The 57,500-nt window shown below is 45.4% G+C and carries 59 protein-coding genes, 2 tRNA genes and 2 rRNA genes (2 of these 63 running past the window's edge); 1 reads left to right on the top strand and 62 read right to left on the bottom strand.

Annotated elements, in window-relative coordinates; translation table 11 throughout:
• From MHI30_RS00510 to metG, 49 genes are all read right to left on the bottom strand, one after another.
• Positions 1–227, bottom strand: a 23S ribosomal RNA gene (locus MHI30_RS00510); it reaches 2,703 nt to the left of the window's first position.
• Between the two features lie 174 nt (positions 228–401).
• Positions 402–1,951 (bottom strand): 16S ribosomal RNA (locus MHI30_RS00505).
• The 16S and 23S rRNA genes sit together here, the layout of an rRNA operon.
• A gap of 295 nt (positions 1,952–2,246) precedes the next feature.
• The gene (gene lysS, locus MHI30_RS00500; protein ID WP_011197475.1) at positions 2,247–3,746 is read right to left on the bottom strand and encodes a lysine--tRNA ligase; all 1,500 of its coding nucleotides are present in this window, start codon (positions 3,744–3,746) and stop codon (positions 2,247–2,249) included.
• Between the two features lie 84 nt (positions 3,747–3,830).
• The gene (dusB, locus tag MHI30_RS00495) at positions 3,831–4,832 is read right to left on the bottom strand and encodes a tRNA dihydrouridine synthase DusB (protein WP_003178264.1); all 1,002 of its coding nucleotides are present in this window, start codon (positions 4,830–4,832) and stop codon (positions 3,831–3,833) included.
• Positions 4,833–4,848: 16 nt separating this feature from the next.
• Positions 4,849–5,058: a helix-turn-helix transcriptional regulator gene (locus MHI30_RS00490; RefSeq protein ID WP_003178262.1), complete on the bottom strand. Its 210-nt coding sequence runs from the start codon at positions 5,056–5,058 to the stop codon at positions 4,849–4,851.
• Entirely contained in the window at positions 5,010–5,510 is a 501-nt protein-coding gene (folK, locus tag MHI30_RS00485) for a 2-amino-4-hydroxy-6-hydroxymethyldihydropteridine diphosphokinase (protein ID WP_003178260.1), read from the bottom strand. The genes MHI30_RS00490 and folK overlap by 49 nt, the downstream gene beginning before the upstream one ends.
• Positions 5,507–5,869 carry a dihydroneopterin aldolase gene (folB, locus tag MHI30_RS00480; protein WP_025805876.1) on the bottom strand — a complete coding sequence of 121 codons (363 nt, stop codon included), beginning with the start codon at positions 5,867–5,869 and terminating at the stop codon, positions 5,507–5,509. Before folB ends, folK begins: the two co-directional genes overlap by 4 nt.
• Positions 5,862–6,719 (bottom strand): dihydropteroate synthase, encoded by an 858-nt coding sequence (gene folP / locus MHI30_RS00475; protein WP_003178255.1) that lies wholly within the window; start codon positions 6,717–6,719, stop codon positions 5,862–5,864. Before folP ends, folB begins: the two co-directional genes overlap by 8 nt.
• A 12-nt stretch (positions 6,720–6,731) precedes the next feature.
• Positions 6,732–7,592 (bottom strand): aminodeoxychorismate lyase, encoded by an 861-nt coding sequence (gene pabC / locus MHI30_RS00470; RefSeq protein WP_009330072.1) that lies wholly within the window; start codon positions 7,590–7,592, stop codon positions 6,732–6,734.
• Positions 7,589–8,173: an aminodeoxychorismate/anthranilate synthase component II gene (gene pabA / locus MHI30_RS00465; protein WP_075752628.1), complete on the bottom strand. Its 585-nt coding sequence runs from the start codon at positions 8,171–8,173 to the stop codon at positions 7,589–7,591. Before pabA ends, pabC begins: the two co-directional genes overlap by 4 nt.
• Positions 8,170–9,600, bottom strand: a complete 1,431-nt coding sequence (locus MHI30_RS00460; RefSeq protein WP_075752634.1) for an anthranilate synthase component I family protein — start codon at positions 9,598–9,600, stop codon at positions 8,170–8,172. The genes pabA and MHI30_RS00460 overlap by 4 nt, the downstream gene beginning before the upstream one ends.
• Before the next feature lie 198 nt (positions 9,601–9,798).
• The gene (cysK, locus tag MHI30_RS00455) at positions 9,799–10,722 is read right to left on the bottom strand and encodes a cysteine synthase A (protein WP_075752626.1); all 924 of its coding nucleotides are present in this window, start codon (positions 10,720–10,722) and stop codon (positions 9,799–9,801) included.
• 75 nt (positions 10,723–10,797) lie between these two features.
• Positions 10,798–11,685, bottom strand: a complete 888-nt coding sequence (locus MHI30_RS00450) for a peptidyl-prolyl cis-trans isomerase (protein WP_075752624.1) — start codon at positions 11,683–11,685, stop codon at positions 10,798–10,800.
• 52 nt (positions 11,686–11,737) lie between these two features.
• Positions 11,738–12,607 carry an Hsp33 family molecular chaperone HslO gene (hslO, locus tag MHI30_RS00445; protein ID WP_075752622.1) on the bottom strand — a complete coding sequence of 290 codons (870 nt, stop codon included), beginning with the start codon at positions 12,605–12,607 and terminating at the stop codon, positions 11,738–11,740.
• 11 nt (positions 12,608–12,618) lie between these two features.
• Positions 12,619–13,395 (bottom strand): type III pantothenate kinase, encoded by a 777-nt coding sequence (locus tag MHI30_RS00440; RefSeq protein WP_075752620.1) that lies wholly within the window; start codon positions 13,393–13,395, stop codon positions 12,619–12,621.
• Positions 13,396–13,596: 201 nt separating this feature from the next.
• Entirely contained in the window at positions 13,597–15,516 is a 1,920-nt protein-coding gene (ftsH, locus tag MHI30_RS00435) for an ATP-dependent zinc metalloprotease FtsH (RefSeq protein WP_065644004.1), read from the bottom strand.
• A 96-nt stretch (positions 15,517–15,612) separates the two neighbouring features.
• On the bottom strand, positions 15,613–16,152 hold the full coding sequence (hpt, locus tag MHI30_RS00430; RefSeq protein WP_003178236.1) for a hypoxanthine phosphoribosyltransferase: 540 nt from the start codon (positions 16,150–16,152) through the stop codon (positions 15,613–15,615).
• Entirely contained in the window at positions 16,136–17,566 is a 1,431-nt protein-coding gene (tilS, locus tag MHI30_RS00425) for a tRNA lysidine(34) synthetase TilS (RefSeq protein WP_075752618.1), read from the bottom strand. Before tilS ends, hpt begins: the two co-directional genes overlap by 17 nt.
• Before the next feature lie 102 nt (positions 17,567–17,668).
• Positions 17,669–18,703, bottom strand: coding sequence for a serine/threonine protein kinase (locus MHI30_RS00420; protein WP_075752616.1), 1,035 nt, complete (start codon positions 18,701–18,703; stop codon positions 17,669–17,671).
• The gene (locus tag MHI30_RS00415; RefSeq protein WP_075752614.1) at positions 18,672–19,409 is read right to left on the bottom strand and encodes a VWA domain-containing protein; all 738 of its coding nucleotides are present in this window, start codon (positions 19,407–19,409) and stop codon (positions 18,672–18,674) included. Before MHI30_RS00415 ends, MHI30_RS00420 begins: the two co-directional genes overlap by 32 nt.
• A gap of 76 nt (positions 19,410–19,485) precedes the next feature.
• Positions 19,486–21,975 carry a stage II sporulation protein E gene (gene spoIIE / locus MHI30_RS00410; protein ID WP_075752612.1) on the bottom strand — a complete coding sequence of 830 codons (2,490 nt, stop codon included), beginning with the start codon at positions 21,973–21,975 and terminating at the stop codon, positions 19,486–19,488.
• Between the two features lie 210 nt (positions 21,976–22,185).
• Positions 22,186–22,257, bottom strand: a tRNA-Glu gene (locus MHI30_RS00405).
• 10 nt (positions 22,258–22,267) lie between these two features.
• Positions 22,268–22,341: transfer RNA gene (locus MHI30_RS00400), tRNA-Met, on the bottom strand.
• Positions 22,342–22,491: 150 nt separating this feature from the next.
• Positions 22,492–22,890, bottom strand: a complete 399-nt coding sequence (locus MHI30_RS00395; protein WP_003178226.1) for a S1 domain-containing RNA-binding protein — start codon at positions 22,888–22,890, stop codon at positions 22,492–22,494.
• A 79-nt stretch (positions 22,891–22,969) separates the two neighbouring features.
• Positions 22,970–23,347, bottom strand: coding sequence for a septum formation initiator family protein (locus MHI30_RS00390; RefSeq protein WP_003178224.1), 378 nt, complete (start codon positions 23,345–23,347; stop codon positions 22,970–22,972).
• A gap of 16 nt (positions 23,348–23,363) precedes the next feature.
• Positions 23,364–23,990, bottom strand: coding sequence for a spore cortex biosynthesis protein YabQ (gene yabQ, locus MHI30_RS00385; protein WP_075752610.1), 627 nt, complete (start codon positions 23,988–23,990; stop codon positions 23,364–23,366).
• Complete coding sequence (gene yabP, locus MHI30_RS00380) at positions 23,987–24,295, bottom strand: sporulation protein YabP (RefSeq protein WP_075752608.1); 309 nt, start codon at positions 24,293–24,295, stop codon at positions 23,987–23,989. The genes yabQ and yabP overlap by 4 nt, the downstream gene beginning before the upstream one ends.
• Positions 24,296–24,370: 75 nt before the next feature.
• On the bottom strand, positions 24,371–24,634 hold the full coding sequence (locus tag MHI30_RS00375; protein ID WP_003178218.1) for an RNA-binding S4 domain-containing protein: 264 nt from the start codon (positions 24,632–24,634) through the stop codon (positions 24,371–24,373).
• A 6-nt stretch (positions 24,635–24,640) separates the two neighbouring features.
• Positions 24,641–26,110, bottom strand: a complete 1,470-nt coding sequence (mazG, locus tag MHI30_RS00370; RefSeq protein ID WP_075752606.1) for a nucleoside triphosphate pyrophosphohydrolase — start codon at positions 26,108–26,110, stop codon at positions 24,641–24,643.
• Positions 26,100–27,692, bottom strand: coding sequence for a polysaccharide biosynthesis protein (locus tag MHI30_RS00365; RefSeq protein WP_075752603.1), 1,593 nt, complete (start codon positions 27,690–27,692; stop codon positions 26,100–26,102). The genes mazG and MHI30_RS00365 overlap by 11 nt, the downstream gene beginning before the upstream one ends.
• 228 nt (positions 27,693–27,920) lie before the next feature.
• Positions 27,921–28,457 (bottom strand): stage V sporulation protein T, encoded by a 537-nt coding sequence (gene spoVT / locus MHI30_RS00360; protein ID WP_075752601.1) that lies wholly within the window; start codon positions 28,455–28,457, stop codon positions 27,921–27,923.
• A 137-nt stretch (positions 28,458–28,594) separates the two neighbouring features.
• Complete coding sequence (gene mfd / locus MHI30_RS00355; protein WP_075752599.1) at positions 28,595–32,128, bottom strand: transcription-repair coupling factor; 3,534 nt, start codon at positions 32,126–32,128, stop codon at positions 28,595–28,597.
• Between the two features lie 64 nt (positions 32,129–32,192).
• Positions 32,193–32,423, bottom strand: coding sequence for an anti-sigma-F factor Fin family protein (locus MHI30_RS00350; RefSeq protein ID WP_003178210.1), 231 nt, complete (start codon positions 32,421–32,423; stop codon positions 32,193–32,195).
• A gap of 56 nt (positions 32,424–32,479) precedes the next feature.
• The gene (pth, locus tag MHI30_RS00345) at positions 32,480–33,046 is read right to left on the bottom strand and encodes an aminoacyl-tRNA hydrolase (RefSeq protein WP_025809572.1); all 567 of its coding nucleotides are present in this window, start codon (positions 33,044–33,046) and stop codon (positions 32,480–32,482) included.
• Positions 33,047–33,162: 116 nt separating this feature from the next.
• On the bottom strand, positions 33,163–33,789 hold the full coding sequence (locus MHI30_RS00340) for a 50S ribosomal protein L25/general stress protein Ctc (protein WP_020449810.1): 627 nt from the start codon (positions 33,787–33,789) through the stop codon (positions 33,163–33,165).
• Between the two features lie 80 nt (positions 33,790–33,869).
• Positions 33,870–34,820, bottom strand: coding sequence for a ribose-phosphate diphosphokinase (locus MHI30_RS00335; RefSeq protein WP_043926224.1), 951 nt, complete (start codon positions 34,818–34,820; stop codon positions 33,870–33,872).
• A gap of 20 nt (positions 34,821–34,840) precedes the next feature.
• Entirely contained in the window at positions 34,841–36,211 is a 1,371-nt protein-coding gene (gene glmU, locus MHI30_RS00330) for a bifunctional UDP-N-acetylglucosamine diphosphorylase/glucosamine-1-phosphate N-acetyltransferase GlmU (protein WP_075752597.1), read from the bottom strand.
• Positions 36,212–36,510: 299 nt separating this feature from the next.
• Complete coding sequence (spoVG, locus tag MHI30_RS00325) at positions 36,511–36,804, bottom strand: septation regulator SpoVG (RefSeq protein ID WP_003178198.1); 294 nt, start codon at positions 36,802–36,804, stop codon at positions 36,511–36,513.
• 179 nt (positions 36,805–36,983) lie between these two features.
• A complete protein-coding gene (gene ridA, locus MHI30_RS00320) occupies positions 36,984–37,361 on the bottom strand; it encodes a 2-iminobutanoate/2-iminopropanoate deaminase (RefSeq protein ID WP_075752595.1) in 378 nt (125 codons plus the stop codon).
• A gap of 17 nt (positions 37,362–37,378) precedes the next feature.
• Positions 37,379–38,212 (bottom strand): pur operon repressor, encoded by an 834-nt coding sequence (purR, locus tag MHI30_RS00315; protein WP_020449806.1) that lies wholly within the window; start codon positions 38,210–38,212, stop codon positions 37,379–37,381.
• A 56-nt stretch (positions 38,213–38,268) separates the two neighbouring features.
• Positions 38,269–39,138 (bottom strand): 4-(cytidine 5'-diphospho)-2-C-methyl-D-erythritol kinase, encoded by an 870-nt coding sequence (gene ispE / locus MHI30_RS00310; protein ID WP_025809574.1) that lies wholly within the window; start codon positions 39,136–39,138, stop codon positions 38,269–38,271.
• A 358-nt stretch (positions 39,139–39,496) separates the two neighbouring features.
• Complete coding sequence (locus MHI30_RS00305; RefSeq protein ID WP_003178189.1) at positions 39,497–39,682, bottom strand: small, acid-soluble spore protein, alpha/beta type; 186 nt, start codon at positions 39,680–39,682, stop codon at positions 39,497–39,499.
• A gap of 156 nt (positions 39,683–39,838) precedes the next feature.
• A complete protein-coding gene (locus tag MHI30_RS00300; protein ID WP_003178187.1) occupies positions 39,839–40,099 on the bottom strand; it encodes a Veg family protein in 261 nt (86 codons plus the stop codon).
• 224 nt (positions 40,100–40,323) lie between these two features.
• On the bottom strand, positions 40,324–41,205 hold the full coding sequence (gene yabG, locus MHI30_RS00295) for a sporulation peptidase YabG (RefSeq protein ID WP_075752593.1): 882 nt from the start codon (positions 41,203–41,205) through the stop codon (positions 40,324–40,326).
• A gap of 159 nt (positions 41,206–41,364) precedes the next feature.
• The gene (gene rsmA / locus MHI30_RS00290) at positions 41,365–42,243 is read right to left on the bottom strand and encodes a 16S rRNA (adenine(1518)-N(6)/adenine(1519)-N(6))-dimethyltransferase RsmA (RefSeq protein ID WP_075752591.1); all 879 of its coding nucleotides are present in this window, start codon (positions 42,241–42,243) and stop codon (positions 41,365–41,367) included.
• A complete protein-coding gene (gene rnmV, locus MHI30_RS00285) occupies positions 42,236–42,796 on the bottom strand; it encodes a ribonuclease M5 (protein WP_020449802.1) in 561 nt (186 codons plus the stop codon). Before rnmV ends, rsmA begins: the two co-directional genes overlap by 8 nt.
• A gap of 166 nt (positions 42,797–42,962) precedes the next feature.
• Positions 42,963–44,159: a G5 and 3D domain-containing protein gene (locus MHI30_RS00280; RefSeq protein ID WP_075752589.1), complete on the bottom strand. Its 1,197-nt coding sequence runs from the start codon at positions 44,157–44,159 to the stop codon at positions 42,963–42,965.
• Positions 44,160–44,403: 244 nt separating this feature from the next.
• Entirely contained in the window at positions 44,404–45,171 is a 768-nt protein-coding gene (locus MHI30_RS00275) for a TatD family hydrolase (RefSeq protein ID WP_075752587.1), read from the bottom strand.
• An 84-nt stretch (positions 45,172–45,255) separates the two neighbouring features.
• On the bottom strand, positions 45,256–47,244 hold the full coding sequence (metG, locus tag MHI30_RS00270) for a methionine--tRNA ligase (RefSeq protein ID WP_075752586.1): 1,989 nt from the start codon (positions 47,242–47,244) through the stop codon (positions 45,256–45,258).
• Positions 47,245–47,751: 507 nt separating this feature from the next.
• Here metG and MHI30_RS00265 point away from each other — a divergent pair.
• On the top strand, positions 47,752–48,042 hold the full coding sequence (locus tag MHI30_RS00265) for an AbrB/MazE/SpoVT family DNA-binding domain-containing protein (RefSeq protein WP_085959887.1): 291 nt from the start codon (positions 47,752–47,754) through the stop codon (positions 48,040–48,042).
• Positions 48,043–48,091: 49 nt separating this feature from the next.
• On the opposite strand, the gene rsmI is transcribed toward MHI30_RS00265, so the two are convergent.
• The 13 genes from rsmI to MHI30_RS00200 all read right to left on the bottom strand — a co-directional run.
• Complete coding sequence (gene rsmI, locus MHI30_RS00260) at positions 48,092–48,967, bottom strand: 16S rRNA (cytidine(1402)-2'-O)-methyltransferase (protein WP_142238597.1); 876 nt, start codon at positions 48,965–48,967, stop codon at positions 48,092–48,094.
• Positions 48,942–49,235 carry a GIY-YIG nuclease family protein gene (locus MHI30_RS00255; RefSeq protein WP_075752584.1) on the bottom strand — a complete coding sequence of 98 codons (294 nt, stop codon included), beginning with the start codon at positions 49,233–49,235 and terminating at the stop codon, positions 48,942–48,944. The genes rsmI and MHI30_RS00255 overlap by 26 nt, the downstream gene beginning before the upstream one ends.
• The gene (locus tag MHI30_RS00250; RefSeq protein WP_020449796.1) at positions 49,222–49,965 is read right to left on the bottom strand and encodes a tRNA1(Val) (adenine(37)-N6)-methyltransferase; all 744 of its coding nucleotides are present in this window, start codon (positions 49,963–49,965) and stop codon (positions 49,222–49,224) included. Before MHI30_RS00250 ends, MHI30_RS00255 begins: the two co-directional genes overlap by 14 nt.
• 64 nt (positions 49,966–50,029) lie before the next feature.
• Positions 50,030–50,392, bottom strand: coding sequence for a DNA replication initiation control protein YabA (gene yabA, locus MHI30_RS00245; protein ID WP_020449795.1), 363 nt, complete (start codon positions 50,390–50,392; stop codon positions 50,030–50,032).
• A 14-nt stretch (positions 50,393–50,406) separates the two neighbouring features.
• Entirely contained in the window at positions 50,407–51,234 is an 828-nt protein-coding gene (locus tag MHI30_RS00240; RefSeq protein WP_020449794.1) for a stage 0 sporulation family protein, read from the bottom strand.
• 2 nt (positions 51,235–51,236) lie between these two features.
• Positions 51,237–52,226, bottom strand: a complete 990-nt coding sequence (holB, locus tag MHI30_RS00235) for a DNA polymerase III subunit delta' (RefSeq protein ID WP_075752582.1) — start codon at positions 52,224–52,226, stop codon at positions 51,237–51,239.
• 11 nt (positions 52,227–52,237) lie between these two features.
• Entirely contained in the window at positions 52,238–52,678 is a 441-nt protein-coding gene (locus MHI30_RS00230) for a YaaR family protein (RefSeq protein ID WP_003178158.1), read from the bottom strand.
• An 11-nt stretch (positions 52,679–52,689) separates the two neighbouring features.
• The gene (locus tag MHI30_RS00225; protein WP_003178156.1) at positions 52,690–53,019 is read right to left on the bottom strand and encodes a cyclic-di-AMP receptor; all 330 of its coding nucleotides are present in this window, start codon (positions 53,017–53,019) and stop codon (positions 52,690–52,692) included.
• 74 nt (positions 53,020–53,093) lie between these two features.
• The gene (gene tmk / locus MHI30_RS00220; protein WP_075752580.1) at positions 53,094–53,732 is read right to left on the bottom strand and encodes a dTMP kinase; all 639 of its coding nucleotides are present in this window, start codon (positions 53,730–53,732) and stop codon (positions 53,094–53,096) included.
• Positions 53,729–55,168, bottom strand: coding sequence for an aminotransferase class I/II-fold pyridoxal phosphate-dependent enzyme (locus tag MHI30_RS00215; protein WP_075752630.1), 1,440 nt, complete (start codon positions 55,166–55,168; stop codon positions 53,729–53,731). The genes tmk and MHI30_RS00215 overlap by 4 nt, the downstream gene beginning before the upstream one ends.
• 155 nt (positions 55,169–55,323) lie before the next feature.
• A complete protein-coding gene (locus MHI30_RS00210; RefSeq protein ID WP_075752578.1) occupies positions 55,324–56,502 on the bottom strand; it encodes a toxic anion resistance protein in 1,179 nt (392 codons plus the stop codon).
• A gap of 16 nt (positions 56,503–56,518) precedes the next feature.
• A complete protein-coding gene (locus tag MHI30_RS00205; RefSeq protein ID WP_075752576.1) occupies positions 56,519–57,136 on the bottom strand; it encodes a 5-bromo-4-chloroindolyl phosphate hydrolysis family protein in 618 nt (205 codons plus the stop codon).
• Positions 57,137–57,348: 212 nt separating this feature from the next.
• Positions 57,349–57,500, bottom strand: partial view of a sigma factor G inhibitor Gin gene (locus MHI30_RS00200; protein WP_020449787.1) — the 3' portion only. It continues 40 nt past the right edge of the window; the window shows 152 of its 192 coding nt (coding positions 41–192); the start codon falls outside the window, past its right edge — the gene reads right to left on this strand; the stop codon is at positions 57,349–57,351.

Here is a 57,500-nt window from a genome sequence, read left to right as displayed (position 1 = left end):
CTTTCTCTTCCTCCGGGTACTTAGATGTTTCAGTTCCCCGGGTCTGCCTTCTCATATCCTATGAATTCAGATATGGATACTGCTCCATTACGAGCAGTGGGTTTCCCCATTCGGAAATCTCCGGATCAAAGCTTGCTTACAGCTCCCCGAAGCATATCGGTGTTCGTCCCGTCCTTCATCGGCTCCTAGTGCCAAGGCATCCACCGTGCGCCCTTTCTAACTTAACCGTTAAAAAGAATCACTACGTGATATCTTGCATTACAATTGAATGTGAATGTCTACTTTCGTTATCTAGTTTTCAAAGAACACGCTTTGAAGGAATGATCCTTCAAAACTAAACAAGATCTAAACGCACCTGTCTATAAGACCGCAAGGTCTTATATTCCGTATAATATCCTTAGAAAGGAGGTGATCCAGCCGCACCTTCCGATACGGCTACCTTGTTACGACTTCACCCCAATCATCTGTCCCACCTTCGGCGGCTGGCTCCAAAAGGTTACCTCACCGACTTCGGGTGTTACAAACTCTCGTGGTGTGACGGGCGGTGTGTACAAGGCCCGGGAACGTATTCACCGCGGCATGCTGATCCGCGATTACTAGCGATTCCAGCTTCACGCAGTCGAGTTGCAGACTGCGATCCGAACTGAGAACAGATTTGTGGGATTGGCTTAGCCTCGCGGCTTCGCTGCCCTTTGTTCTGCCCATTGTAGCACGTGTGTAGCCCAGGTCATAAGGGGCATGATGATTTGACGTCATCCCCACCTTCCTCCGGTTTGTCACCGGCAGTCACCTTAGAGTGCCCAACTGAATGCTGGCAACTAAGATCAAGGGTTGCGCTCGTTGCGGGACTTAACCCAACATCTCACGACACGAGCTGACGACAACCATGCACCACCTGTCACTCTGCCCCCGAAGGGGAAGCCCTATCTCTAGGGTTGTCAGAGGATGTCAAGACCTGGTAAGGTTCTTCGCGTTGCTTCGAATTAAACCACATGCTCCACCGCTTGTGCGGGCCCCCGTCAATTCCTTTGAGTTTCAGTCTTGCGACCGTACTCCCCAGGCGGAGTGCTTAATGCGTTTGCTGCAGCACTAAAGGGCGGAAACCCTCTAACACTTAGCACTCATCGTTTACGGCGTGGACTACCAGGGTATCTAATCCTGTTCGCTCCCCACGCTTTCGCGCCTCAGCGTCAGTTACAGACCAGAGAGTCGCCTTCGCCACTGGTGTTCCTCCACATCTCTACGCATTTCACCGCTACACGTGGAATTCCACTCTCCTCTTCTGCACTCAAGTTCCCCAGTTTCCAATGACCCTCCCCGGTTGAGCCGGGGGCTTTCACATCAGACTTAAGAAACCGCCTGCGCGCGCTTTACGCCCAATAATTCCGGACAACGCTTGCCACCTACGTATTACCGCGGCTGCTGGCACGTAGTTAGCCGTGGCTTTCTGGTTAGGTACCGTCAAGGTACCGCCCTATTCGAACGGTACTTGTTCTTCCCTAACAACAGAGTTTTACGATCCGAAAACCTTCATCACTCACGCGGCGTTGCTCCGTCAGACTTTCGTCCATTGCGGAAGATTCCCTACTGCTGCCTCCCGTAGGAGTCTGGGCCGTGTCTCAGTCCCAGTGTGGCCGATCACCCTCTCAGGTCGGCTACGCATCGTTGCCTTGGTGAGCCGTTACCTCACCAACTAGCTAATGCGCCGCGGGTCCATCTGTAAGTGGTAGCTAAAAGCCACCTTTTATAATTGAACCATGCGGTTCAATCAAGCATCCGGTATTAGCCCCGGTTTCCCGGAGTTATCCCAGTCTTACAGGCAGGTTACCCACGTGTTACTCACCCGTCCGCCGCTGACCTAAGGGAGCAAGCTCCCGTCGGTCCGCTCGACTTGCATGTATTAGGCACGCCGCCAGCGTTCGTCCTGAGCCAGGATCAAACTCTCCATGAAGTTTGATAATGACTACGCACAATAAATGTGCGATTTATTTAATGAATTAACAGGTACGTTTTGTCTTGTTTAGTTTTCAAAGATCATTATTAAAGCGACTTTTATATTATATCCAATATCGGATATTAAGTCAAGAACTTTTTTTAAGTTCTTTTTTTCTTTCGCCGCCGTTTTGCGGCAACGAATAATAATATACCACCGTATTTATGATTGTGCAATACTTTTTTGAGAAAAAATTTAATTTGTTTTAAATGGGCAGCAGCCGCTTGTTACGCGGCTGCTGCACGAAAGTCAACTAACGATGTCTCATTTGCGGGAATAGTAAAACGTCCCTGATTGAAGGAGAATTCGTCAAAAGCATAATCAGTCTGTCGATGCCGATTCCAAGGCCGCCGGTAGGAGGCATTCCGTACTCCAGCGCTTCGACAAAGTCTTCATCCATCATATGCGCTTCATCGTTTCCTTCTTCACGTTCTTTTAATTGCGCTTCAAAGCGTTCTTTTTGGTCGATAGGATCATTTAATTCAGTAAATGCATTCGCGTGCTCACGGCCCACGATAAACAGCTCAAAACGGTCCGTAAATCGAGGGTCTTCAGGATTTTTCTTAGCCAGAGGAGAAATCTCCACAGGGTGTCCGTATATAAAAGTAGGCTGAATCAACGTTTCTTCAACTTTTTGCTCGAAGAATTCATTAATGATATGTCCAACTGACATGCCTTCAGAAATTTCAATTCCGTGTTCTTTGGCATATGCTCTTGCTTCTTCTACCGATACTTCTTTCCAGAAGTCTACACCGGTGGCTTCTTTAACAGCATCGACCATATGGAGTCTCTTCCATTCAGGCTTGAGGTCGACTTCATAATCTCCATATTGAACGGTCGTAGTGCCGAGCACTTCTTGTGCAATATGAGCAATGAGATTTTCCGTCAATCTCATAATATCCTTATAGTCAGCATAAGCTTCGTAAAGTTCGATCATCGTAAATTCAGGATTGTGCCGTGTGGAGACCCCTTCATTTCGGAATACACGTCCGATTTCATAGACTTTTTCCAACCCGCCGACGATCAGCCTTTTCAAATGGAGCTCGATAGCGATCCTCATGTAAAGCGGCATATCCAGCGCATTATGATGTGTAATGAACGGACGGGCAGATGCGCCACCCGGAATCGCGTGCATCGTAGGCGTTTCAACTTCTAAGTATCCGTGGTCATCTAAGTATCTTCTCATGGATTGAATGATTTTGCTTCGTGTAATAAACGTATTTTTGCTTTCCGGATTTACGATCAAATCCAAATAACGCTGACGGTAGCGCTGCTCGATGTCCTTTAATCCATGATATTTGTCCGGAAGCGGACGAAGGGCTTTTGTCAATAAATCAAAAGATGTTGCTTTTACAGACAATTCGCCTACATTCGTTTTAAACATGACGCCTGTAACGCCGACGATGTCCCCGAGGTCAGAGCTTTTAAACCATTCGTACTGCTCTTCACCGACACTGTCTTTTCTGACATAGATCTGAATCTGGCCCTTTAAATCCTGAATATGCGCGAATCCCGCTTTCCCTTTTCCGCGCTTTGTCATCATCCGGCCGGCAATCGTTACTTCAATTGCTTTTTCCTCTAATTCTTCTTTTGAGAATTCATTATACGACTCAATGAGATCAGTTGATTGATGGGTGCGATCAAAACGCTGTCCGAAAGGATCTTTTCCGCTTTCTCTCAACTGATTCATTTTATCGCGTCTGACTTGCAGCTGGTCGTTTAATTCTTCATGGTTATGCTCTTCATGGCTCATCATATATCACTCCGTTACTTTTAGTCTTTCAGGAAAAAAGCAGAAAAACTGCCAGTGAAAACTGGCAGTGAGCAGAGGTCGGATTTATCCTACTTTTGCATCCTGAAGCTCTTTTGCCTCGGCTTCAATCGTAAACGCGTCTAAAAGCTGAACGAGCTCATCTCTCGTTTCGCAATGGTTGATTTCATTCCGGACCTTTGCGTTTCCTCTTATGCCTTTTAGATACCAGGCTGCGTGCTTTCTCATTTCGCGAACCGCAACATTTTCGCCTTTCAGCCCGATTAATCGGTCAAGGTGAAGTTTGCAGACAGAAATTTTCTCACGCACTTTCGGCTCATCTTTCAATTCGCCTGTTTCCAAATAGTGAACCGTACGGTAAATCATCCACGGGTTACCCAGCGCTGCACGGCCGATCATGACGCCGTCCACCCCTGTTTCATCAAGCATGCGTTTTGCATCTTGCGGAGTTTTGACATCACCGTTTCCGATTACAGGGATTGAAACGGACTGCTTCACTTCTTTGATAATATCCCAGTTCGCCGTTCCTTCGTACATTTGCACGCGGGTCCGTCCGTGAAGAGCGACCGCTTTTCCGCCTGCTCGTTCTACAGCTCTCGCATTCTCAACAGCAAAGATATGGTCTTCGTCCCAACCCATTCTCATTTTCACGGTCACAGGCTTGTCAACAGCCTCCACGACAGCTGAAACCATTTCATAAATTTTATTCGGATCAAGCAGCCATTTGGCTCCTGCATCACATTTTGTGATCTTTGGCACTGGACATCCCATGTTTATATCAATAATATCCGCAGTTGTGTTTTGGTCAACAAACTTCGCCGCTTCGACAAGCGTTTCTTTTTCTCCGCCGAAGATCTGCAGGCTGAGCGGTTTTTCACGTTCATCGATATAAAGCATTCCCATCGTTTTCGCATTATTGTAAAGGATCGCCTTATCGCTGACCATTTCGGCGCAGACCAAACCCGCTCCGAATTCCTTAACCGTCAAGCGGAAGGCTGAGTTGCAGACACCGGCCATCGGCGCGAGCACAACCCTGTTTTTTAATTCTATATCACCGATTTTAAACATTTTTAGTCCTCCTTTCTTATTCTTCTGATGGAGATAGTTCCTCCACTGTTATATTTAAAGTATTGGCTACATCCCTGAGCATGCTCTCCGTCGGCATACGATTCCCGCGTTCTACTTCACCAAGCACAGAAACGGATATACCCAATGCTTTGGCAAACCCTTCTTGAGTATAACCCTTCAGCTTTCGATATGCACGAATTCGTCTACCCCAGATTTCTGCTTCCATACTCTTACACCTTCTTGATTTTTTGCATGATTGACAGCTCCCTCAAGATCCGGATAAATCTCCAGCAGCGGGATGAGTACAAACAAACGTTCATGCATTCTAGGATGAGGAACGATAAGTTGCTCTGTCTCAATATTTTCACGATTATACAACAAAATGTCAAGGTCTGCAGTCCTCGGCCCCCATCTAATGTCGCGTTTGCGGCCGAGTTCTTTTTCAATACGCTGAGTCAAATCGAGCAATTCAAACGGTGAAAGAGATGTTTTAACAGCTGCAGCCATGTTTAAAAATAGATCTTGGTCTGTATAACCGACAGGATCAGTTTCGTAAATTGACGAGATGTCTGTCACCTCTACAGACGGATGTTGATGGAGGAGAGAGACAGCTTTTTTTAAATATTCTTCCCGCCGGCCGATATTCGAGCCGAGCGCTATATATGCCGTGTTGTTCATTTTCGCTTTCTCGTCATCTCGATGGCCACCGATTTATAGTGTCCCGGTATAGGCGGATCAGGCTTCACGACTTTAACCGTACATTCCTGAACCGCTTCAAAATTCTCCAGCACTTGTGCGGCAATCGTTTCCGCGAGGGTCTCCACAAGGTTGACCGGCTCTCCCTCCACAACCTCTTTGCACAGCTTATACAGCTCTGCATAATTAATGGTGGCCTCAATATTATCCGTTTTCCCGGCTTCGCTTAAATCTAGAAATGCTGTCAGATCAACGCGGAATCTCTGGCCGAGTTTGTTTTCTTCTTTGAAAACACCGTGATATCCGTAAAACTCCATGCCCTCTACATGCACTTTATCGATGATAAACGCCTCCTTTATCAATCATGGCATCCATCATTTTTGCCATCCTGGAGATTTGCTTGACGTCATGCACCCTGACGATATCGCACCCCTTTTGAATACCGAGGCATACTGTCGCCCCCGTGCCTTCCGCTCTTTCTTCAGGCGGCAGATCCAGGACTCGGCCGATAAATTTTTTTCGTGACGTCCCCAATAAAACCGGGTATCCCGGTTCGCTGAACTTCTCGAGCTGATTCATGACCGCCAAATTGTCATGATACGTTTTGGCAAAGCCGATGCCGGGATCAAGTACGATGTGATGATCCTGAACGCCTGCTGATTTTGCAATGCTCACACATTCCATCAAATCAGACAGCATGTCCGGGATCAAATCCTTATAATTCCGTTCCTCGCGGTTATGCATCAAGATAATCGGCACATTATGAGCGGCCGCAACTCGGGCCATGTCAGGATCTGCTTTTGCTCCCCAGACATCATTGATGATGGCTGCACCGGCCTTAATGGCTTCATCTGCCACTTGCGCTTTATAAGTGTCAACGGAAATCGGGACGTCGATTTCCTGAACAAGTTTTTCAATTACAGGTATGACTCTTGACAGCTCTTCATCAAGAGAAACCTTTTCCGCCCCCGGCCTCGTCGATTCTCCTCCGATATCAAGGATATGGGCGCCGTCTTCGATCATTTGTTTTGCATGAATGACGGCGCGATCGATGCTGTTATATTTTCCGCCGTCTGAAAAAGAATCGGGCGTCACATTTAAAATTCCCATGATCAATGTTTTATCTTCATAAGACAACGTGTATTGCTTTGCGATCAGTTGCTTTGAACGCACCGCTGTTTGAAGCGCCATATCCTTCACCCTTTAACTCAAATATTCTTTTGCTGCTTTCCTATCATTAGTGTATGCCTCTTGCAGACGTTTCGACAAATTTCCATCCTTTCCCGGAAATTCAGTGCTGCCGATTCTCCGGAATGGAACGATTTCCTGAACGGAATTGGTCATCCATGCTTCGTCCGCAAAGAGAAGCTCTTCCAAGGGGTATACCCCCTCTATGACTTCGATTCCCATATCTGCAAGGCGCTCGATGACGTAGCGGCGTGTGACACCGCCTAATATGCCGGTATCAAGAGAAGGTGTATACACACAGCTGCCTTTCCGCCAAAAAACGTTGGAAATAATTCCTTCAGCTACAGCTCCGCCTTCGGTAAGAAAAATCCCTTCTTTGGCCGCGTCATGTCCGAGCTCCCTTTTTCCGTACAAATTATTTAAAAAGTGATGCGATTTCAAGCGGAACGGACCCTCTGGCGTATTGCGGCGGACCTGCAAGATGACGCCCTCCTTTTCAGCCGGAACGGATGCAGGCTGAAAAGGATTCATCATCACCATGACGCCGGGATTTTTGTATGAATCAGGAAAAAGGCCGGGGCCGCCGGGACCGGCGGATATATTTAGCCGGACCCTCGCATCCAGATTCTGCGGCTGATTCAACTGAAGCAGCCTGTCAAGAATGACAAGCACTTCGCTTTTTGTCAGCTCAAGCTCAATTTTCAGCTGTTCCAAAGCGTTGTTCAATCTGTCCATATGCCAGTCTAAAAGGAAGGGCTTCCCTTCATAAAGCCGGAACGTTTCGAATACCCCGACTCCGTATAAAAAACCATGGTCAAAAGGAGAAAGTCTTGCTTCCTCCTCCTTTACATATTGACCGTTCAGGTAAATGATCATGCGTTCACTTTCTTTCGGTAAGTCTCAATAAAATTCTTCAGCATCTCTTTTCCGTAAGCGGTCATAATCGACTCTGGATGGAACTGAACGCCTTCAACCGGCAGTTCTTTATGCCTGATGGCCATAATCTCCCCTTCTTCCGTCCAAGCCGATGTCTCAAAACAATCGGGCAGTGTATCCGGTTTGACGATCAAAGAATGATACCTCGTGGCCGTGAGCGGATGTTCCAGGCCTTTAAAAACCGTCAGCCCGTCGTGCGAAATCTCGGAAGTTTTCCCATGCATTAGCCGCTCTGCCCTGACGACATCGCCGCCGAAAACCTGGGCGATCGACTGGTGTCCGAGGCAAACCCCGAAAATCGGTATCTTCCCGGCAAAATGGCGGATCGCTTCAAGGCTGATCCCGGCCTCATCCGGACTGCAAGGCCCGGGAGAAATCATCAAAAAGTCAGGCGACATGTCCTCTATTTCCTGAAGGGTGATCTCATCGTTCCGCTTGACGACCAACTCCTCGCCAAGCCCGCCTAAATACTGAACCAAGTTGTACGTAAACGAATCGTAATTGTCGATCATTAGAATCATATCTCAGCTCTCCTCTGCTCTTTTTTCTCTTCTTCACTCAACTGCAGCGCCTTTTTCATCGCCAGGGTCTTTTTAATTGACTCTTTATATTCATGCCTAGGATTTGAATCGATGACGATTCCCGCTCCCGACTGCATGAACGCCTGGCCCGCTTTCACATAAATCGTTCGGATGACGATATTAAAGTGCATATCCTGATTATATCCGAACCACCCTATAGAACCAGTATAAAGCCCCCGTCTCGTTGGCTCAAGCTCCTCAATAATTTCCATCGTTCTGACTTTCGGCGCTCCGGTGATCGTACCTCCGGGAAACACGGCATGGATGACATCAACGGCATCGCATTCATCCCTTAGTTCACCGCACACATTTGAGACAATATGCATGACGTGGGAATACTTCTCAATCACCATGAATTCATCGACCCGGACCGAACCGTACTTGGAGACCCTGCCGAGGTCATTACGCTCTAAATCAACGAGCATCACATGTTCGGCGCGCTCTTTTTCATTCATGATCAATTCGTTCGCGAGCGCTTCATCCTCCGCTTCATCCGCCCCGCGGGATCGCGTTCCGGCAATCGGCCTTGTTTCAAGCCTGGTGCCCTTTTTCTTAATGAGCAGTTCAGGCGACCCGCAGATGATTTGAAAATCCGGGGTTTCCAAGTAGGCCATGTACGGCGAAGGGTTGATTTCTCTTAACATCTTATACACCTCATAAGGAGGCGCAGAAAGGCGCTCCGACTGGCGAACAGAAAGATTCACCTGAAATACGTCACCGCTTGCGATGTATTGCTTCACTTTCTCAACAGCCTGAGAAAAGCCGGCTTCTGTAAATGAGGCCGCGAATGCCGGGCCTTTGTTATCATTCGGCTGATGACCTCCAGCGGCCTTCGGATGTTCCGTCTTCCACATTTGCTCAAGCCTGTCCAATTTCTCTTCCGCAGCGGCCGGCGTTTCTTCATCAGTGTGGGTAATCACCCAAAGCTGCTGCTGCTCATGGTCATAGACGGCTATATCATCAAATACGAGAAAGAATAAATCCGGCGTTTGCAGATCATCGATAGACAGGATTTTGAATTTCTCAATATATCGGGCATAGTCATAGCTTAGAAAACCGACAGCCCCGCCCTGAAAGTCGGGAAAATCTGCAACCGTCTCCGTTTTCAGCGTTTCAAACCACTGAGAAAACTGCCGAAACGGATCCCCCTCTTTGAATATGATGTCCCCTTTGTATTGAATCGTCGTAATTCCGTCTTTCCCTTTTGCTATTGCGACAGGGTCGAGCCCGACTATGCTGTATTCTCCGCCTCTCGCACTTTCGAGCAGAACGCGGTATTGCTTTCCTTTCGACAGGCTTTCAAATTGCTCTAAAAACCGTTGATTGGAAAATGGGAACGCTCTGGCTACAGGCCTTCGTTGTCTCATCATATCATTCCTCTGCCGTTAGTCTAATGTCCTTATTGTAATGCATATCTTTTTTCTAGGAAAAGAGAATTTCATTTCCAATATAGAAAAAAGTCCTTGAGCATGTTCACTCAAGGACACCGAGCTTTTAAAAGGGCTTCGCCCGTGAAAAACAAAAGGCCGCCGACATTGTCGGCAGCCTCCCGTTTCAACTGGAGCCTATTCAAATTGATAAAGAGGCGTGCTTAAGTATCTCTCTCCGTTACTAGGAAGCACAGCGAGAACTTTTTTGCCTTTCCCAAGCTTTTTAGCGACTTGAAGAGCAGCATAGATCGCCGCGCCCGAAGAAATTCCTCCGAGAATTCCTTCTTCTCTTGCCGCTTTACGGGCAAATTCAAAGGCTTCTTCGTTTTTCACTGTGATGATTTCATCGTAAATTTCCGTATTCAAGATTTTCGGAACGAATCCCGCTCCGATTCCCTGAATTTTGTGCGGACCTGGTTTTCCACCGGAAAGAACAGGAGAATCAGTCGGTTCCACCGCGAAAATCTTGATGGACGGATTTTTTTCTTTCAGGACTTCTCCGGCACCCGTTATCGTTCCGCCGGTTCCGATGCCTGCAATGAATGCATCTAAACCGTCTCCGAATTGTTCGGCAATTTCTTTTCCAGTTGTGCGGCGGTGAACTTCTGAGTTCGCAGGGTTGTTAAATTGCTGAGGCATAAAATAGCCGTGTTCCTCAGCCAGTTCTTCCGCTTTTTTAATCGCGCCTTTCATTCCTTCTGCACCCGGAGTCAGCACAAGCTCAGCTCCATATGCACGCAGAAGGTTGCGGCGCTCAGAACTCATTGTATCAGGCATAACAAGAATCGCTTTGATGCCTTTCGCTGCAGCGACCATGGCAAGTCCGATTCCCGTATTTCCGCTGGTCGGTTCAATCAGTGTATCTCCTTCTTTCAGAAGGCCTTTCTCTTCAGCGTCTTCTATCATGGCAAGCGCAATCCGGTCTTTTACGCTGCTTCCAGGGTTCATATACTCCAGTTTCACATATACTTCAGCACTGTCTTCATCAACTAGTCGATTTAATTTAACGACAGGTGTATTTCCGATTAAGTCATAAACAGAGTTTGCAACGCGAACCATTTGAACACCTCAATTTCCGAGTAATTTTATTGGGATTATATCTAATTTATCAATATCAAAATATTTTGTCAATCTTTATTTTTCATCATAAAACCAAGATACTTTCGCATCTTTCCAAAGTGTCTTCACCGAAGCTTTGTCGCCTAATTGATCCATCGCGATCTGCCTTCTGATTTGATCTTTCACTTCGCTGTAAGTGAAAGCTTGCCCCGGGAGCTTTTCTTTGAGCTGGATGATTGCATAGCCCTGGCTCGTTTTTAGCGGTTCATCCACCCATTGATTTTCCTTTAGCTGCTGAGCTTTCTCTAAATATTCGGCCGGAATGTTTTCGTGCTGATCATTGACGAACCCGAGGTCGCCGCCGTAAGGAGCCGTGTACCGGTCAGTCGAGTGTTCAGCCGCGGCCGCTTCAAAGCTGGATCCTTCTTTCAGCTCTTTAAGAACTTGTTCTGCTTCGTCTTTATCCTTGACAACGATATGCTTGAGGCGATAAGAATCATCGAATTTATATAAATCCTTATTTTTGTTATAGAATGACTTCAATTCGCTGTCAGAAATCACAATATCTTTTGTCAGAAGCTCTTCAAGAAGAATATTATGCTTGATCTGCTCTTTCCATTCTTTTTCTGTCGTATCTTCGTCTTCGTAGAAGGAATTGTATACAGCTTTAATCAGCAGAAATTCTCTTTCAATGTCCTCATCAGACACTTTGATCTTATTTTTTTCGGCCATTTGGGTGACAACGCGGTCGTTGATCATATCTTCAAGCGTTGATTTTCCGTAGCGCTCTTCCATTTCGCTCAGCCATTCTTCACGCGTTATGCCGTTTTTTCCGATATGTGCAATGACTTCTTGAGCGGACGGTGAAGAAGCTGTCTGCGATTTCGTCAGAACATACGCGATCACGATACAATTGACAAAAATCGCACCTAAAATAATCGGCCAAAGTGTTCTTGATTTCAATATGGTGTCTCCCCTTTCCCCATTGTAAAAGACCCGCTACTGCATAGCGGGCTTATATTTCATCTCGAAGCGCTTCAAGCTCTTCCTTTGTAAACAGATACTTTTCATTGCAAAAATGGCATTGAGCCTCAGCTTGGCCATCTTCATCAATCATCTGTTGAATTTCATCTTTGCCAAGACCGATGATGCCTCTTGCGAAACGCTCTTTTGAACAATTGCATGTAAACCGGACAGGAACGGTTTCCAGTATTTCCGGTTCTTCTCCCAATACCGCAGCCAGCACTTCCTCAGGTGACAGACCTTTCTGAATCAGCTTTGAAATGGGCTCCACTTGAGAAAGGTTTGTTTCAAGCTTCGTGATGGTTTCATCGTCTGTGCCCGGCAGCAGCTGAAGGATAAATCCGCCTGCAGCTAAAATCGTATTGTCGGGGTTGACGAGCACCCCTACACCCACCGAAGAAGGAACCTGTTCAGAAGATACGAGATAATATGTAAAATCCTCGCCGATTTCTCCGGAAACGATCTCAACCTGGCCTGTAAATAAATCGCGGAGACCGAGATCCTTTACTACGCTTAGTGTGCCGGACGTGCCGACGGCTCTTCTGACGTCCAGTTTGCCGTGTTCATTTAAGTCAAAATGAACGTGCGGATTGGACACGTAGCCCCTGACATCTCCTTTTGCATTTCCGTCAGCGACAATCGCGCCGATCGGTCCGCCTCCTTCAATCTTGACGGTAAGCTTGTCTTCGCCTTTCAGCATGGCACCGAGCATGACAGCCGCCGTCATCGTTCTTCCTAAAGCGGCGGAAGCGGTAGGCCATGTGTTATGCCTTCTTTGGGCTTCATGAATCGTTTCTGTTGTATTCGCTGCATATGCTCTCACTTTGCCGTCATATGCGATGGCTTTCACTAAATAATCCATACCTCATCCTCCTATACACTTTCAACACGATTCCGTTCATAAATAAGCTCTAGTCCCTTCAATGTAAGGAACGGGTCAACGATATCGATGCAGCCCGATTCGTCTGCTATCAATGAAGCAAGACCGCCCGTCGCAATGACTTTCGGATTTTTCTTGGACTGCCATTTCATCCGTTTGACAATGCCTTCAACCTGTCCGACATAACCGTAAAGGATTCCGGACTGCATCGCGCTGACCGTACTTTTGCCGACAATATGATCAGGCCGTGCAATTTCAATTCTGGGAAGCTTGGCAGCTCTCGAATAAAGCGCTTCAGTTGAAATCGTGATGCCCGGCGCGATCGCACCGCCCATGTACTCCTTGCGCTCGTTAATATAACAGTACGTCGTAGCGGTTCCAAAATCAACGACAATCAGGGGGCTCCCATAGAGATGAATAGCCGCCACTGCATTTACAATCCGGTCTGCTCCGACTTCTTTCGGATTGTCGTATTTTATGTTTAATCCTGTTTTCATTCCCGGACCGACAATCTGAGGCTCGATCTGAAAATATTTGATACACATTCTTTCGAGGGAGAACATGATCGGAGGTACAACTGATGAAATAATAATTCCTTCGATCTGGTCAAACATCAGTCCGACATAATCAAATAAAGAACGAAGAAGCATGCCGAATTCATCTTCCGTTTTATGGCGGCTTGTCTCAATCCGCCAATGATATTCGAGCTCTCCTTCGTGGTAGATGCCGAGGACGGTGTTTGTATTTCCCACATCTATAACAAGCAACATTCTGATCACCACTTTTGACTAGTTTCTCTTACTTGGGCATAAAACATTCTACCATCATACAATACACGATGCGGATTCTGTTTGTAAACGAATCAAATCGTAGTGAACAAAGATTTTCCAAAGAGGTTTTTTCAACCATAAAAAAAGAAAACTGCCAAAAGCAGAGCTTGGCAGTTTTCCTGAAGAGGCGGAAAAGAGTCGTTACTCTTTCTCATCCTCATTTTTTTCTTCGTCATCTCGTTTATTGATGTTGACTTTCACATCGTCTGTCTTTTCCTGATCATCCGAATATGTGCGATCAGGAAGTCTTCCGTGCTCAGACAAATGTTTGATTTGCTCAGCGTCGAGCGTTTCAACTTCCAGCAATGTTTGAGCGATCAGCTCAAGTTTGTCGCGATTTTCAGTAAGGATTGTTTTTGCACGTTCATAACATTCCTTAATGAAGCGCTGAATTTCTTTATCGATTTCATACGCAATCGCGTCGCTGTAGTTTTGGTCATTGTTAAAATCGCGTCCCAAGAACACTTGCCCGCCTTGCGATTGTCCGAATTGAAGAGGACCGAGCTTTTCAGACATACCGAATTCAGTTACCATTCGTCTGGCAATGCCTGTAGCGCGCTGGAAGTCGTTATGGGCACCCGTGCTGACCTCACCGAAGATGATTTCTTCAGCTACACGGCCTCCAAGCAAGCCGACGATCTTATCGAGAAGTTCGGGTTTGGTTTGGAAATAACGGTCTTCCTTAGGAAGCATGACGGCGTATCCGCCCGCTTGACCGCGCGGTACGATCGTTACTTTATGCACCATATCCGCTTCATCCAAGACAAGTCCGATTACGGTGTGTCCCGCCTCGTGATAAGCCACGATATTGCGTTCTTTTTTCGAAATCACCCTGCTTTTCTTTGCAGGTCCGGCGATGACGCGGTCTGTCGCTTCATCGATGTCTCGCATATCGATCTTTTTCTTATCTTGACGCGCCGCTACGAGAGCCGCTTCATTTAGAAGGTTTTCAAGGTCTGCACCTGAGAATCCAGGCGTACGCATCGCGATCGCTTTTAAGTTTACGGATTCATCAAGCGGCTTGTTTCTTGCGTGTACTTGAAGTACAGCTTCACGGCCTTTAACATCTGGGCGGTCAACTGTAATTTGACGGTCAAAACGTCCCGGACGCAGCAATGCAGGGTCTAAAATATCGGCGCGGTTTGTCGCAGCGATAATGATGATTCCTTCATTGGCGCTGAATCCGTCCATTTCAACAAGAAGCTGGTTGAGCGTCTGTTCACGTTCATCGTGTCCTCCGCCAAGACCTGCTCCCCGCTGACGTCCGACAGCATCAATTTCATCGATGAAAATCAGACACGGTGCATTTTTCTTGGCGTTTTCGAACAAGTCGCGAACACGTGATGCACCAACCCCGACGAACATTTCAACGAAGTCAGATCCGCTGATGCTGAAGAAAGGCACCCCTGCTTCACCGGCACAAGCTTTCGCCAACAATGTTTTACCAGTACCCGGAGGTCCGACCAAAAGCACGCCTTTTGGAATCCTTGCTCCGAGTTCGGCGAATTTGCGGGGATCCTTGAGGAAATCAACGACTTCCACAAGCTCTTGCTTTTCTTCATCCGCTCCTGCCACATCTTTGAATTTGACGCGTTTCTTTTCTTCTGTATAGAGCTTCGCCTTGCTTTTTCCAAAGTTCATAACACGGCTTCCGCCGCCTTGAGCCTGATTAAGCAGGAAGAAGAAAAGAATGAAGATAATAACAAAAGGGATGATGGTGGTAAAGAACGTCATCCATCCATTTGCTTCCTGTGCAGGTTCTACTTGTATCTTCGTTTTTTTCACTTGATCAATGATTTGATCTGCCCCTTTTCCTTCAGGAACATGGGTCAGGAAATATTGATCTTTCTCATAGGTCGTCAGCTGCCCCCGAACCTCGTACACACCCCTGACAGGCTGGATGGAGACATTTTCAACCTTCCCGTTATCTAGGTTTGAAACAAAGTCACTATACGTCATATTTTCTGTTTTCGGATTTGCGGTTTGGAAGTAGCTCACAACTCCGATCACAACTAATAAAATAAGTAAATAAAAAATGGTATTACGGAAGACCCGATTCATTCCTTACCTCCTCCCACAGTAAGCACAACTATGTTCAATAGTATCATAGAAAATCGTTCCAATACAACAGATATCCCTTTCGCTAACAAGCCCGAATCAGCTCTCATAAACCGCAGGTTTCAGCACTCCGATGTACGGAAGGTTACGATAGCGTTCAGCATAATCGAGACCGTATCCGACAACGAAAGCATCAGGAACTTCAAAGCCGACGTAGTCCGCTTTGATATCCGCTTTTCGTCCGCTTGGTTTATCAAGAAGGGTTACGATCTTAATCGATTTTGCTTTGCGGTATCGGAAAAGCTCTACAAGATAACTCAAGGTCAGCCCACTGTCGATGATATCCTCAATAATTAAGATGTCACGGCCCTCTACAGATGTGTCTAAATCCTTAATGATTTTTACCTCTCCGGAAGAAACCGTTGAACTGCCGTAGCTTGATACATCCATGAAATCCATTTCCAAATATGTATCAATATGCTTCAAAAGATCAGCCATAAACGGCATGGCTCCCTTTAACACACCGATTGCCAGCGGAAACTTGCCGCTGTACTCTTCTGTCAGAGTCGCGCCCAGCTCCTTGACTTTCTTTTGGATCTCTTCTTCTGAGATCAAGATATTTTCAATATCCTGTTTCATTCTTTGCTAGCCCCCTACACTTTTCATGCTGTCTATATTGTAATACAATGCGATCATTGTTTGTAACATCAAGTTCCTCAAAAATGGTTTTTTTCAGACCAGGTATCCAAATAATGTTTCCAACCGCGTCTGTTACAATGGGCCAGCTGTCTCTTTTCGCAAGAGGCACTTTTTCATCAATAAATATATCTTTAACCTTTTTTGAGCCGTTCATCCCTTTAAGTTTGATTCGGTCTCCGTTTTGCCTTGTCCGTACATAAAGGGGAAATTGAACCTGCTTGGGACTTGTTGCAAAAACATCGTTTCCTTGCAGCTTCCGGGTTGAACCGGGTCCGCTCACATGAAGGGAGGAGCCGTCGGGAAGCATCAGTTCTTCTTCGTCTGCCCCGCTTATTTCATAATGATAGGAAACATTTTCACATTGTAAACGCTGAAATGTAAACAAACATGTATGATAAGATTTTGCAACTTTTAACCCATTCGGAAAATCAAGGGAACCGGATGGTCCACCTTGTGAAATCCAATCCAGAAACACTTGAATATGATGGGCTGAAAACGCTGATGGAACGTTTTCATAAAGATAGTTTAATATTAGATGAACTCCCCTTCTTTGTAAAGGCATAGGGAGCGCAAGAAGCCGATCGATGCTGATTTCGACACCGGAACTTGACTTGCTTGTGATTACTGTATTCATTTTGTCTTTCGTTAATGCCTGTAAGTATAATTCGTCTTCTGTCAGGAATTCACTGACGGATTGAAACCTTTTATGGACATCTTCCGACTCTTTCTTCAGAAAAGGGAGAACATGGTGCCTGAACCGGTTCCTGGTGTAATCATCCTCACTGTTGCTCGGATCGGTCCTATACGGTATTCGATTCTCTTTGCAGTAAGCCAAAAGATCATCCTTTGACAGCCTTAGAAACGGCCTGAGCAGCCAGCCGCTGTCAAAACGGCGCTTTGGCTGAATTCCGGCAAGCCCGAGCCCGACAGTGCCTTTTGCCATCTTCATCAGCATCGTTTCCACCTGATCATCTCCGTGATGAGCCAGAACCAGGTATTCAGCCCGGTGCCTTTTCATTAACTCTTGAAAAAACGCATACCGGCATTCTCTTGCAGCAGCCTGTTTATTCAGATTGTTTTCCGCGGCAAATGTCAGGACATCGATTTGCACCGCCTCGCATTGTATGCCTTCCGCCTCGCAGTAGTCCTGAACGAACCGCATATCACGCTCAGACTCTTCGCCTCTGAACATATGATCGACGTGTGCTGCAATCAGCGTCGCCGAGGCAGGAACCGTACGGTGCAGAGCATGCAGCAGCGCCATCGAATCAGGCCCGCCGGAGACACCTGCAACCAGTGTCGCTCCATCAAATGACAGTTCGTATTTTTTCATGAAATCTTCAATACTTTTCACAATGTCCTCCCACTAAGAGCAGGGTGTATTTCAAAAGATATAAATATCCTAACACTTTCAATCGGTCCCTGCAAAGAAGAGCTATCCGCCGGCAAAGCAGAACTAAATAAAAAAGAGAACGATATACGCAAAGTAAAGGGCAAGAACGCTTACGACGATCAGCAGTGTTTCAAAAACACCGCCGGATTTAGAACTGTTTCTTTGCTTTCTGCGCCCGCTCCTTAACCTTTGCTGCTGAGGCGTCCCCCGCTTATGCCGCGGGCCTTGAGACGGGGCGGATGCCGATGAAGAGCGGGCGGTTCTCGACTGGCGGCTGCTTTGCATTCGGGCCGGCCGGCCGATTTTCAGGAGGTCTCCCTTCATTTCATCAGCTGTTCGATAGCTTCCTTTTAAAGCAGAAGCAAGAACCGGCTTATACCGCTTTAAAAACGGATGTCCGTCGATGACTGACATAAGCTGTTCCTGAGGTCTTGCTGTCTTTTTAAATTCTTTTTTCACCGCACAGTTCACCATAATCATGGCGACTGAAAACAGATCATACGACGGCTCAGCCTTACGGGTTCCGAATTCCCAATAGCCTCTGTCAAAAAACTCAGTATATTCCTTGATTGCCCGGCCTTCTTTTGTCGTCCCGCCCACATCAATACAGCGAATTTGCGGCGGCGGGCCCGTCACGATTAAATTCTCGGGCTTTAAATCTCCAAACACCCATCCTTCGCGATGAATGGCCGACAGACTTGAGAGAAGCTGGCTGATCAGCACCGGAATCCATTCCTCGCCTTTTTCGTTTACATATCTTAAAAGAAGCGGACCTTCAATATATTCCATGACATAAAATGAGAGTTTTTTGCCCGCACCCGCAACCACCATGTCATCCACATCAAAAAAAGAAGGCCCCATTGCTTTTGCCTGGGCCTTTGAGAAAGATTTCAGAACATTCACTTCCGAGGTAATGGACAGGCTGTCATCGCTCACTTTTAATGCAACGCGGCCCTTTCCTGAATCGGCCAGATACACAACGCCATTCGCCCCTTTTCCAAGCTGTCTGATGATCTTGTAGGAATGATTGTTCCACTTTCCAACAACGGCTGCACCCGGCTTTAGACTAGCCGCCAAACTCGTCGAAGCGTTTTTCATCGTCTTCTAACATTCTCCTTCTTGAGCCGATTTTGTTAAAATGCTGAATCGCCTCTCGTATTGCGGGTCCTGTCGGCGTAATGCCGCCAGCTGAAAGCTTGGAAAATATTGAAGAAAGAGATTCAAACTTCGGGGTCCAATTGAGCACAAGCTCGACCTCTTGTTTTTTCCCGGGAAATATAAGCATCGCAAATTCGTTTTCGCCGATTCTTGAATTGAGACTGATGGAAAGGTCTATCAATGCTTCTTTAACGGTCGGCAGCTTCGGATTCATGCTCGCGCTTGTATCGACAAGAACCAATACATGAAGATGTACGGTCTCGCCGAGCTCGTCTACGACTTCCATAACTTCACCGCGTTTATCAGGAGGCAGTTCATCCATTTCGGTATGCTTGCCGAGAATTTGTTTGAGCTCACTATTGACAACGCCTTGAAGGGTTTGCGTCATCGCCTTTTTTGTCACCATTTGAACGGTCTGCGACAGCTGCGACGCGTAAACAACCTGGTGAACTCCCCCGCCTGCGAGAGCGATCCCTTCAACTTCTTTCATCGCCTCCTGATCCATTTCATGCTCGTCCATAATCCCAATCACATTCACGGTAATTCCCTGCTCCTTCGCAAAGGCGGCCATGGCCTGCGGGTCTTCGCCGCGGTTTGAACAGCCGTCCGTCAAAAGCAGGATTTGATTCAAATGCCCCTTTTTCATCGTTTTTATTCCTCCTGGACAAAGATATCTTGATTTAGTTCCATCATCGCCAGAAGAAATTTGATTTATACGAAGGCTAAGAAATCTCTTGATTCTTTTGGAAAAAAGACGGCGCCGGAATGGAGGCCCACTTTGGCGTATTATGGTCCAGCTTGATAACAATCACCGTCATATCGTCCTCAATCAGACCCGACCTTGTCCGAATCACTTCTTCCATGATCAAGTCGGCGATTTCCTGAGGCTCCTCGGTTTTCAGAGATTTCAATTTACGCTTCATCCACAGATCATGATTTTCAACATGTCTAGGCCCTTCAAAGATTCCATCGCTCATCATGATCAAAAGGTCTCCCGCTTTTAATTGCTCGCTGACTACATCAACATCGAATTCTGTAATGATGCCGATCGGCAGATTGCTGGCCTGCACTTTGATAATTTGATCGCCTCTTTTAATAAAGCTCGGGGTAGAGCCGATTTTCAAAAACTTGCAGCTCGCATCCTGAAGATCGATGACCGATAAATCCAATGTCGAATATATTTCATCTGTCGTCCTTAATGAAAGAATGCTGTTGATCGTTTTAATCGCCACTTTTTCGTCGATGCCCGACTGAAGAATCTTTTCCAGCAGCTTGATCGTCTCATTGCTTTCAAAATGGGCCCTTGCGCCATTTCCCATACCATCGCTGATGGCGGCCGCATATTTGCCGGTGCCGAGCTCCATCATATTGTAGCTGTCGCCGGAGACAAGCCCTCCTCCTTTTGCTGCGTGCGCGGCTCCCGTCACCACCCTGTATGACTTCGCCGAACCGAAAGCAACATGACAATATCCATTCGGATGGCCGGCGCACTGTTCCGCTTTGACGATAATTTGTTCTTCCAAAATATCGGACAGCATCGGAGCGATGATTTTTTCACACTCCCCGTGGCCGTTGCAATATGGGATACTCATTTCGATATCGATATTTCCCTGCTCAAGACTGTAAATTTCGACTTGTTGAATTTCAATGCCGAAGTGCTGCAGCGCATCCCGAATTTGTTCTTCTTGAATAAAATGCTGCTCCCTCTCCCTTTTTATTTCCCGAGAAAAGTCCGCCATAACCTGAGAAACTCCGAGCAGCTGCTCTGCGACGAGACGCCTGCTGTCATGCACCTTTTGTTTTAATGTCTGGTTTGCCCTAAAATGAGACAGCTCGTCTTCCATCAGCGCTTCTACTTGCTTTGATTTGGAGCAGTGCTGATGAAACTCCTTTTTCAGCTTGCGGTTTTTAAAATATTGCTTTTCTTCTGTTTCCTGCATAACTCGTTTCATCAAGTCATATGTTTTATCAAAGTTCTGAACCCAGCACTTGTTTTTCTTATAACAGGACTGGCAGGAGTGTTCTGTCACCGTGCTCAAAAACAGATCGATCTCTTTTTCTTTTCCTTCATCATCTGGAACCGAATGATAAAAGGTAGCGAAGCTTTCGGATAATGCGTGAAAAACACTCGAAAACTGATCGACCTTCTGCGCGGTGACATCGCGGATTTTTCTTGCATATTGCTGCTGTTCCTGAGCGTGTTCAGTCGTTCCCGGTATATATTTAGCCACTTTTTTCGTAATCGACTGAGGGGTTAAAAGGAACAGGCCGATTGCAATCAGTGATTCATAAAGCGTCGGCACAAGTTCAGCTGAACCTTCTCCGTACAGAGAAATCAATAGTGATCCGATCAATAAGCCGACCGCTGCACCGAACTTTTTTCCTTCTTTTAACAGACCGCCGAGAAGGCCTGAAAAAGCCAGCAGGCTCATCTGATATAAATTGCCGATATTTGAAAGACTGAGGATCAGCCCGGTCACAACTCCGACTGTACAGCCGATGCTTGCGCCCCCGATGAACGCGAAAGCGAGCACAACATAACGGGCCAATATCAGTTCAGCCTGCATGCCTTGAAAAGAAACGCCTGTCAAACCTGTGAGAACAGAAGCGATTAAAATCATAAAACAAATGATCTCTTCAATTTTCAGCGACTGTTTCGCCCGCTTTGAGGTGACAATCGGCAGGCTTTGCAAAAAAATCAGTGTGAGGATAAACGATAACCCAGCTTCAACAAAAGCCATAATATAGTGATAACCCGAAACCGTTCCGTATTCGGCATATACGAATCCGCATCTTGTCACAGCCATCGCTAAAAAGACGACGACAGGCAGCGTTCTGACGCGGTCTTTTATAATAAGAGACGTCATTTTGGAACATATCGCAAATGCAAACAGAGCCGCAAGCACGAACAGCGAATGCTGAGGCGATATGCTCAGAGCCCCGGCAAGAAGCGCCAGGCATGCAAGAAAAGCTTTATCTTTTTTAATTAAAAGCATCGCTCCGAAAAATGGAAGAGCAAAGGGAATGACCTCTGACAGAATGAAGGCTCGTCCCAATAAAAAACCGATGATCATATAGATCAGCCCTTTATAAAAAAAGAGGGAATATAAATGCTGCATCACAAGCTTCGTCATGCTGCCAAACCATGAATACAATTTTTGAACAGCAGGTCCAGCTATTGGGCTGTTCACTCTTCTTTCCGCTTTTTCCATGCTCTCATCTCCCACTCGTTTATTCGTTGCTTGCCATTATAGCGAAAGATGAAATAGGATTTTGTCAAAAGAAGGTAATGAATTCAAAGAACTCTTCGACGCTTTTTGTAGCATGCTTCAATCACTCTTGATAAGTCGAGTCCATTCCCGTTATTTTGCGTATTTTTATGCAGCAAAAAAACCGGCTTCAGAAGAAGCCGGTTTCCGGAATGACCCGTACGGGATTCGAACCCGTGTTACCGCCGTGAAAGGGCGGTGTCTTAACCACTTGACCAACGGGCCTTCATATAAGTAGCGGCGGAGGGAATCGAACCCCCGACCTCACGGGTATGAACCGTACGCTCTAGCCAGCTGAGCTACACCGCCATGTTGTTGATTTCTTTTAACGCACAAGTTCTATAATACAAAGGATTGTCCTATCCGTCAATAGAAATTTTAATAAAAATTTTATAAGAAAATAAAAAGGCATCCGTTGGGATAAGACGAATGCCTTTCGTATATATAGAAAGCAGCAAGTTAACCTCTTCTTGCTCCGCGCCCTCCACGTTTTGATTCCGTGTTGCGTTTTAGAGACGATAAGCGATCTTCACTGTCTTTTAAAAACTTATTCATTTTCTGTTCAAACGTTTCTTTAGAGCGGAAATCATTTTTAGGTCTCGCAGGTCTTGATGATTGAGGACGGTCTACAGCCTTTTTGATCGACAAGCCGATTTTCCCATCTTTCTCAACATTGATGACTTTAACTTCTACTTGATCACCAACCTTCAGATGATCATTAATGTCCTTCACGTAGTTATCGGCTACTTCGCTGATATGAACAAGACCTGTTGATCCTCCAGGCAGTTCAACAAACGCTCCGAAATTTGTAATACCTGTTACTTTCCCTTGCAACTTGCTGCCAACTTCAATCGACATAAAAAAAGTGCTCCTCCTTAGACTTAAAAAAGATCATTTGTTTAATTATACATAAAGAAAAAATTAAGTGTCAACAAGGCTACTTGCTCTTATCTTCAAACTTGAAGATGATTTCGCCATCTTTTGAGAGGTAATAATCCTTTCTGGCAAGCTCTGCAACGTAGTCCTCATCCTTTAATTTCACAATCTCATCTTTCAAATCCGATTTTTTTGCTTCCAGTTGTTCCAATTGTTTCAAAAGCTCTGCTTTCTTCTCTTGCTTCGCGCTGATATCCGAAGTCTGCGACCAAAGCGAACTGACAATCACAATCGCCGACAGCAGCACAACGGCGCCGAAAACCATCAACCGTCTGTATAGACCGCGTCTTTTTCTTTTCAGCTGCTGCTGTTTTCGCTCCATCTGCTCTTTGTATTCGTTCTGTATTTGCGATATGTTGCGTCTCGTGGGATCATTCATTCCAGACGGCCTCCCCTCATTTTTTTATAAGTTTTGCCTTAATGGTTATGAATAGTTTCTTCCCCTTTTCGAAAAATCCTGCTCCTTTTTGCAAAAAGCGTCTCAACAATCCCCGAACCGGGGCGGGAAGAAGCCTGCAGCATTGATATAGTATAAAATAAATCGGATATCCTGCAAATTTTAATATCTTATATAAACATACCGCAAAAAAACGAAAAAGAACATAGATATTTCTCATTGTAAAGAGAATGATGGCTAAAATAGCTTGAAACGTCCATACAACAGGCCGAAACACCATCATCTGCATCATCTTTGAGACCAGCCTGGAGATGAATATGAAAAAGGAAATCATCCATTCCAAAAGCTTGATATAGATCTGCTTAAAAAGGCTTTGATAAGCGGCAAATCCAAGCATGACCGCCAGAAAGATATAAATTCGGAATTCCCCTTCATTCACGCTCAGCAAAACATAGAAAAAAAGGAGACCTTGTACCACCCAAAACAAAAAATCATGGAGAAACAACAGCCACCTTGCTGTTTTCGAGCGGACGACAAAACGGGTGTAGGTGTCAAGAGAAGCGCCAAGCCATGCCCCCATTCCGGCCATGGCCAGCATCGTATAGAACTGAGTGGTCAGCGTCATTTAAACAACTTGCTAAAAAATCCTTTAGCTTTCTCCCCCTGCTGCTCATCCAAATAGACGAGATCAAGCACTCTTCCCTTGATGGAGACAACGCCTTTTTCCACATCGAGATTCTTCATCTGCAGGTTTTCGCCTCTGACCGCCAGCATGCCCATGACCGTCTCAAGTAAAAATTCCTCATTGTCAAAGCTCTCGACCTGTTTGACACCGGATATATCCAGCAGCTTGCGGCCCTTCATCGTCACATTATGTTCAGGACCAGATGCCCCGCTGGAAGGGTTGTGCTGATCATAATATACATTCATCGATTCATCCCCCATATCCTCATACTAAGATTCGATACTGCATTGTATGAGACGGGGGATTTTTTTAGAACAAGCCTATTCTCCTCCCAGCTTCTCTTCTTTGAGAACGGTATACATATCAGCGGCTTCTTCTTTTTTTGTCGTATCCTTCAATTCATTGACTTTGACGGTTACAAGCTTTTGGCCGAAACGCACCGCAAGCTCGTCTCCCGCTTTGACAACAGAGCTTGCTTTCGCCTGCTGGCCATTGATCGAAATTCTTCCCTGGTCAGCCACTTCTTTTGCAAGCGTCCGTCTTTTAATCAGCCTTGATACTTTGAGAAATTTGTCGAGTCTCATCACTTGTCAGCTCCTTTCAATGTCTTTCGCTTCATTCCACAATTCGTCCATTTCTTCAAGCGTCATACTTTCCAGATCCTTGCCCATGCGCTTTGCAGATTGTTCAATATGCCTGAACCTTCTGTAAAACTTGGCATTTGTCATCGCAAGGGCCTCTTCCGGTTCAATTTTATAAAACCGGCCGATGTTGACGAGAGCGAATAAAAGGTCGCCGAACTCTTCTTTCATTTTTTTGCTGGTCTGTTCGGCTTCGGAAATTTCTGAAGAAAATTCTTTCATTTCCTCGTGGACTTTATCCCAAATATCCTGGACATTCGACCAGTCGAATCCGGTCTTTGCCGCCTTTTTCTGAAGCTTGTTCGCTTTTGACAAAGCGGGAAGCGGCTTTGGAATGTCGTCGAGGAGGGATGGATCGTCCGCTTGTTTCTCCTGCTTCTTGATCTCTTCCCAGTTTACCATGACGTCGGCCTCATCACGAACAGATACTTCTCCGAAGACATGCGGATGCCTTCTGATCATTTTTGCGGTGATGCCGCGAATCACATCGTCAATTGCAAAAAGACCGTCATCCTCGCCGATCTGCGCATGCAGCAGAACTTGGAGCATCACATCGCCGAGCTCCTCAACAAGGTGGTCGGGATCTTCTTCATCAATCGCCTCGAGCACCTCATAGCATTCTTCAATTAAGTATTTTTTGAGCGATTCATGGGTTTGTTTCCGATCCCACGGGCAGCCGTCCGGTCCGCGCAGCTTCCTGATGACGCTGCGGAACATCGAAAATTCCTGGTACAGAACCTCCTCGTCTTTGACCGGCGGAACGTAGACGCTCGTTAAATTATTGATGCCGACACTTCTGTCTAATTCGTAAAGAGGCACTGTCCGAATGTCTTGCATGCTGCTTCCTGCCGCTGTGACAATGACGACTTCATAGTCATTAGGAAGCTTTTCCATCAACGTCAGTTTGACCTCTGATGCCGTCATTTGATCATATACCTGGCAAATAATCAAATGATGACGGAGCTCGACTTCGTCAGCGGAAAACCGGACGGCGTCGACAAACTGAAACCCGTCAATCGGATCGATCTGCAAAGCATTTAACGTCGCATCAATAAAGCTGTGACCTCCCTCGACAACGACGTCGGCCTGATGAGCGCCCCGCCTCTCAAGCAAAAGCTGGACCGTTTTTTCAGCGACGAACGGATGTCCCGGAACGGCATAGAGCACATCGCGCTGCTTCGCCTCCTCAAACAGCCTATCTACGATCTCCTCGTAAACATCTTCGAATTGATCATGCTTTTCATAGACCTCATCAAAAAAATGAATCTCCGCTATTTCTTTTTTCAGGTCCTCTATTAATGGATGGTCTTTCGTCCTGACAAAAAGAACCTCCGCTTGTGTAAGCCGTTTATAAACACCGAGGGTTAATTGATTCATATCGCCTGCCCCCAGGCCGACTACCGTGATTTTACCGGCCATGCCTGCCGCCCCTTTCTCGTTTTAATGTCAGGAGCTTGCTGCCAAAAGGTACAAGCTCAAGTTCTTTTTCTGAAAACACTCGTAATGTGAAGATACCGGACAAAAAGACAACGCCGCCGACGAAAACGGCGCTAAGGCTTTCCGCCGCCGCGATCCATCTGTTTTCGTGAGGTATGGCCGCTTCAAAAGCAAAAAGCCACACCGCCAGAGCGGCCGACATGATCACAGCCGACAGCAAAACACCCGCTATCCTGTATTCCGGCAGCTTGATCCAGCCTTTCCTTTTCAGCTGAAAAAAATTGAGCCCAGCGACAGCGGCGAATGACATCATAGTCGCAAAAGCGGCGCCGGAAATGCCGAAACCGGGGATCAGGAGCTCGTTCAATACGGCTTTCACAAAAAAGCCGCAGCAGACGGAAACAGCTGGTAGACATGTATTGCCGAGTCCTTGCAAAACAGCAGTCATCGTGATCGCCAACGATGCAAACAGAATCGACACGCTGAAAATTTGAAGCGCAGCCGTTCCATCGCTGTTCTTAAACAGCATGACATTCACCGGCTCCAAAATGCATATCAGACCGGCGGCTGCTCCAGTCCCGATGACGAAGCTCATTTTTAGCGAATACCGGATCTTTTCCTCCAGAACCGCCGTTTCTCCCTTTTTCTTCGCTTTTGTAAGGGACGGGACAAGAGCTGTCGCAATGCTCGCAGCAAAAACGGTTCCAAGCTGCAAAAGCGGCTGTCCCCTGTCATACACCCCTTTTGTATGTTTCGCCTGAAGTTCGTCCATTCCTTGTCCGGCCAGCAATGAATACAAGTTCAATGCGTCGACAAGCTGGATGAGAATCAGCATGAGGCCGGCGGTGCAAATCGTAACCGAGTACAGACACAGCTGTTTCAAAATATCGCCTGTACCGGCCTCTATCCCGGCGGCAGCGGGATGCTTTTCACGCTTGGCCCAAAACACGGCGAGAATGAAAAACGCCGCAAGGCCGCCGACAAGGGAGCCAAAAGCAGCCCCTGCCCCGGCGTCATATAAGGAAAAGCCGTTTTTGACGAGCCACCACGTCAAAATGAGGATCGCCCCGACCCGGAGTGTCTGTTCTCCAATTTGAGAAAGTGCCGTCGGAAGCATCCGTTCGCCTCCTTGAAAATAGCCTCTCAGCGAAGACACAAACGGCAGCAGCAAATAAGAAAACGACACGGTGCGGATCACCCCGGTAAGGTCGGGATCACCCATAAACCCTGCGATGGCTTCGGCTCCGGCAAACAAGAGAAGAAAAAAGCCAAGGCCCACAGCCGACAAAAAAAGCATAGACACCCGGAGAATTATTGCCCGGTTTGCCGTCCCGTAATCATTCAACAACTTTGAAATGATGACCGGGAACCCGGAGGTGGCAAGCATCACAGATATTCCGATCATCGGATACACCTGCTGAAAAATATAAAAACCGACATCTCCAACTATATTTTGAAAAGGCACTCTATATACAGCGCTTAATATCTTTGATAATATCCCCGCCAATGATAATACAAAGGCACCTTGCCAAATCCACTGTCTTTGACCTTTTACAAACCCCATTCCTTTAAGCTCCTTCCAATGCGCTTTCTCTCAGCTTTCTAAAAAGCGCACGAAACGTGCTTATTATACCATATTCAGGGCTCATACCCCGCCTGCAACTGTGAACTAAAAAAGAACAGCCCAAAAGGTGCTGTTCCAACTGCTGATGCTGATTCAAGCTGAGAAAAACGCTTTCGGCATTCCAGCTCATTCGTTCGAGCAGGAATGTCAAAATAAAAGGAATGAGACCTATTGTTCCATTTGACGGGCCAAAAAACTTGCGGCGGTTTCAACCGCTTTATGTTCCACTTCGCCGATTGACTGATCTTTCGAAAAAATGACAACCGCTCCGATCGGATCGCCGTTTGCAACAATCGGACCGACGGTATAAGAAGCAACCTCTTCGTCAATACCATCAATAAGCTGAATTGTCTTCGCGTCTCCTTCCAAAACAGAATTGCGCTGATCCATCGCCTTTTCGACCATGTCGCTGATCGATTTGTTTAAATAGTCTTTTTTAGACCCCCCGGATACTGCGATATACACATCCCGGTCGCAAATCAGCACGGAATGGCCCATGCTGTCATAAAGCGCATCAGCATACTCCTTTGCAAAGTCGCCGAGCTCGCTGATCGGAGAATATTTTTTTAAAATAACCTCCCCATCCCGGTCCACAAATATTTCCAAAGGGTCTCCTTCACGAATGCGCAAAGTTCTGCGGATTTCCTTCGGGATCACGACCCGGCCTAAATCATCAATTCGACGTACGATACCAGTTGCTTTCATCTCTGCTGCCTCTCTTTCATTTGATGATATATCTGGTGGATATAAACAGAGCTGTGTACTTATGTAACACTCTCCACTCTTGATTGGTTTTAGTATCCTTCACATCAAATGTAATATACGCGAGAAACAACAAATTTTTATGATGAAGCGATCGTTTGCTTTTTAACGTTTTGAAGGCCTTTCAATATTTCGAGAAGCGTTTCCAGCCACTCTTCCGGTTTTCGGTTTTTCACTTGAATCGAAATTTTCAATTTCTTTCCTTCCATCCCGAGGCCAATCTGTCTGCCGTACTTGCTGCCGAGTTCAAACAGTTTTTGGCCGTCAATTTCGGCACTAGCTTTTTCGTCAATCGTCAGTCTGACGGCGTCTTTATCCTGTTTGATCAGCTCGACGCGTTCTGTGATGGCATATACCTTCGCCTCTGCGATGGCGAATAAATATTCGACTTCTTTCGGGTATTCGCCGAAGCGATCGATCATCTCATCTTGAAGCTCGCTCTTTTCTTCAATGGTTGAAATCGCTCTGAACCGTTTATACATATCTATTTTTTGCTTGCCGTCTGTCACATAAGTCTGCGGAATATATGCGTCAAGCTCCAAATCGATTTCCGGCTCAAATTTTTCAGCTTGCGGTACATCTCCCTTGCGAGCTTCTATTGCTTCCTTGAGCATTTGCGAATATAAATCAAAACCGACGGAATCAATGAACCCGTGCTGCTGCGCACCTAAAAGGTTTCCGGCGCCGCGGATCGTCAAATCGCGCATTGCGATTTTAAATCCTGACCCGAGTTCTGTAAATTCTTTAATCGCCTGAAGCCTTTTTTCGGCCACTTCCGTAAGGACTTTGTCCTTCCGGTACGTAAAGTAAGCGTAAGCTACACGGTTTGAGCGGCCGACTCGGCCCCTCAGCTGGTACAGCTGGGAAAGCCCCATCTTATCTGCGTCAAATACGATCAGGGTATTGACGTTTGGAATATCAACGCCCGTTTCAATAATCGTTGTGCTGACGAGCACATCCGATTCTCCCTCTAAGAAATTCAGCATGACCGATTCGAGTTCGTTTTCTGTCATCTTTCCATGGGCATACGTCACCTTGGCATCAGGCACAAGCATTGAGATTTCTTCCGCTTTTCTTTCAATATCCTCCACCCGGTTGTACAAGAAGTAAACCTGACCGCCTCTGGCCAGCTCGCGTTCTATCGCTTCTCTGACCAGAGCTCCGTTGTATTCGACAACGTACGTCTGTACCGGGAAGCGGTTTTCCGGAGGTGTTTCAATGACTGACAAATCTCTGACACCGAGCATGGACATATGAAGGGTTCGAGGTATCGGAGTTGCCGTTAACGTCAAAACGTCGACATTCGCTTTAATGCGTTTAATTTTTTCCTTGTGCGTGACACCGAACCTTTGTTCTTCATCGATGATAAGCAGTCCAAGATCTTTGTACACGACATCCTTGGACAACAGCCTGTGAGTGCCGATTACGATGTCAATCGTTCCGTTTTTTAAGCCTTTGATCGTTTCATTTGCTTCTTTTCTCGTCCGGAACCGGCTGAGCAAACCGATATTAATCGGGTAGTCCTGGAAGCGTTCCAATATCGTTTCATAGTGCTGCTGTGCGAGGATCGTAGTCGGCACAAGAATCGCAACCTGTTTTCCGTCTGCAATCGCTTTAAAGGCGGCACGGATCGCCACTTCGGTTTTGCCGTAGCCCACATCGCCGCAAAGGAGCCGATCCATCGGTCTTTCTTTTTCCATGTCTCTTTTAATCTCATGGATCGATCTCAGCTGATCCTCTGTCTCCTGATAAGGAAATGCGGCTTCAAACTCACGCTGCATTTCATGGTCTGGAGAAAACGCGTAACCTTTGCTTGCTTCCCTTTCGGCATAAAGCTTGATCAAGTCATCGGCGATATCCTGGACAGAGCTTTCAACCTTTTTCTTAACCCGTTTCCATTCGCTTCCCCCGAGTTTATAAAGCTTCGGCTCTTTGCCTTCGGAGCCGACGTATTTTTGCACCTGATCAATTTGGTCAACCGGTACGTAAAGCTTGTCGCTTCCCTGGTAGTGAATATTCAGGTAATCCTTATGAATGCCGTTGATCTCCAGCGTTTCAATCCCTAAATACTTTCCGATACCGTGGTTCACATGGACGACATAATCGCCAATCTGAAGCTCCGAGTAGCTTTTGATCCGTTCGGCATTGGTCAGTTTTTGTTTGCGCGCCTGCTTTTTGACACGCTTTTTAAACAGCTCTTCCTCGGTAATGACGGCCAGCTTGATCATCGGAAGTTCAAAGCCGGATTGAAGGCCGCCTTCCATAATGTAAATCTGGCCTTGGGCAAGCGCTGCATCCTGGTCGGCCTGGGCGGCTTCGATATCATAATCGGACAATACAGACGCAAGTTTTTCGACGCGCTCTTTGCTGTCCCCTAGAAAAACCGTTGTATATTTCGATTTCTTAAACCGTTCAATCTCATTTTTGAGCACATGCATTTGTCCGTGAAAGCTCTGCATTTGCTTGCTTGAAACATTGACGATGTTTTGCGGACTGGTGTGCTGCACATGCCTTAAAAACAGCGAGTAATACAAAATCGGGCGGGACTGTTTTGAAATGAGGCTGTGAAAAGGAAATGACATTGCAGTATCATGAAGGATTTTCCCTTCTTCCAGCAGGCTCGTAATCCATTCTGCCTCTTCCTTTTGCAGCTGGTCTTCCATTTCATGAATACGGCTGATTTCATCTAGTATCAGCAAAGTATTTTTCGGGAAATAATCTAGTAAACTAGCAGGCCTTTCATAGAAATAAGAAAGGTATTTAACCATTTCCTGGCCGACATGCCCTTCCTTGAGGCGCTCTTTATCTTCCGCGATATTTTGGTCGAGAATTTCCTTTTGTTTATCAAGCTTCAGCTTTTTAAGACTGTTGGCAAGGCCTTTATCGATTTGTTCAAGCGCTCTTTGCCGATCTTCATCCCGCACGATCAGTTCCTTCGCAGGGCCGATCGTTACTTCATCGCGCGTTTCCAGTGAGCGCTGATCATCCGTATTGAATATACGAATCGAGTCAACTTCTGTATCAAATAATTCAATCCGGACAGGGTTTTCTTCGGTCAATGAATAGACATCGATAATACCCCCGCGAATGCTGAATTCGCCTGGAGCCGCCACCATATCCGTACGCTCATACCCCATTTGAACAAGCTTCTGAAGCAGCTGTTCCGGGTCGATGTCGCGCCCCGTCTCAATGCGAATCTGACTGTTTTGCCATACTTCGACAGGGGGCAGCATTCTTCTGACGGCTGCTGCCGGAGCAATAACGATAGGCGTTTCACCGCTTGCAAGCCGATTTAAGACGTCAAGCCTTTGCGAGCGAAGCTCAGGGCTTGCCACCGCAATTTCAGAAGAAATCAATTCGTTGACAGGATATAAAAGGACAGGCTGATCTTTTATCAGCCCTGTCAAGTCATCTGTAATTTTTTGAGCCTGATAAAGGTTATGCGTAATTAAAAATACCGGCCGTCTCGTTTCTTTTGTAAGTGCGGCTGTAAATAACGACCGGGCAGATCCGGAGAGCCCCGCAAGCAGCTGTTCCTTCAGCCCTTCGTTCAAGCCGTTGACGATGGATTTAAAATCATCGCTTTTTGTGATATAGGATTGAATATTGTTCAAATGAGCCCCTCCTCTCTTCCTCAAATAGAAAAATGCTTTGGTCTAGTCTCTACACCAAAGCTATTTATTGAATAAACGAATGATATTGGTGATAATCCGGGTTTCGCTCAAGCGCTTCTTGACAATCTTCACATATCGTCTTCACGTGTAAATCCCCATTATCCATATAAGAGATCATATCGTTTCTTTCATCGTTTGTTAAGTGGTTAAAGCCCAACTGTTCACTGTTTACATAAGAATGATCAAGACTTCCGACTTTAACACCGCAATGCCGGCAATAATAATGTAAAGCCATAAAGGAACCTCCATACCGAGTCTTTTTAAAACTAGTATGTTCCGTTCCCGTTTGCCTTATACCTTGGCGTTAAATTCATTCATGACTTCTAAAAAAGGTTTTTCCAGAGAAGCTTCACAGGCCTTGGCCGATTGTCTGACGGCCTCTTGTATCGCCGGCTCTTCTTCATCTGTAAAAGCGCCAAGCACATAATCGACGATTTTCATGCCGTTTACCGGACGGCCGATTCCGATTCTGATCCGGTTAAACTCAGTTGTTCCCAGATGCTGAATCATCGATTTGATGCCGTTATGGCCTCCTGCGCTTCCTTTCGTCCTCAGACGGATTCTTCCGGTCGGAAGATCCAAGTCATCGTAAATCACTTTCAAATTGTCAACAGGGATCTCATAATAGTCCAAAAGCGGCCTCAAACATTCTCCCGATAAATTCATATATGTAAGCGGCTTAACAAGTAGAACCTTTTTGCCGGAAACAAATCCGATTCCGTATTGACCGTTGAACTTTGTTTTATCAAGTGGAATGTTCCACTCTTTTGAGAGCTCGTCGATCGTCATAAAACCTACATTGTGTCTCGTATTTTCATATGTTTTACCCGGATTGCCCAATCCTGCAAACACAAGCATTATTCTATATCCTCCCTTAAGCAAAACCCTGCCTCAGCATACTGAGGGGGAGCATCCTAATTTCCCCTCATTCTAGCACAAAAGACGTAACCGCGGGAGGATTACGTCTTGCGTATTTATTCTTCTTTTTCCTCTTCAGTTCCTTTTTCTGGTTCCTCAACGTCTTGAGCGGCTGATTCGGCTTCCGTTTCTTCCTGCTTTTGAGGAGGAAGAATGGATGCAACAACTTCATCAGGCTCATGGTTGTATGAATAATCGCCTTTAGACGGAATATCGCCGACGGTTAGAACATCGTTGACTTCGAGACTGGAAATATCGACCTCGATCGTTTGCGGAATGTTCTTCGGCTTCGCGGTGACAGACAGCTCGTAAAGCGGCTGCTGAAGAACACCGCCCTGTTTAATGCCCTCTGCTTCACCCGTAAGGTTTACAGGAACCGTCGCCTCCATTTCCGCTTCCATATCAACCACTTTAAAATCGGCATGTACGATTGAATCTTTTAATGGATCCGTCTGCAGCTCAGTCACCATAACAGAGTGCTGGTCTCCGTTTATATCCAAGTTGATAATCGTATTTTTGCCCTCAGCGCGCAAGATTTTTAAAAGCTCGATACTGTCTAACGCAACGGATTTGTTTTCCAGGTTTCTTCCGTAAATGACACCCGGCACATACCCGGATTGCCGGATCTTCCTTAAAGAAGACCGTCTGGAATCCGTTCTTTCTTCCGCTTTTAAAATTGCCATGTTCAGCACCATCCTATCGTTAGATTGGTCTTTCTAAAACCATACCCATAACGACAAAACTTTAAACCAGAATCAGCAAATTAATCGAACAGGAAGCTGACAGATTGTTTTTCATGCACACGAATAATCGCTTCTGCCAGAAGCGGTGCAACAGAAAGCTGCTTGAACTTCGCGATTTTCTTTTCTTCAGGAAGCTCAATGCTGTTGGTCACAACGAGCTCTTTAATTTTCGAATTGTCGATTCTTTCGATTGCCGGACCGGAAAGAACCGGGTGTGTACAGCATGCATACACTTCCTCTGCGCCGCTTTCGACGAGCGCATTGGCCGCAAGCGTAATCGTTCCTGCAGTGTCAATAATATCATCAATTAAAATGGCTGTTTTCCCTTCAATATGTCCGATGATATTCATAACCTCGGCTACATTCGGCTTAGGTCGTCGTTTATCTATAATCGCAATCGGCGCTTTCAAGCGGTCCGCCAATTTCCGGGCACGCGTCACACCGCCGTGGTCAGGGGACACGATCACGACATCCTTGAAATTTTTCTCTTCAAAATAATTACCTAAAATCGGAACACCCATTAAATGATCGATCGGTATATCAAAGAAACCTTGGATTTGCGGCGCGTGAAGATCAAGTGCAATCACACGGGTAGCTCCGGCGGTTTCAAGCAGGTTTGCCACCAGTTTAGCTGTGATCGGCTCACGGGAACGGGCTTTACGGTCCTGACGGGCATAGCCGTAGTAAGGCATCACGATATTAATCGTTTTCGCCGACGCGCGTTTTAGCGCATCCACCATAATTAAAAGCTCCATAATATGCTCGTTCACCGGTGCGCTTGTCGATTGGATGACGTAGCAGTCGCAGCCGCGGATGCTTTCTTCAATATTAATTTGGACCTCACCGTCGCTAAAGCGTTTAACAGAACTCTTTCCCAGCTCAACTCCGACGGCATCTGCGATTTCCTTCGCAAGACCCGGATTTGAGTTTAAAGAAAAAATCTTCAAATTGTCGTCTTCATATTTAGACATGGTAAACCTCCGATTTAGGATTATTTTTTGAGTATGTTCTCAGCGTAGTCTTCTTTGTTGACTTGTCTTGCTCTGGCAATAGACAAAGCCCTGCCTGGTACATCGTCGGTAATCGTTGAACCCGCAGCTACGTATGCGCCTTCGCCGATTGTCACCGGAGCGACCAAATTGGAGTTGCAGCCGATAAATGCCCCATTTTCAATCTTCGTTTTGAACTTATGTTTCCCATCATAATTTACGGTAATCGACCCGCAGCCAAGATTGACATCCGTTCCGATTTCCGCGTCCCCTATGTAGCTTAAATGAGATGCTTTGCTGCGATCACCAAATTCCGATTTTTTCACTTCGACGAAATTCCCGATCCTTACCTCATTGCCGATCTTTGAATCGGGTCTGATATGAGCAAACGGCCCAATCGTAACATCGTCACCGACTTCACTGTTCACGACAACGGACTGCTTAATAACCGTTCTGCTGCCGATCGTACTGTTTTCCAGTTCGCTGTTCTGTCCGATGACCGTGTCCTCACCGATGACAACCCGCCCTTTAATAACGGTGCCGGGATAAATCACGGTATCCCTGCCGATGACGGCTTCCGGTGAAATATATGTGTTGTCGGGGTCGATCAAGCTTACGCCGTTTCGCATGTGGCGTTTATTGATCCGCTGCTTCATATAGATTTCCGCTTGTGAAAGGGCGACTCTGTCATTGACTCCGAGCGTTTCCTGGAAGTTGCCAGTCTGATAAGCGGCTACAGTTTCACCTTGATTTTTCAAGATCTCAATGACATCCGGAAGATAATACTCCCCTTGTACGTTGTCATTGGAAACCTGCTCGATCGTTTGAAAAAGAGCTTCGTTGTCAAAACAATAAGTTCCTGTGTTAATTTCTTTGACAAGTCTTTCCTCGTCTGTTGCATCTTTATGTTCGACAATTTTTGCAACATCGCCGTTTTCATTGCGAATAATGCGTCCGTAGCCTGTCGGATCCTCCGCTACAGCGGTTAAAATCGTCACCTTTGCTGCTTTTTTTTGATGCTCCGTGAGCATGGCTTCCATCGTTTCGGCAGTTAAAAGCGGGGTATCTCCGCAAATGACGATAGTCGTTCCTTTTTCGCTTCCAAGAATCGACTTGGCCTGCTTAACGGCATGGGCTGTTCCGAGCTGTTCAGCCTGCAGGGCATATTCGCTTTTTTCCCCGAGCTGTTTTTTTACATCTTCCGCTCCATGTCCAACTATTGTGACAAGTTTTTCTAATGATAGCTTGTGAGCTTCATCGACAACATGCTCGACCATAGGTTTTCCGCAAACCGGATGAAGAACTTTATAGAGCTTTGATTTCATTCTTGTTCCTTGACCAGCTGCTAACACAACTGCAAACCGCTTATCCATGTATTGGCCTCCATTATCCCTATTATCCATAGAAAAATATATCCTAAATATGAGTTGATTTCAAGCAAGCCAAAATGAGAAATCATAAAATCGAGACAGCATATTCTGGATATTCAGAGTATATTTAGGATTCACTGATCAGGGAGACAATTGATTCCTTCGGGATGGGATTCTCAAACCGTCATATGTTTTACCTTCTCTTACTGTTATACGCAACCCCAAACCATATATTGTCATTTTATTATGATAAGATCATTTTTTTTCAAAACAAAAAGGGCTTATCCATAAGCCCTTCTTTTTTAAGAAGCTCCAGCTTCTTCATATTCTATTTCCTCAACGTCACCCAAACGATGATATTCATTTAACACCGCGTCCTGAATTTTTCCGCGGGTGCTTGAGTTGATTGGATGAGCGATATCACGAAATTCTCCATCAGGTGTACGCTTACTTGGCATCGCAACGAAAAGACCATTGTTTCCATCAATTACACGAATATCATGCACTACAAATTCGTGATCCAGCGTGATGGATGCAATCGCTCTCATGCGACCATCGGTATTCACGCGGCGTAATCTTACGTCGGTAACTTCCACAGTAGTTCACCACCTTTTCCCAATATAAAAACATTAGTGTAACTATTCAACGGTTTTTTTTGTTTTCCTGCATAATTAAAAATATTTTTGTAATATTGGGATAAAAAAACACTGAATTGACAAATTTTCCAAACAAAAAAGATGATTTTGAGATCAAAACCATCTTTTCGGAGTTTTTTCTATTTCACTAATGCGATGACTTCTATTTCAACGAGCGCGTCTTTCGGCAGCCTTGCCACCTCAACGCATGATCTCGCCGGTTTGTGGGTATCGAAGTACTGTCCGTAAACTTCATTCACCTCTGCGAACTGATTCATGTCTGCCAAAAACACAGTTGCTTTGACGACAGTCTCCAGAGAGGCGTTCGCTTCTTTCAGCACGGCTTTTAAATTGCGGAAAACTTGATGCGTCTGTTCTGTGATGTCTCCAGTCACCATTTCACCCGACGGGGTCAGCGGAATTTGCCCTGAACTGTAAAACATATTATTGACAACAATTCCTTGTGAATACGGTCCGATCGCCGCCGGTGCTTCTTTTGTCTGAACAACCTTTGTCATCTCAAACTCCCCATTTCCTATTCATTGTCTGCAAAAAAACGCTGAAAGTTTCCGTTTTGTATTTCCACCTTTTTTTCCTTCATATCAATTTCAGAAAGAGTCAAAAGGGACATATACTCATCGACCAGCCGCTCCTTGACTCCCTGAGCCTCGACAAGAACACCGATGCCCGCTACATGGGCATTGAATTCCTCGAGAAGATTGATCATACCGTTGATCGTTCCTCCCGCTTTCATAAAGTCGTCTATAATCAAAACGCGCGAGCCCGTCTGCAAGTTGCGTTTTGCAAGAGACATCGTCTGAATGCGGTTGGAAGATCCAGACACATAGTTAATGCTGACCGTTGAACCTTCAGTTACCTTATTGTCTTTTCTGACGACCACCGTCGGCACATCAAGGTAGCTGGCTACCGCATATGCCAGAGGAATTCCTTTTGTCGCCACCGTCATCACGACATCGATCTCCCTGTCTGAAAAAGCTGAAGCAAAAATCTTGCCGGCCTTCGTTAATACAGAGGGCTTGCCTAGGATATCGGTTAAATACAAATATCCGCCGGGCAATATCCGTTCCGAATCGATCAATGACTCACCGAGCGACTTTACAAATTCCTCCGCTTCATCGCGTTTTACCTTTGGAATGTATTTAACGCCGCCTGCTGCTCCCGGCACGGTCTGAAGCGTCCCGATTCCCTGCTGCTCGAAGGTCTGCTTAATAATGGTTAAATCTTCACTAATGGATGATTTAGCAGATTGATACCGTTCTGAAAAGAAGGTTAATGGCACTAAGACATGCGGATGGGTCAACAAATAATTTGTCAGATCCACCAATCTGCCGCTTCGACGAAACTTCATGCACTTACCTCCAAAATCCGAATATTTTTAAAAATAATATAACTTAACATACGGATTTAATCAAGTTCATTTTGTTCTCCGATCATCCGCACCGCATAAACCTGATCGCAAAACCCTCTTAATCCGTTATAGATTCTTTGTACTTTTGATTCGTATTGAACCAGTCCGAACACAGTGGGGCCGCTCCCGCTCATCAGCACAGCATCGGCGCCGAACCGCTTCATTTGATTTTTGATCATCGCGACTTCGGGATGCATATTCAATGTAACAGATTCAAGAACATTGCCGAGTTTGTCGCACATTTTTTGAAAATTCTTCTCTTCGATCGCAGAAATCATACCTTGAACATCCGGATGTTCAATCTCGTCGACTTTCAGCTGCTTGTACACTTCTGCAGTTGATACGCCGATCGTCGGCTTTGCCAGCACAACCCAGCAGTGCGGCGGAGTCTCGATATGACGGATTTTCTCTCCCCTTCCCGTTGCAAGAGCCGTTCCTCCATGTACGCAAAAGGAGACATCAGATCCGATCTCAGCGCCAAGCTCAGCCAGTTCATTCATCGAAAGCTTCAAATCCCACAGCCGGTTCAGCCCTCTGAAGACGGCAGCCGCATCGCTGCTTCCCCCCGCAAGCCCCGCAGCAACGGGAATCACTTTCGTAATAAATATAGAAACACCTTTTTTAATGCCGTATCGTTCTTTCATGAGCATTGCAGCCTGATAAGCAAGGTTTCGCTGATCGTCGGGAACAAAGCGGTTATGCGAAGAAACCGTTACTTTATCTTCTGCCAGCTCGGTTAATTCAATCCGATCCGCCAAATCAATTGTCGTCATGACCATCTCTACTTCATGATACCCATCTGGACGTTTGCGGCGAACGTCGAGCGACAAATTAATTTTAGCCGGCGCCTTCTCTAAAATACGCAATCCATTCACCTACTTCTCCATCTAAACATAAGTATCCACATTGTAACATATTTTGAAGTACAGGACGTACAAATGCATGCGTTGCGGCAGGACTTCGCGACCTTAGCATGCGGTCATTTTCCATACAAGTACAAATGCATACGCCCGCGCAGGACGCCGCGTCTTTAGCATGCGGTCATTTCTCGCGAGTACAAATGCATGCGCCCGCGCAGGACGCCGCGACCTTAGCATACGGTCATTCCTGCAGATCGCGATTGCCCCCTGCCGTGAATCCTCAAGGCGCTTGCAGCACCTGGTCGGCTGAAAACAGATCAATGAAAAAAACGGAGGACAGAAGCGCCCTCCGTATGTCACTGTTTTAATGATTTTGCTGGTTTTGAGCCATATGCTGTTCGGCTAATTCAATGGCCCTCTTCACCATGTTACCGGCGTCTCTGGCCCGAATTCCGCCCCAGCCCTCGGTTTTTACCGTGTCGTAAAATCCAAGATCCTTAGCCAATTCATTTTTGAATTCCTCTGACATGATGCTTCGACGTCTGCCCATGCGAAACAGCCCCTTTCAAGTATCATACCATCCGTCTGACTCATCATAAAACAAGTGACATGTATTAGCTTTGCTCGATTTGTGCAGAACTTCCCCGAAAAATTCTGGATAAAAAAAGGCAAAACAAAAAGCAGCAAACATAAAGTCCACTGCTTATTAAAGGGCTACTGAGCTGGTTTTATCATCAGAAAATCTCAATTCAACCGTCTCAGTAAGAATATCCGCATAACTGTATGAAACTCTTTCAAACGAATTCTCGTCTTGGTCTAGTTGTATCACAAAAACAGAAGGGTACGTCTCAGCTAAAATGCCCGAACGCTCAATCGTTTTTCGGCGGCCACCGTTTGCTTTTAACGTCAGCCTTTTTCCCAAATGTCCATCAAGCGATCTTTTAATATCGGACAACGTTTTCGCCATTGCATCCACCTCACTATATTCAGTATACACCAGAAGCCCATTTTTGTCAAATAAAATTTAAATTATATCAACGTTCATAAGCCTCTGTCAATAAAATATTTGTGACAAATTATACGCCAACTTTCCCTTATTTTCCTCATTTTTCGTTTCATTATGTATGTTTTTTTAAAAAAAGGTAAAAACATTCGGCTGCATGGCAAAAACCCGCCATCCGGCGGGCTCGTTTAATCGTTTTCTTTTGTTTTATATGGCATTCCGATTCGCAATACGCCTCGCGTCTCAATGCCTCCGAGTCCCTTTTCCCTCGTCATGGTGTTTCTGAGCACTTCCCAGACGTTAATGCGGTCCATAAACGGAGTGAAGCTGATTTTTGCGACTATATAGACCGGATCAAGCGCATGGATGTTGACTCTTGACGGAGAGCTTGCAAAATTTGCACCGGCTTTGATCAGTGATTCAAAATGGGACTGGCATGCGCCGGCAAAAATGACAAGCTGATCAAGATGGGGAATTTTTTTTCTCGCTTTTTGAACGGTTTCGATAAAATCTTTTGAATGCCTGTAGGCATCCAGATTGTTAATATCACCCTTCTGCTTAGAATAGGCATCGTGTCCGGTGATGACGAGAAGATCCGGGCGGTACTCATCGATCAGTTCCTCGATGACCGATGACATTTTTTTTTCATAACAATGAATGCCGTATACAGGAACCCCGATCTTTTCATAGAGCGCCAGACATTTTTTTAAATAAGCCGAATCCCCGTCTAAATGAAGGACTCTTCCGGGCATATGAAAGTACTGCTGTTGATTGTTATATTGGTTTGTGGCGCGGTACTCATGTTTATTGTGAAGGAGTTTGTAATCCTGGCGGAGAAGATCGAGGGATTCCTTCATTCTCGATTCTTCTTCCCGCTTTCTCATCTGCCGCTCAGCCTCGCGGACCATCTCCAGGTCCGTTAAATATGCGTCAGCGATTAATCTGACCTCATCTCCGTGCAAAACGGCCACAGGTTCTCCATTTGCCGATTGATCAATTCGTATAATTCGAAATAAGATATCTCTTCGATAAGATTTTCTGACGACCATATCGCCTATTTTAAATTGCATGCTTTTCACTCCACACATAGACTAAGCCCCATCCTGATGAATATAAAGCAATGAAAAGTAAAGGTGCTTCTTTAGCCTATGTGCCCGCCCTTCAAGTGGTGAACGGATGACAAGCCTGATCAGGCTTAAAGCCCGGCTTCAAATAAAAAAAGCCCTCCATTAAAGAAGGACTGCTCTCAAGCGGTCAGATATGACGGCGAACTCTTCAATGCTCAGCGATTCTCCGCGTCGTTTTCCGTCGATTTGTGAATCCTGAAGCACTCTTTCAATTTCTGATTTCTTCTCTTTGCCATTCGGCAGGTTGTTAACGAGGTTGTTGAAAAGCGTTTTTCGGCGCTGTGCAAAGCTTGATTTTACGACTTGAAAGAAAAAGGCTTCATCTTGAACCGCGACAGCCGGTTCTCCCCTCAGCGTCAGCCTGATGACCGCGGAATCCACGTTAGGCTGAGGGACAAATACAGTCTTTGGCACATTCATGACCGTTTTGGCTTCCGTATAAAACTGAACCGCGATGGAAAGGGACCCGTATTCTTTTGTAGAAGGTTTCGCAGCCATTCGGTCCGCCACCTCTTTTTGAAGCATGACGACGATCCCTTTCAGCGGCAGATTTTCTTCTAAAAGCTTCATGATGATGGGAGTCGTGACGTAATACGGGAGGTTGGCGACAACCATCACCTCATCGCAGTCTTGAAACTGCTCGTCCATTACCGCCCGGACATCGGCTTTCAGGACATCCTGGTGAATGACAGTCACATTATCATACGGAGAAAGCGTATCTTTTAAAATCGGCAGGAGCCTTTGGTCGATTTCGAAGGCCGTCACTTTCTTCGCACGCTTTGCCAGCTGCTCGGTCAATGCCCCGATCCCCGGACCGATTTCAATCACGCCGGTACGCTCCGTCACCCCCGCATGGTCGACAATTCTATCCAATATGTTCGTGTCAATCAAGAAGTTCTGCCCCAGGCTTTTTTTGAATGAAAATCCGTATTTATTGAGAATTTCCTTCGTTCTAATTGGGGTGGCGATATCTTTATTCATGCTCTTCCTCCCGCAGCACAACATCCAGTGCGCTTAAATAATCACTCTTTTTGATCTGAAACATTTGCAGCCGCTTTTGAAGCTGTTTCCCATTTGTATAGCCGATATTCAATATCTCGCCGAGCCGCTCCCGCCTTTGTTTTGCCAGAGGGCCTCCGATCAGGCCGGCTTCGATTAAATCCCGAGCCTCAATCTCAGGTTCCGTCGCCTCCATTTCCTCCTGAACGGTTTTTAAGCATTCGCGGATTGCCTCAAGCGAAGCATGTTCAACACCGATTCCGCGCTTATTTTTAGGCTTTGCCAAATGCTTGGGTAAAAATGCATGCTTGCAGCCGGGGACTTTTTCTGCAATCGTTTTTCTGATTTTTTCCCCCGGGAAATCAGGATCGGTTAAAATAATGACCCCGCGCGTTTCCTGGGCAAGCCGAATCCGTTTAATGACGTCTTCCCCTATGGCAGATCCGTTCGTTTCAATCGTATCAGCATCAACAGCCGATTTGATTTTTGCTGTGTCATCACGGCCTTCGACAACAATGATTTCTTTAATCTTCATTTCTTCCTCCGTATGGTGAAAAACCTTTTATTACATTTTTAAAATTATTGAAACCTTTTTGTAATAAAACCGTCTAATTTATTAGAAAACAAGATGGATCTATTATAACCAAAAAAACAGAGGGCGCAAAATCCCTCTGCTTATATAAGAGCGTAATAAATGATATTTAGTTCAACACCTTGATTTTAACTCTTTTGTTACCCCAGCGGTAAGCTGTAGACTTACTCGGAAAGAATACATCGATTTTACGGCCTTTGATGGCTGAGCCTGTATCGGCTGCAACCGCGTAGCCATATCCTTCTACATGTACTTTAGAACCCAGCGGAATGACGCTCGGATCGACAGCGATCACTTTAGCGCCCGGATTATTTTTTAAGTTAACGCCGGTCGCAGTGTGGCCAGAGCATCCGTTGCAGCTTGCCGTATAAGCTGTAGAGGATACATAAAATTCTTTTCCTGAGGATTGATTTCCGCGCGATACATTCGCGCTGACTGTAGCCACTGCGGCTTGCTTTGTACCGACAGCGATGATTTTGGCTTTGCTTTCAGCTGCTGTTTCCTCTTTAACCAGTTCTCTGGAAACTTCCTTGCCGTTTTTCATAACAACGGCATAGTGCTTTTTAAGCTTGCCATGTTTACCGTCCTGTACAACTTTTTCTTTCCCCTTTTCAAGTGAATCGTCCTCTTTTTTCCGGACTTCAAAAGGGATGTTCTCTTCCACTACATCGGTGACTTTTTTGATACGAGTAATGTGAATCGCCTGATCTTTTGTCAGCTTTTTATCAAGCGCAGGCTTAACTTCATCATCGCCTTTTATGCTGATCTTATGATGTTTTAAAAAGTCAGCGACCGTAGTCGAAGTCGTCCATATATCTTTATCTTTACCGGCATCCTTTACGGTTACTTTAAAAGCCCTTTGCAAAGTCAGCTTCATATCTTTCGTTATTTCTTTATCAACTGAGGGTTCAATTTGATCGTGTTCCGCCAACTCTAGATTTAAATCTTTCAGCAGTTTGCCGACAGTACCCGCTGTTGTCCAGATTTCTTTTTCCTGTCCGTCGACCGCGAAATGAACAGGTTTTGCGGCAACATACTCAACATTCATGTTCGCCGTTAATTTTGTATCTTCAGCGGGAGAGATGTGATCTTCTTTCCTCGTCTCGATGTCTAAGCTTTTCAGCAGTTCACCTACGGTTTCAGCATTCGTGCGAACATCCTGCTTTTTCCCGTTTATCGAAATGGTGACTTGCTGTTTAGCGAGCTCATGTGCTCCGTAAGCAGTTCCGCTTCCTGCGACAAGCAGTCCAGCAGCAATCAGTATCCATCTGCTTTTGCTAAGCTTTACGGAAAACAGCTTTTTCATTTTTTGTATGATGAAAAACGCCTCCTTCTCCTCGGGGAGATTATATAGAGTATCTACAAGCCTGTCAACCCTCCTCTCTATTTCTCCGCAAGCCCGCCATCTCTTTTATTATGGGAAAACCACCTCATAAAAGAAAGAAAGACTTGTCGACAAAGATATCCTATGAGTGCAAACAGACATGTAGAACTTTTTAGAACCGTCCCCCGAAGAGACAAGCTTGAACAAGGCTCGATATCAAATCGTGTCAGCTGATGCCGAAAAGTTTTTTTGCATTTTCTGTGGTGACGGCCGCTATTTCTTCATAAGTCATCCCTTTCAATTCAGCAATCTGTTCGGCGACAAGCTTGACATAGCTTGGTTCATTCCGCTTTCCTCTGTATGGATGCGGCGTTAAATACGGGCAGTCCGTCTCAATTAAAAGTCGGTCATTTGGTATTTGTTTGACCACTTCCTTCGGCTTTTTGGCATTTTTAAATGTGACGGGACCGCCGAAAGATAGGTAGAAATTCATATTGATGCACTCTTGTGCAATTTCGGCGCTTCCGGTATAACAGTGCATGATCCCGCCGACTACCTCAGCCCCTTCTTCCCGCAAAATAGAAACGACATCCTCTGTTGCATCACGGTTGTGAATCACGATTGGCAAGCCGACTTCTTTTGCCAAAGCGATCTGTTTTCTGAATACCTCTTTTTGAACGTCCTTCGGCGACTTATCCCAATGATAATCAAGTCCCATTTCACCGATCGCCACAACTTTCTCATGGGCGGAGAGGTCTCTGATCCAAGCCAAATCTTCATCGGTCATATCAATTGCATCAACCGGATGCCACCCGATGGCAGCATAGATAAAATCGTATTCTTCAATCAATTCCATTGCGCGCTTGATCGTCGGACGATCGAATCCCACAACAACAATGTGCTCCACTTTTTCTTCCTTTGCCCGAGCAATGACTTCTTCCAAATCCTCATTAAATTGCTCGGCATTTAAATGTGCATGTGTATCAAATAACATCAAAATGCCACCTTTTTTAGATATTGTCGAAAAAACAAAAGGTGTTCGACGAAATGTTACACGTGGAACACCCTTTGCCAACATTTATTTGATTCGCGTTCCGTTTGATAATGAACTGTCTACCGCCGCAAGCGACAGAACGCCGTTGTCTTCTCCAGCCAATATCATGCCTTGAGAAAGTTCTCCTCTTAGTTTGACCGGTTTTAAGTTTGTTACACAAATGACTTTCCGGCCGACAAGCTCTTCAGGTTTGTAGTGCTTGGCAATTCCTGAAACGACCTGGCGTTTTTCAAAGCCCAAATCAAGCTGAAGCTTTAACAGACGGTCCGCTTTTTTGACGGGTTCGGCATGGATGACTTCAGCCACTCTCAGCTCCGTGCTCATAAAATCGTCTATCGTGATTTCCGGAAGCCTTTCAGTTGCTTTTTCCTCTTGTTTCGGTTCTTCTTTTGGAGCCGTTCCCTGCATTTTTGATTTGATATAAGCGACTTCGTCTTCCGCCTCAAGACGCGGGAACAACGGTTCTCCTTTTTGAACTTTTACCGATTTCAGCTGTCCGAAGCTTTTAATGCTGTCCCAGGTTTTCAATGACGCATCCGTAACACCGAGCTGTGCAAAAATCTTTTCAGGCGTCTGCGTTAAGAACGGCTGCAGCAATACAGCAGTGATGCGCAATGACTCTGCCAAATGGTACATAACCGATTGAAGATCTTTTTCTTTGTCCTGATCTTTTGCCAGTACCCATGGGGCTGTCTCGTCGATGTATTTATTCGTTCTGCTGACAAACTGCCACAATGAAGAAAGCGCTACAGAAAACTCCATATTTTCGATCGCCTGTTCGTACGCTTCAATTGTCTTTTGTGAGAATGATGACAACTGTTCGTCAAAAGCGGTAACCGGGCCTTCGTACGACTGAACCCGGCCGTCAAAGTATTTGTTGACCATGGCGACCGTTCTGTTCAGCAGGTTGCCTAAATCATTCGCTAAATCATAGTTAATCCGCTCGACAAATCCTTCCGGTGTAAATACGCCGTCAGAACCGAACGGCACTTCGCGGAGAAGATAATAACGCAATGCATCAAGTCCGTATTTGTCGATTAATGTGACTGGATCGACCACATTTCCTTTTGATTTAGACATTTTTCCATCTTTCATCAGCAGCCATCCGTGGGCAAAAACCTTTTTCGGCAGCGGAAGGTCCAATGCCATCAGCATAATCGGCCAGTAAATGGTATGGAAACGGACGATCTCTTTACCGACAAGATGAACGTCTGCCGGCCAATATTTTTGATAATTTTCATCGTTTGCCGTATTAAAGCCAAGTGCCGTAATGTAATTAAACAGCGCGTCTATCCAAACATAGATGACATGCTTCGGGTTGCCGGGCACTTTTATTCCCCAGTCGAACGTCGTCCGGGAAACAGCCAAATCCTCAAGACCCGGTTTGATAAAGTTGTTGATCATTTCATTTTTGCGGGATTCAGGCTGAATGAATTCAGGATTTTCTTCATAGAAAGCGAGCAGCCGGTCCGCGTATTTTCCCATGCGGAAGAAGTAAGATTCCTCTTTGATTAACTCAACGGGATGGCCGCTGTCAGGACTTTTTCCTCCGATCACCTCGCCCTTCTCGTTTCGCTCAACATCAACGAGCTGGGTTTCGGTGTAAAACGTTTCGTCAGGTATGCTGTACCAGCCTTCATATTCGTCAAGATATATATCACCATTGTCAAGAAGCTTCTGAAAAACCTTTTCGATCACGTTTTTATGACGTTCCTCTGTCGTCCGAATGAAGTCGTCATTGGATATGTCGAGCTTTTTCCAAAGCTGCTGAATGTCTTCTGCCGCACGATCGACCAATTCCTGCGGAGTGATATTTTCCTTCTCCGCCGTTTGCTGGATTTTTTGTCCGTGCTCATCTGTACCTGTTAAGTATCTGACATCAAAGCCTCTCAGTCTTTTATACCGAGCCATCGCATCACCTGCAACGGTTGTGTAGGCATGTCCAATATGTAACTTTCCACTTGGGTAATAAATGGGTGTAGTGATGTAAAACGTATTTTTTTCTTGCGGCATGATGGAACCTCCCAATTAAAATGTCAAAAAACTCCCGCCCAAAGGACGAGAGCGGCATGTGTATTCATTCAGTATATACTCAATATATAATCCCTCTTTATATGATACCATCTTAGCCTTCAAGTTCAAGAAAATATACATTGTCGATCCATCATGAATACGGTCGATTACAAATTTTTTAACAGAAAGAAATATTATACTTCGACAAAAAAATGCTTTCATTGTCGAATAATGTCGTATATAATCGATATGAGGAAAAACCTTAGTTCGAAAGTCTTGATTTAAGGGCTTTTTTTTGATTGATCCTACTGTTTTATCATCTTCATTTCCCTTGTTACATCAGTTCTTCCAAGGTCTTTTGACTATATGATCTAATTTTTACAAACAATAGAAAAGAAAATGATTGACGTTTATTGGAAACCTTGTTATGCTAGGACTGTAAGGATTTTGTCGAATAATGACGAAGATAATAAACACCTATAAAAATAACAATCTTTCGGGAGGAGAATGAATATGAAATCTACAGGTATTGTACGTAAAGTTGATGAGCTAGGACGCGTGGTGATTCCGATCGAACTTCGCCGTACGCTTGGAATCGCTGAAAAAGACGCTCTTGAAATCTATGTAGATGACGAAAAAATCATCTTGAAAAAATATAAACCAAACATGACTTGCCAAGTTACAGGTGAAGTTTCTGATGACAACCTTAAACTTGCAGGCGGTAAATTGGTTCTTAGCCCTGAAGGCGCTGAGCAAATCATTAACGAAATTCAAGCACAACTTCAATCTCAAAAATAATTATTTTGATTATACAAAAACCGCTCTTGCCGAAGCAAGGGCGGTTTTTTTAGTTTTGAATATGATAAGCGTCATAAATTTTCCGTTTCGGAACGCCGCGGTCAACCGCGGTTTTTTTAATGGCTTCTTTTGAATGATATCCTTCGCTGATATAATGCTCGACATGTTCTTTTTCTGAAAGGTGCTCCCACCAGAACGATTCTTCGATCGTTTCTTCACGGCTTCCCTCGATTACAAGGCAAAACTCTCCGCGCACCTGTTCCTGTTCAGCCCATGTGAGCGCTTCTTCGATCGAACCTCTGATAAATTCTTCAAATTTTTTCGTAAGTTCCCTTGTCAATGCGATTTGCCGGTTGCCGAATACCTCTCTGATGGCTGACAAGGTTTCTTTCAGCCGATGCGGGGACTCGTAAAAAATCATCGTCTCCTGTCTGTTCTTCAAAGCCTCGAGCTGTTTTTTCCTTTCCCGTTTGTTACGGTCCAAAAAACCGAAAAAGAAAAACGGCTGCGGGGCAATGCCTGAGGCAATCAGTGCGGTCAAAGCGGCATTTGCACCGGGCAAAGGCACGACATAGCCGCCCATTTCGATAAAATCGCGGACGATTTCAGCCCCGGGGTCAGATATTGTCGGCATTCCGGCGTCACTGACCAGCGCAACATTTTTACCTTCTTTCAGCCATTCCAAAATTTTGTGTCCGCTGCTTTCTTTATTGTGTTCATGGTAGCTGACAAGCTGTGTCTCGATTTCGTATACATGGCACAATTTCTTCGTCTGCCTCGTATCCTCCGCAGCGATAATGTCCGCCTCTTTTAACACAGAAACCGCTCGAAATGTCATATCCTCCAAATTGCCGATGGGTGTCGGAACGAGATATAACATGCCCATGTCTGATTTTTGATCAAAGCTCTTTTGCCGGTTGATAATCAACACCCTCCCGTCTTTTTTCTTCTATATAACGTTCTTTGTTCTTTCTCGATAATTTTTTAAAATAGTACTCGGCCTGCATCGCCTCTCGCTTCGTTGAAAAGCACTCTGCATAATGGAGTTGAACCGGCAGCCTTGCCCTCGTATACTTCGCGCCTTTCCCGTCATTGTGGGTTTTCAGGCGCTTCTCGATATTGTTTGTATAGCCGGCGTACAAGCTGCCGTCCCGGCACGAAAGCACGTAAAAGTAATGGCTACTCGTCTCCATATAAAATCTTCCTTATTTCAGGTGTATATTGATCTTGTTCATCATACACGAATAAAGGAGGCAGAATTTTCAGGTCAGGCCGGCCATCTTTTATTCCTTCCACTAAAATGGTGTTGGCTTCTTTACTTTTTTTCGGGTAAACAAATTGGACGCGTTTCGGCTCGATTTGGAAGGCTTTCATCAATTCAAAGATTTCGAGCAGCCTCCCCGGCCGGTGAACAAGGGCGAGTTTGCCGCCCTGCTTTAATAGCTTGCTGCTGACGCGAACGACGTCTTCAAGCGTGCAGTAAATTTCATGTCTGGCAATGGCCAGATGTTCATTTAAGTTTTGCTCCGTTTTTTGCGGCGTCTTGAAATAAGGAGGATTGCATGTGACGACATCAGCTTTATTATATCCGAGCACCTGCGGCATATTGTTCAAGTCGTCCCTGATGAGATGAATCTGTTTTTGCAGGTTGTTGTATTCCACGCTGCGGAGGGCCATGTCATACAGCCTTTCCTGAATTTCCACCCCGGTGATGGCGGCTTTTGTGCGGGTGCTGAGAAGCAGCGGAACAATCCCGTTCCCTGTGCACAGATCAATGATGTTTCCTTTTTGTATCGGAACGTAAGCAAATTTCGACAGCAGAACAGCATCTAAGGAAAATGCAAAAACTGTCGGGCTTTGCACGATTTTCATATCTTCAGCAAGTAAATAATCCAGTCGTTCATCGTCTTTTAATTGAATCATGTCTTTTCCCTTTCCTAAACACATTGTACCGTTAAAAAGGCTTCCGTTCCGCCGGAAGCCTTTCTTATTTTTTATTTAAGAACGAGAGGCAGAACAGGCAGTCTCCTTCTTTGCGAACACTTCCGTAATGGATGTTGCAAATATGGAAACCCTCCTGATACAGGCGCGCCAAATTATCATGGCCTTCTCCAATATCAGCATGCCCTGTCTTTTCTGCTTTTATCTCTTTTTCATCGGATTTTGCGTTTTTTAGCCTTTGATCCGTTTCTTCCAGCCTCTTGCGCAAATGCTCGTTTTCAAGCTGTAAATGATTGTTTTCTTCAATCATTTCCCCGATATGCTGCTTGAGATCTCCAAGCTGGCGGTAAAGAGACCCGATTTGTTCTTCTAAACTTATCACTGTATCAAACAATTCTTTTTTATCCAAGGTTTCACACCTCGTTAATCTGTGGTTTGTGCAGATACGACACCTTCTTGCAACAGCTCATCCCACGTATACTCAACGACTTTGTCACAGTCTGTCAGTTCGACTTGGAGAATGCGTTCAAGAATATTCAAGCCGACGACTTTTGCAGGGCCGTTGGACGTGGCGATCACTTCCCCGATATCCGGAAGCTGTTCTTTTGCTGTTTCGTATTCATCGTTTTCATATTTCAGACAGCACATCAGCCGTCCGCATAGTCCGGAAATCTTCGTCGGATTCAGCGACAGATTTTGATCCTTTGCCATTTTAATAGACACGGGCTCAAAATCACCTAAAAATGTGGAACAGCAAAGCATTCTTCCACACGGTCCGATGCCGCCCAGCATCTTCGCTTCATCCCTGACGCCGATTTGCCTCAGTTCGATTCTCGTTTTAAAGATTGATGCCAAATCTTTGACGAGTTCTCTAAAATCGACTCTTCCGTCAGCCGTAAAATAAAAAATGACTTTGTTGCGGTCAAAAGTGAATTCCACATCGACCAGCTTCATCTCAAGGCCGTGCTCGTTAACCTTTTTCTGGCAGACATCAAAGGCGGACAGCGCAGCTTCTTGATTCTCTTCAACGATCAGGCGGTCGCGCTCATCCGCAACTCTGATCACTTTTCTTAAAGGCAGCACGACATCGTTCTCGTCTACTTTCTTGTTGGCGATGACAACCTGCCCGTATTCAACACCGCGAACCGTTTCGACGATCACACAGCTGTCTTTATCTATCTGAAATCCGTTCGGATCGAAATAATATATTTTGCCCGCTTTTTTAAAGCGGACACCAATAACGTTGTACAAGCTTATCCCTCCTGCAGCATTAAAACCAAGTGCTCCATTAATCCTTGAGCATTCACATTGGAATAAAGCCGTTTTTTTGCTTCTAAAACAGCAAGTATCTGGTTTGTCACTCTTTGTTGTGTTGTTTGCAGCGCATGCTGTTTTAATGATTGGAATAAGTCCTGAAATAGTATTTTATCTTCATGTCCCAACTGAATGGACAACACGTCGCGATATATAAATAAAAGCATATCAAGACCCATTTCTTGGTGGTCTTTCTCCTTGAAAAAGGGCATCCACTGATCTTGAATATAGAAAAAAGCATGTCCTTTTCGCTGGTGTAAGACTTCATACAATTTTATCACTTTCGCTCGCGACTCTGCAAACTGATCATTTCGACTCAATTCGAGCGCTTCCGATAAATTGTTTGTCATATTCGACAAAAGGGCAGCAATATTCGGAGAGACCTCTTGTTTGATCAGTTCCTTTTCAATTGATTCGGGCTGCAACGACTGAAAGGATAAAACTTGGCATCTCGATATGATCGTATCGAGCAATTTTTGCGGCTGTTCCGTTAAAAGAACAGCGATTGTATCGCTGCTCGGCTCCTCTAAAAACTTCAGAAGGCTGTTCGCCGCATTGACCGTCATTTGATCCGCATGGGAGATAATGTACAGCTTTTTATGCGATTCTAAACCGGTCTTTGAAAACTCTTCCTGAAGCGCCTGAATTTGTCCCTTTTTAATGGAAAGTCCGTCCGGATGCACGACGTGAACGTCCGGATGGTTTCCTGATTCAATCCGCTGGCAGTTCCGGCACGACTCACATGGCTCCGCTCCGTCTTCAAGGCAAAAAAAACTTTTTGCCAGAAGTGTTGCCGCGTCTAATTTGCCCGTCCCTTTGCGCCCTTCAAATAAATAGGCGTGGGCAAGCCGGTTTCTTTCTATACTATTTTGCAAAAGCTTCATGACCCTTGGCTGAAGCCTCTGCATTTCTTTCCAGGTTGTAGCCATACCATCACTCTCTATGTGTAAAGGTTTATCAGTAAACCCTTGATTTCGCCAATCCGTTCTAAAAGTTCGATAGAGGATTTTTCTTGGTCCATCAGGTCCTCTGTTAATTGCACAAGCTTTTCGTCCAGTTCTTTTACAATGCTCAATGTCCGGCTGTTTCCGTACAAATCGAAGCTTCTTGAATTCTCCACCGTCAGACCGTTTTCAACGGTCTCTTTTACAAATCGTTTGATCAAGCCTTTGAACCTGGCCAAATCTTTGAAATTCCTCGACTTTGATAGGCGTTTTCCGAACGCTTCAATATCTGTTAAAAGCATTGTCAGCTGTTCAACTCGAAGCTTGCCGCTTTGTATATTCATCTTCTCTTTAAATGAAGCAGAAACGTTTTCTCCTCTTGCAGGCGGAGTCTGCTGTTTCTCTATCATTGTACGCAGTTCTTGACTTATTTTCATATCCTCAACCCTTAAAATTGATGGAATTGCTCGATCGGCAGTACAAAAACGGTTGCTCCGCCCACTTCAACCTCAACGGGATAAGGAACATATGAATCGGCATTTCCGCCCATTGGAGAAACAGGGGCAATCAGCTGATCGCGCTTGCTTCCGTTTTCTTTTATCAAGCTTAAAGCTTTATCTACTCGAATATCATCTACACCCAACATGAAGGTTGTGTTTCCCGATTTCAAAAAGCCGCCGGTTGACGCCAGTTTAGTCACGCGAAAATTGTGATCGGTCAAAGCCTTTAAAAGCCTATTGCTGTCTTGGTCTTGAACAACAGCGATAATTAACTTCATATGAAAAGCCCCCTTTTGGATGGAAACACTTAAGGATACTCTTGCTACCATTATAACAATGAATGGTAAACAGGTCACAACTGATTTTCTTTTAATGCTTCCTCAATGATGTTATTTACCCTTTTTAACACATGTTCAACATTCTGACTGGCATCCACGATCCGAAATCGGCCGGGAAACCGCTTCATAACTTCTTCATAGCCTTTTTGAACAAGCTGATGAAAATGGAGTTTTTCCAGATCAAGCCGGTTCTTCTCTCTGGCATGATTTAAATTGATCCGTTTCATTCCCTCTTCCGGGTCGATGTCGAAATAAATCGTCATATTAGGCATCATACTGCCGATCGCAAATTGATTAACGGAAAATACTTCATCAATGCCGAGTCCCCTGGCATACCCCTGATAAGCAAGTGAACTGTCGATGAACCGGTCGCATAAGACGATTTTTCCTTCTTCAAGCGCCGGTTTTACTTTTTCGACAAGGTGCTGCCTTCTTGCGGCTGCATATAATAAGGCTTCTGTTTTTGGGTCCATAGCCGTATGACTTGGATTTAAAATAACCTCGCGAATTCGTTCAGATATTTCAATGCCGCCCGGTTCTCTTGTCGCAAGAACAGAATAGCCGTTTTTCGTCAATTGGTCTGCCGCAGCCTGAAGGATTGTCGTTTTCCCCGCACCTTCAGGCCCTTCAAAAGTAATAAATAATCCGTTCATGATTTCTCCTCTTCTATATATACAGTTAATTGCTTTTGTTTGAGCTTGCTGCCCTGAATGTGTACATTCAGATCGACGAGCCGCGTCAGCCGGCTGATCGTCTCTTTTGTTATTCTCTCACCCGCCATAATCAACGGAATACCCGGAGGGTACGGTATGACCGGTTCTGCGCTTATTCTGCCCGCGGCTTCCGCAAAAGGAACCGATTCTTTTTTGAAGGCTGACAACTTGCTTTTCCGGTAAGGCAAAGCTGTGACTTTTTCAGAAGGGATTCCGATTCCGGCAGGATGATCGTGTTGAACAGCTGTATCTTTGATTTCTTTGCCAATTGTGCTGATCAGTTCCGGCGAAGGCTTATTTTTTCCTTCAAGCGGCAGGATCAACAGGACTTGCCTTTCATCTGCCAATTCAGGATGGATGCCGTTTGCTTCAAATATGGATTTCAGTTCAAAACCGGAGTGGCCATACGCTGATCTGACAGACAGCTTAAGCGGATCTTGCTGGATACCGGCTTCAGCCGGCTCGACGATCTCGGCTCCGTTTATTTGAGAAAAGGCTTCTCTCATGTTGAGGAGCTCTTTCTCAATATCGGCTGTTCGATTTGTTTTCAAGATATCTTCGGCGTATGCCCTGGCTATATCCAAAGATGCCATGATTGGATAAGAAGGACTGCTGCTTTGAAGTACGGAGAGATAGTATGCCAGTCTGTCCCTGTTAATCCTGCGGCTGTTAATATGCAGATAAGATCCCATTGTCATCGCCGGGAGCGTTTTATGCGCGGACTGAACGACAACATCGGCGCCCGCTTTCAGCGACGACTGGGGAAATGGATGGCCCAGCACAAAATGGGCGCCGTGAGCCTCGTCGACTAGAACGGGAATGTCATGTTGATGGGCCTCTTCTATGATCTGCTTCAGATCAACAGCATGTCCGTAGTAATTGGGATATGTCAGCACGATTCCTTTAGCGTGCGGATATTGTGAAATTGCATCTTTTGCCGTTTCGTACAGTATATGTGTGGGAACGGCCATCGCCTCATCAATTTCCGGCGTCAAAAAAACCGGATGGGCGCCTGAAAGTTCAATCGCATGAAATACAGACTTATGGCAGTTCCGCTGAACAAGTATCGTGTCACCCGGCTGACAAACAGCCAGGATCATCGCCAGATTCCCGACGGTCGAACCATTGACGAGAAAAAAACTTTCTTCTGCGCCATAAAGCCGCGAAACTAAATCCTGCGCTTCTTTGATGACGCCTGATGGCTCATGCAAATCATCCAGACCCGTCAGTTCAGTTAGATCGACTTTGAGAATCGTTTCGAAAAAAGTTTTCGCTTCATCAAAAAAGACATCTCCATTGTGATGTCCCGGAACGTGAAAAGAATAATGATGTCCTTCAGCATGGTTCACCAATGCTGTATATAAAGGTGTCTTCATATAAACCGATCCTTTAGTCATCTTCTCTATTTTCTTCGTCACCCGCATGCTCCCGGGTGACGGTATGACATTCTGCATTTATTATACCCTTCAAGGCGGATTACATAAAGGGCGGACGTTTTGGTAAATGTTTATCTTGCTTATGATAAACGGTTTTAGTTTTCTTTCATGTCCAGCAGCTTAGCCTTGAGATCATCTTCCATTGCCCTTATTTCTTCTTCTGCCTGAAGGCGCTTTGAACGGCCTTCTTCTTGAATTTTAAGCGTCTCCTCAAGTGTTCCGATCAGATTGTCCTGCACTTGTTTCAATGTTTCGATATCGATAAAGCCACGCTCATTTTCCTTGGCAGTTTCGATCGTGTTGGCCTTCAGCATCTCGGCATTTTTCAAGAGCAGTTCGTTTGTTGTGGCTGACACCTGTTTTTGAGCTTCTACGGCTCGGCGCTGCCTCAACAGAGTGAGCGCAATAGCAACCTGATTTTTCCAAAGAGGAATTGCTGTCATAATCGAGGATTGGATCTTTTCCGCCAGCACTTGATTTGTGTGTTGGATCAAACGGATTTGCGGGGCGCTCTGCAGTGTAATTTGTCTACTCAATGTTAAATCATAAACCCGCTTTTCCAGCCGGTCGGCAAACTGAATCATATCATTTACATCCTGAACGGCCATATGATGATCTTCTGTTTTCGATTTCTCTTTTAGTTCGGGAATGGTTTGATGTTTTAATTCTTCGAGCTTCAGCTGACCGGCTGCAATATAGACATTCAGCGCTTCATAATATTCTTTATTTTTTTCATACAGCCGTTCGAGCATCTTATTATCATTGATCAGCGCACTTTTGGAATGCTCAAGTTTTACGCTGATTCTGTCTATTTGGGCGCCGGTTTTTTGATACCTTGATAAGACTTCTTGAACAGAATGAGATACTCTTCCGAAAAAACGGAAAAAGAAGTTCCTTTTTTTTGTTTTCAATTCATCAGGGCTGACCTGTTCAAGTTTTTTCATTAGGTCGCTTAAGACCTGCCCAATTTCACCAATATCTTTTTTTTGGACGTGCTCAAGCATCTCGTGTGAAAAATTCAAGAGCTTGGATTGAGCTTGCGTTCCATACAGAGTCATGCTGTCATGTTGTTTTGGATCGATCTGTTCGGCCAGTTGGAATGCCTGCCGGCGTTTTTCTTCGGATAATGTATCAACCAGATTTACTTGCTGCCTGCGGTGGTCTTCCTCCATGCCGGAAACAGACTTTTCTCCTTGTCCAAAAGGATCGGAAAGCAAATCATCAATTTCAAGCTGTGCGCCAGTTTTATGTAACGATGGTTTATATTCGCTCATTTTTAGCTTTCCTCCATCAGCCTTTTTTCATTGAATGCTTCGCGACGTCCAGTTCAAACTCCAAGTGGTCAATGTCTGTTTTCAGCAAGTCATAAAGGTCGTCTTCCAATTGCTTGGCAAGCTTATCGATCATCATACGCGTTTCGCTTAAAGAAACTTCAAGCTTTGCATTACGCTTTGGCTGTGACGCCAAAAACGCATGCTTTTCCGTTAGTTCAACAATTGAATCAAGGCTTTGATAATAAAAGCGTTCAACCTGGTAAAAACGCTTTGGTTCGTTCTTTGTGATGCTGTAAATTTTTCTGACGATACGGAGAATTTCTATATTTTGTTTAATCGTTTGAATGTTTTTGACTGCGAATAAGGCTTTCCTTAACCGGGCGATTTTCAGCTTAGCTTCCCGCAGATTCTGCTTTATATAGGCATATTCCCGCCGTGTAAGCTGGTTTTCTTTTAAAAACAAATAGGTTCCGTACCATTTCCCGCCAAGATAAACGGCAACCCAGGTTCCGGCTGCATAAGCGGAAGACAGCAGAAAAGTCTGGTTAAGCGCGAAGAAGCTGGTGAACCAAAGGAGCACGGACAATGCACTTGCAGCAGTTGCACGAAGCATAAAATGAAGAATCGGTTTCATTACACCACTACTCCTAATATATAAATTTCTTTTTTTATGATAAATCGGTCGTTTCTTTATACTACTTTCTAATACGGATATCGGCTAAACAAAGTTTCAGCTCGAAAATCATGGTGTATAGCAAAAAAGACACCTTAACCGTGTCTTCATCACTTTCATTATACCTTTCATCCATACAGACTTAAAGGCTTAAAAAAAAGACCTGAAACGGTCTAAGAATATAATGGCGGCGTCCGGAGACTCTTTAATTTTTTGACATAGTCAGAGTACTCAGGGTCTGATGTTGAGGTAGATATAATCTTTTTCTCACAATCCGAACATAAAAATTTCGTATAAAGGTGAATGCCTTCGGTTTTATTTTCCT

It is taken from the genome of Bacillus sp. FSL L8-0528 (assembly GCF_038593085.1).
Lineage (GTDB): Bacteria > Bacillota > Bacilli > Bacillales > Bacillaceae > Bacillus > Bacillus paralicheniformis.
This window is presented reverse-complemented; position numbering and strand designations above follow the sequence as displayed.

What these genes read in the sequence shown, in the direction of transcription:
- lysS (WP_011197475.1), bottom strand. Translation starts at nt 3,746, where the DNA reads ATGAGCCATGAAGAGCATAACCATGAAGAATTAAACGACCAGCTGCAA.
- dusB (WP_003178264.1), bottom strand. Translation starts at nt 4,832, where the DNA reads ATGTTTAAAATCGGTGATATAGAATTAAAAAACAGGGTTGTGCTCGCG.
- MHI30_RS00490 (WP_003178262.1), bottom strand. Translation starts at nt 5,058, where the DNA reads ATGGAAGCAGAAATCTGGGGTAGACGAATTCGTGCATATCGAAAGCTG.
- folK (WP_003178260.1), bottom strand. Translation starts at nt 5,510, where the DNA reads ATGAACAACACGGCATATATAGCGCTCGGCTCGAATATCGGCCGGCGG.
- folP (WP_003178255.1), bottom strand. Translation starts at nt 6,719, where the DNA reads ATGGCGCTTCAAACAGCGGTGCGTTCAAAGCAACTGATCGCAAAGCAA.
- pabC (WP_009330072.1), bottom strand. Translation starts at nt 7,592, where the DNA reads ATGATCATTTACCTGAACGGTCAATATGTAAAGGAGGAGGAAGCAAGA.
- pabA (WP_075752628.1), bottom strand. Translation starts at nt 8,173, where the DNA reads ATGATTCTAATGATCGACAATTACGATTCGTTTACGTACAACTTGGTT.
- MHI30_RS00460 (WP_075752634.1), bottom strand. Translation starts at nt 9,600, where the DNA reads ATGAGACAACGAAGGCCTGTAGCCAGAGCGTTCCCATTTTCCAATCAA.
- cysK (WP_075752626.1), bottom strand. Translation starts at nt 10,722, where the DNA reads ATGGTTCGCGTTGCAAACTCTGTTTATGACTTAATCGGAAATACACCT.
- hslO (WP_075752622.1), bottom strand. Translation starts at nt 12,607, where the DNA reads ATGGATTATTTAGTGAAAGCCATCGCATATGACGGCAAAGTGAGAGCA.
- MHI30_RS00440 (WP_075752620.1), bottom strand. Translation starts at nt 13,395, where the DNA reads ATGTTGCTTGTTATAGATGTGGGAAATACAAACACCGTCCTCGGCATC.
- ftsH (WP_065644004.1), bottom strand. Translation starts at nt 15,516, where the DNA reads ATGAATCGGGTCTTCCGTAATACCATTTTTTATTTACTTATTTTATTA.
- hpt (WP_003178236.1), bottom strand. Translation starts at nt 16,152, where the DNA reads ATGAAACAGGATATTGAAAATATCTTGATCTCAGAAGAAGAGATCCAA.
- MHI30_RS00420 (WP_075752616.1), bottom strand. Translation starts at nt 18,703, where the DNA reads ATGAAAAACGCTTCGACGAGTTTGGCGGCTAGTCTAAAGCCGGGTGCA.
- MHI30_RS00415 (WP_075752614.1), bottom strand. Translation starts at nt 19,409, where the DNA reads ATGAAAAAGGGGCATTTGAATCAAATCCTGCTTTTGACGGACGGCTGT.
- spoIIE (WP_075752612.1), bottom strand. Translation starts at nt 21,975, where the DNA reads ATGGAAAAAGCGGAAAGAAGAGTGAACAGCCCAATAGCTGGACCTGCT.
- MHI30_RS00395 (WP_003178226.1), bottom strand. Translation starts at nt 22,890, where the DNA reads ATGTCGATTGAAGTTGGCAGCAAGTTGCAAGGGAAAGTAACAGGTATT.
- MHI30_RS00390 (WP_003178224.1), bottom strand. Translation starts at nt 23,347, where the DNA reads ATGAATGATCCCACGAGACGCAACATATCGCAAATACAGAACGAATAC.
- yabQ (WP_075752610.1), bottom strand. Translation starts at nt 23,990, where the DNA reads ATGACGCTGACCACTCAGTTCTATACGATGCTGGCCATGGCCGGAATG.
- yabP (WP_075752608.1), bottom strand. Translation starts at nt 24,295, where the DNA reads ATGAATGTATATTATGATCAGCACAACCCTTCCAGCGGGGCATCTGGT.
- MHI30_RS00375 (WP_003178218.1), bottom strand. Translation starts at nt 24,634, where the DNA reads ATGAGACTCGACAAATTTCTCAAAGTATCAAGGCTGATTAAAAGACGG.
- mazG (WP_075752606.1), bottom strand. Translation starts at nt 26,110, where the DNA reads ATGGCCGGTAAAATCACGGTAGTCGGCCTGGGGGCAGGCGATATGAAT.
- MHI30_RS00365 (WP_075752603.1), bottom strand. Translation starts at nt 27,692, where the DNA reads ATGGGGTTTGTAAAAGGTCAAAGACAGTGGATTTGGCAAGGTGCCTTT.
- spoVT (WP_075752601.1), bottom strand. Translation starts at nt 28,457, where the DNA reads ATGAAAGCAACTGGTATCGTACGTCGAATTGATGATTTAGGCCGGGTC.
- MHI30_RS00350 (WP_003178210.1), bottom strand. Translation starts at nt 32,423, where the DNA reads ATGGCTTTACATTATTATTGCCGGCATTGCGGTGTTAAAGTCGGAAGT.
- pth (WP_025809572.1), bottom strand. Translation starts at nt 33,046, where the DNA reads ATGCTTGTGTTTGCAGGATTGGGCAATCCGGGTAAAACATATGAAAAT.
- MHI30_RS00340 (WP_020449810.1), bottom strand. Translation starts at nt 33,789, where the DNA reads ATGGCAATTTTAAAAGCGGAAGAAAGAACGGATTCCAGACGGTCTTCT.
- MHI30_RS00335 (WP_043926224.1), bottom strand. Translation starts at nt 34,820, where the DNA reads ATGTCTAAATATGAAGACGACAATTTGAAGATTTTTTCTTTAAACTCA.
- glmU (WP_075752597.1), bottom strand. Translation starts at nt 36,211, where the DNA reads ATGGATAAGCGGTTTGCAGTTGTGTTAGCAGCTGGTCAAGGAACAAGA.
- ridA (WP_075752595.1), bottom strand. Translation starts at nt 37,361, where the DNA reads ATGACAAAGGTTGTTCAGACAAAAGAAGCACCGGCGGCGATCGGACCG.
- purR (WP_020449806.1), bottom strand. Translation starts at nt 38,212, where the DNA reads ATGAAGTTTCGTCGAAGCGGCAGATTGGTGGATCTGACAAATTATTTG.
- MHI30_RS00305 (WP_003178189.1), bottom strand. Translation starts at nt 39,682, where the DNA reads ATGGGCAGACGTCGAAGCATCATGTCAGAGGAATTCAAAAATGAATTG.
- MHI30_RS00300 (WP_003178187.1), bottom strand. Translation starts at nt 40,099, where the DNA reads ATGGCGAAAACGTTGTCCGATATTAAAAGATCGCTTGATGGACATTTG.
- yabG (WP_075752593.1), bottom strand. Translation starts at nt 41,205, where the DNA reads ATGCAATTTAAAATAGGCGATATGGTCGTCAGAAAATCTTATCGAAGA.
- rsmA (WP_075752591.1), bottom strand. Translation starts at nt 42,243, where the DNA reads ATGAATAAAGATATCGCCACCCCAATTAGAACGAAGGAAATTCTCAAT.
- rnmV (WP_020449802.1), bottom strand. Translation starts at nt 42,796, where the DNA reads ATGAAGATTAAAGAAATCATTGTTGTCGAAGGCCGTGATGACACAGCA.
- MHI30_RS00280 (WP_075752589.1), bottom strand. Translation starts at nt 44,159, where the DNA reads ATGAAAAAGCTGTTTTCCGTAAAGCTTAGCAAAAGCAGATGGATACTG.
- MHI30_RS00275 (WP_075752587.1), bottom strand. Translation starts at nt 45,171, where the DNA reads ATGTTATTTGATACACATGCACATTTAAATGCCGAGCAATTTAATGAG.
- metG (WP_075752586.1), bottom strand. Translation starts at nt 47,244, where the DNA reads ATGCCGCAAGAAAAAAATACGTTTTACATCACTACACCCATTTATTAC.
- MHI30_RS00265 (WP_085959887.1), top strand. Translation starts at nt 47,752, where the DNA reads ATGAATATGAAATCTACAGGTATTGTACGTAAAGTTGATGAGCTAGGA.
- MHI30_RS00255 (WP_075752584.1), bottom strand. Translation starts at nt 49,235, where the DNA reads ATGGAGACGAGTAGCCATTACTTTTACGTGCTTTCGTGCCGGGACGGC.
- MHI30_RS00250 (WP_020449796.1), bottom strand. Translation starts at nt 49,965, where the DNA reads ATGATTCAATTAAAAGACGATGAACGACTGGATTATTTACTTGCTGAA.
- holB (WP_075752582.1), bottom strand. Translation starts at nt 52,226, where the DNA reads ATGGCTACAACCTGGAAAGAAATGCAGAGGCTTCAGCCAAGGGTCATG.
- MHI30_RS00230 (WP_003178158.1), bottom strand. Translation starts at nt 52,678, where the DNA reads ATGAAAATAAGTCAAGAACTGCGTACAATGATAGAGAAACAGCAGACT.
- MHI30_RS00225 (WP_003178156.1), bottom strand. Translation starts at nt 53,019, where the DNA reads ATGAAGTTAATTATCGCTGTTGTTCAAGACCAAGACAGCAATAGGCTT.
- tmk (WP_075752580.1), bottom strand. Translation starts at nt 53,732, where the DNA reads ATGAACGGATTATTTATTACTTTTGAAGGGCCTGAAGGTGCGGGGAAA.
- MHI30_RS00215 (WP_075752630.1), bottom strand. Translation starts at nt 55,168, where the DNA reads ATGAAGACACCTTTATATACAGCATTGGTGAACCATGCTGAAGGACAT.
- MHI30_RS00210 (WP_075752578.1), bottom strand. Translation starts at nt 56,502, where the DNA reads ATGAGCGAATATAAACCATCGTTACATAAAACTGGCGCACAGCTTGAA.
- MHI30_RS00205 (WP_075752576.1), bottom strand. Translation starts at nt 57,136, where the DNA reads ATGAAACCGATTCTTCATTTTATGCTTCGTGCAACTGCTGCAAGTGCA.